We start from the raw sequence: 43,089 nt of genomic DNA, 5'->3' as shown, positions 1-43,089 counted from the left end.
CCCACACAGATTGTCTGATAAATTGTTAAAGAGCAGTGCCGCTTCGCTTTTTCTCAGCGGCGCGGGGTGTGCATAATACGCTTTCCCGCTACAGAGTCAAGCATTTATTTTTGCTTTCTCTGTCGGAGTTCTCAGGAGAACCCCGCTGACCCGGCGGCGTGTTTGCCGTTGTTCCGTGTCAGTGGTGGCGCATTATAGGGAGTTATTCCGGCCTGACAAGAGGAAATTTAAAATAATTTTCTGACCGCGCAACATTCAACCAAATCAGCCTAAAACTGCCACTTTTTCGAGCGTTTCGAAGCCGTAACGCTGTAAAACGGGCAATAATTGTTCAGCTTCTGGCGTCATTGCCATACAAAAGGCAATATTCGCATCGGCAGATTTTGCATCCGGAGCTTCATGTTCTAACAGCCAGGCCGTTCTGCGAGCAATCGCTGCGCCAGAATCCACCAGCCGGGTTCCCTCTGGCAGCACCTGTAAGAGTTCTTCTTGTAGTAGAGGGAAATGGGTGCAACCCAATACAACGGTATCTGGCGGCTCTTTCATTCTTAACCACGGGCGTAGGATACGTTTTAGTGCATCCAGAGAAACATCTTCGCCATGCAGCTTCGCTTCAGCCAACTCAACCATCTCTGCCGAGCCCAGCATTTCTATCTGGCATTCATTAGCGAAACGCGCGATCAGCTCATGAGTATAAGAACGTTTAACAGTTCCGCGGGTTGCCAGTAATCCGACAATGCCATTTGCCGTCAGACGTGCAGCAGGTTTAATCGCCGGCACGACACCAACAACCGGGAAGTCGAACTTTTCGCGTAATGCAGGAAGTGAAACGGTACTGGCGGTGTTGCAAGCGACCACAGCCAGCGCAAGGGGATAACGTTCTTGCACTGCGGTGACAATTGCCACCACTCGCTCAACAATAAACTCTTCGCTTTTTTCGCCATACGGAAAAGCGACGTTATCGAAAGCATAAATGTAATGGAGATCCGGTAAGAGATGCCGGATCTCGTCATAGACCGACAACCCACCGACGCCGGAGTCAAACACCAGCACGGTGGGACGTGGTTCAGAAGGTGTAGCTGCCAGACAAGGTGTATTCCCGTCCTGCAGTTTGGTAGCCATAGACTGTCTCATAATCTTTGTCGAACAGGTTGGCTATTTTACCACGAACTGTCAGGTGAGAGGTGACCGGATACGCAACCGCAAGATCCCACAAGCTCACACCGCCCATTTTAACGGTTTGATAAGGATAAGATGAGTAATCCTTATCATAGCGAGTGCCTAAATACTGATAAGTAATACCCCAGTCGAAGTCATACAACTGCCAGTCGAGCTGGTATTTCACCTGCTGTTTAGCACGGCGTAACAACGGCGTGTCGGTAATCGCATTGCGCGCATCGACATAATCATAACTCACAGTATGCGTCAGTGGTCCGGTATCAAAATTGGCGGTCGCCTCGACGCCCTTAATCCGCGCTTTCCCTTCGTTGTAATATTTCAGGGTGTGATCATCATAATCGATCAAGTCACTGACATCGTTACGATATCCGGAAATACGCCAGTTCACCCCAGCGGTTAAGCCTTCAAACGCGCCTTCCCACTGTTTGCTTTTCTCCGGGTCCAGATTCGGATTTCCGTAGAAGCCATACAGTTGCCCCAGATTTGGTGCCTTATAAGATGTCCCGTAGGAAGCAATGAAGCGATAACCTTCGATGAATTCCCAACCGGCGCTGGTTTGCCAGGTTCCATGACGACCAAACTGTGAGTTATCGTCACTGCGTGCTGCGCCTTCAAAGGTAAAATCGCCGACTTGTTGCAGCCCGGTCAGATAGATGCCGGTATTACGTTGATCATATCCATTCTCAACATAACCTGTACCCGGCGTCGTAGTCTGTTTCTGCCAGTCGACACCCGCACCAATACTACCGTGACCAACGATGACATTGTTTGCCCACTGGACGGTGTATTGCTTCATCTCATCGAGCGTCGCCGACGAATCATAACGACCAAAATGGGGATCGTAGTTGTAATCTTTGCTATGGCTATAGCTGGTAATGAGTTGTGATTTAATCAGTTCGCCGTTATAGCGCAGCCCGGCGTCCCAACTTTGGCTATAGAGTTTACGGGTATCGAGCAACGGTGAACCGGGAGAATAATACGCGTCATAATTGGTACGGTTATCATAGCCATAGCCGCGCACAAAGCCGCTCCAGGCATCAGTAAAGTTATGCTCCAGCGCGCCATAAAGCGTTTTACTTAAAAAACCATCGTTATCTGTCTGCGCTTGCGTTCCGGTATTACCATAGGCAACAACATCATAACCATGAGTATGGGCATAATCGCCCAACAGCGTTACCCGTGTCTTATCCCCCAGTTGTTGCTGCGTAGAGACATCATAGTTCTGATAACTATTGCTTCCCCACCCTGCTGAAATTTCCGTTCCGGGTTCATCGCGCGTCGTGATGATATTCACCACCCCGCCTATTGCATCGGAACCATAAACAGCGGAGCGCGGCCCACGGATATATTCAACACGCTGGACAAGCGCAATAGGGAACTGGCTAAGGTCGGCAGAACCACTCACCCCCGCCAGATTCAGGCGTACGCCATCAATTAACACCAACACATGACTGGCATTTGTACCGCGAATAAAAATAGATGAGAGCTGACCTGAACCGCCGTTTTGGGTGATATCGACGCCCGGAAGACGGCGCAGCACATCATTGACCGAGGTCGACTGCCAGCGGTCGATATCCTGACGGGTCACAACGGTGGTTGGTGCAAGCACAGTGCTGCGCGGCTGTTCAAAACGGTTAGCAGTAACGACGAGAGTATCCGGGCTGGTATCCTGTGCCCAAGCGGAAAAGGCTGTGACAGAACACGCCGTCAGCAGCGAAGCTTTTTTAATCATTGTAAAGCATCCACAATAGAAGAAGGATGCCGCAGGTTTCATCAATATTACGCGATGATGAGAACCAGATGCGACGTTGGCCGGCAGGTCTTCGGGCTTGGAGGGGTATCTAAGATACTAAGAGATGATGACTTCCCACCGGATGGCAGTGTCCGCATAACGCAATCATCGCACCTTTCCTTACCGCTGCGCGTCAGCTCCAGATTCGCACTGGATTCCCTATTAACTCACAGGACCGGCAAGTGGATGCTACAGGTTGTAACAAGTTACTGTCCAGACGTAGCTCACAAATAGGAATTCATCAAGATCTGGACATCTGATGAGCAATCCCTACAATCGCCGCGTACTTTAATTTTTCAGGATACATCATGACCCCCGAACACCTTCCAACAGAACAGTATGAAGCGCAGTTAGCCGAAAAAGTGGTACGTTTGCAAAGTATGATGGCACCGTTTTCTGACCTGGTTCCGGAAGTGTTTCGCTCGCCGGTCAGTCATTACCGGATGCGTGCGGAGTTCCGCATCTGGCACGATGGCGATGACCTGTATCACATCATTTTCGATCAACAAACCAAAAGCCGCATCCGCGTGGATAGCTTCCCCGCTGCCAGTGAACTCATCAACCAGTTGATGACGGCGATGATTGCGGGTGTGCGTAATAATCCCGTTCTGCGCCACAAGTTGTTCCAGATTGATTACCTCACCACGCTGAGTAATCAGGCGGTGGTTTCCCTGTTGTACCATAAAAAGCTGGATGATGAGTGGCGTCAGGAAGCGGAAGCCCTGCGCGATGCACTGCGCGCGCAGAATCTGAATGTGCATCTGATTGGTCGGGCAACGAAAACCAAAATCGAGCTGGATCAAGATTACATCGATGAACGTCTGCCGGTCGCAGGGAAAGAGATGATCTACCGTCAGGTAGAAAACAGTTTTACCCAGCCGAACGCGGCGATGAATATTCAGATGCTGGAATGGGCGCTGGACGTAACCAAAGGCTCAAAAGGCGATTTACTGGAGCTGTACTGCGGCAACGGTAACTTTTCATTAGCACTGGCGCGCAATTTTGATCGGGTATTAGCCACCGAAATCGCTAAGCCGTCGGTTGCTGCTGCGCAATACAACATCGCAGCTAACCATATTGATAACGTACAAATTATTCGTATGGCGGCAGAAGAATTTACTCAGGCGATGAATGGTGTACGCGAGTTTAATCGCCTGCAAGGGATAGACTTGAAGAGTTATCAGTGCGAAACCATTTTTGTCGACCCACCGCGCAGCGGTCTGGACAGTGAAACCGAGAAAATGGTGCAGGCGTATCCACGTATTCTGTATATCTCCTGCAATCCGGAAACGTTATGCAAGAATCTGGAAACATTAAGCCAGACGCACAAGGTCGAACGTCTGGCTCTGTTTGATCAGTTCCCCTACACGCACCATATGGAGTGCGGCGTATTACTGACCGCGAAGTAAAACCCATGCCGGATGCGCCAGCATCCGGCATAATACCGATTACTCAGCAACTTCCTGCTTACGGTTACGCATCTTCGCGCCAATCCAGAACACCATAATGACGGAGAGTACTGCCGGGAAGAAGTTAGAGCCGATATCCGGATATTCCGCACGAACTACCGTGCTGTACAGCAGTACGCCGAGAATAAAACAGGCAGCTGCCAGACCCGGCAAGCCTACCGGCATGGTGCGATTAAGATAACGTTGATGCAGGCAGTAAACCGTCAGCACCAGGGAAATAATCGGGAATACAGAAAATGGCACAATGGAGCTAAACAGCGCTGCGAAAGTACCATTAATCGATAAGCCAGCAACCAACGCCAGCAGCAGCGTACCTCTATCTTGATTTGCTTGTTTCATTACTCGTCCTTCACATTTCCCGGAATAATTGCGGTTTTCTCTTGTTCACGGCGATACCAGTAATAAGCCCCTTTCGAAATCATTCGCAGTTGCAGTACCAGTCGCTCTTCTAATTGCCGACGTTGTTCGACGCCGACGTCCAACGCCTCGGCACCCGCACTGAAGACAATTGTCACCATTGCTTCGGCTTGCGCTTCAGTAAACGCACGCGGCATATGGTTTTCGAGTTCCAGATAGTCCGCAAGTTCCGCAATGAAGTGCTGAATTTCACGCGCAACGGCGGCACGAAACGCAGCGGAGGTGCCGGAGCGTTCCCGCAATAATAACCGGAAGGCGTTAGGATTATTACCGATGAACTCCATAAATGTGGAGACCGAGGTGCGGATCACACTCCCGCCTTTGGCGATACGCTGACGCGCCTGGCGCATGAGTTGGCGTAGCATTAAACCGCTCTCATCAACCATGGTCAGACCCAGTTCGTCTACGTCGCGGAAATGCCGATAAAAAGAGGTGGGAGCAATGCCCGCTTCACGCGCCACTTCACGCAAACTCAGGCTGGCGAAGCTGCGTTCAGCACTTAATTGGCTAAATGCGGCTTCCACCAGCGAACGGCGGGTTTTTTCTTTTTGTTGCGCTCTTACGCCCATCACGATGTCTGAATCCTTGCCAAAAGTACTGCTGGCACTATACCAGAGAATGAACATACTGGATTGCTCCAGTATTGTGAATGAACGGTAACGCAATAAAACATATTTACTGCAATTCTTTGGCCGGTTCTTTTACGTACAGCGGAAACCTGCCGCTTAAACGGAGAGTATCGTCGATAAAAATCCAATAAAACGTCAGGGCAAAAGTAAGAAACAGACAAAGCAAAGGCCGCTCAGGATATAGCCAGATAAATGACGGGGATCAATTGGCTTACCCGCGATAAAATGTTACCATTCTGTTGCTTTTATGTATAAGAACAGGTAAGCCCTACCATGCCACATTCCTACGATTACGATGCCATAGTAATAGGTTCCGGCCCCGGCGGCGAAGGCGCTGCAATGGGCCTGGTTAAGCAAGGTGCGCGCGTCGCAGTTATCGAGCGTTATCAAAATGTTGGCGGCGGTTGCACCCACTGGGGCACCATCCCGTCGAAAGCTCTCCGTCACGCCGTCAGCCGCATTATAGAATTCAATCAAAACCCACTTTACAGCGACCATTCCCGACTGCTCCGCTCTTCTTTTGCCGATATCCTTAACCATGCCGATAACGTGATTAATCAACAAACGCGCATGCGTCAGGGATTTTACGAACGTAATCACTGTGAAATATTGCAGGGAAACGCTCGCTTTGTTGACGAGCATACGTTGGCGCTGGATTGCCCGGACGGCAGCGTTGAAACACTAACCGCTGAAAAATTTGTTATTGCCTGCGGCTCTCGTCCATATCATCCAACAGATGTTGATTTCACCCATCCACGCATTTACGACAGCGACTCAATTCTTAGCATGCACCACGAACCGCGCCATGTACTTATCTATGGTGCTGGAGTGATCGGCTGTGAATATGCGTCGATCTTCCGCGGTATGGATGTAAAAGTGGATCTGATCAACACCCGCGATCGCCTGCTGGCATTTCTCGATCAAGAGATGTCAGATTCTCTCTCCTATCACTTCTGGAACAGTGGCGTAGTGATTCGTCACAACGAAGAGTACGAGAAGATCGAAGGCTGTGACGACGGTGTGATCATGCATCTGAAGTCGGGTAAAAAACTGAAAGCTGACTGCCTGCTCTATGCCAACGGTCGTACCGGTAATACCGATTCGCTGGCGTTACAGAACATTGGGCTGGAAACTGACAGTCGCGGACAGCTGAAGGTCAACAGCATGTATCAGACCGCACAGCCGCACGTTTACGCGGTGGGCGACGTGATTGGTTATCCGAGCCTGGCATCAGCGGCCTATGACCAGGGGCGCATTGCCGCGCAGGCGCTGGTAAAAGGCGAAGCCACCGCGCATCTGATTGAAGATATCCCTACCGGCATTTACACCATCCCGGAAATCAGCTCTGTGGGCAAAACCGAACAGCAGCTGACCGCGATGAAAGTGCCATATGAAGTGGGCCGCGCCCAGTTTAAACATCTGGCACGCGCACAAATCGTCGGCATGAACGTGGGCACGCTGAAAATTTTGTTCCATCGGGAAACAAAAGAGATTCTGGGTATTCACTGCTTTGGCGAGCGCGCTGCCGAAATTATTCATATCGGTCAGGCGATTATGGAACAGAAAGGTGGCGGCAACACTATTGAGTACTTCGTCAACACCACCTTTAACTACCCGACCATGGCGGAAGCCTATCGGGTAGCTGCGTTAAACGGTTTAAACCGCCTGTTTTAACACTTTATCGAAATGGCCATCCATTCGTGCGCGGATGGCCTCTGCCAGCTGCTCATAGCGGCTGCGCAGCGGTGAGCCAGGACGATAAACCAGGCCAATAGTGCGGCGTGGTTCCGGCTTAATGCACGGCAGATAAACAACCCCATCGCGTTTGCGCTCCGGCGGCACAGCCAGCGCAGGCAGTAAAGTGATCCCGCTACCTGCCGCCACCATGTTGCGCAGCGTCTCCAGGCTGGTCGCGCGGAAGTGTGTATCTTCATCCGCCCCGGCTTCAAAACAGAAACCCATTGCCTGATCGCGCAAACAGTGACCATCTTCCAGCATCAGCAGTTTTTCCCCTGCCAGATCGGCCATCGGTACGCATTCGCGGTTCGCCCACGGGTGATCTTCATAGATAGCCAGCAACATTGGCTCATCAAACAACGGCACTTCAATGAATGCTTCGCTCTCTTTCACCAGCGCGAGGATCACGCAATCGAGTTTGCCGCTGTCCAGTTGCGCCAGTAACTGGTGGGTCTGTGCTTCATGCAGATACATTTCCAGCTTTGGAAAGGTCTGGTGCAGCATAGGGATAATATGCGGTAGCAGGTACGGTCCAACTGTGGGAATCAAACCAATGTGCAGCGGCCCGGACATCGTCTCGCCCTGCTGGCTTGCCATCTCTTTAAGGACTTTCACCTCACGCAGTACGGTACGCGCCTGATCTACCAGCAGCATTCCCGCCTGGGTGAACAACACTTTACGGCTGGTCCGCTCCAGCAACATCACGCCCAACTCATCTTCCAGCTTACGAATTTGCCCGCTAAGCGTCGGCTGGCTAACGTGGCAGGAATCTGCCGCACGCCGAAAATGGCGGTGTTCGGCCAATGCCACCAGGTACTCAAGATCACGAATATTCATTATCCATCCTCCATTGCCACGATAGTTCATGGCGATAGGTAGAATAGCAATGAACGATTATCCCTATCAAGCATTCTGACTGATAATTGCTCACAGAAACGGAGCGGCACCTCTTTTAACCCTTGAAGTCACTGCCCGTTTCGAGAGTTTCTCAACTCGAATAACTAAAGCCAACGTGAACTTTTGCGGATCTCCAGGATCCGCTTTTTTTTATTCTACAGGCCCACAGCAAGAGAGCCTGATAGTAACGATTACTCAATGCGATCTTTGACAATAAAGAAGTAACACAGCGCCCCGGTGAACGTCACACAGGCCGCGATAACCAACGCCAGATTAAACGAGTGTGTGGTATCCACTACCCAACCGGTTACGATCGGAGCAAAGGAAGCAAAAACAAAACTGCCAAAGTTTTGAATCCCGGCGATGGAAGCCACTTTTGTTTCTGACACCATCACCTGCACCAGCCCCCATGCAGACGTTCCAGCGAAATGCACGCAGAATAGCGCCATTGAGATAAACGCTACCGCCTGGGCTGGCGAGGAAGATTGCACGACCAGCAACGTGCCTAATGCCGACATCATCAAACCGCAGACAATAGCCGTTTTACGCGTCTTCGCCAGGTCGTAGCCTTTTTTCGCCAGTCGATCGACAACAATACCGTTAACCCACATCCCGACTGCCGCCGCGAGGAAAGGAATCGCCGCCACCCAACCGGTTTTCGCCAGACTGAAACCTTGCTCGGCTTGCAAATAACCGGGTAACCACGCGATGTAGAGCCAACCGGTATAATTGACGCCAGAGAAACCTAAAATCATCCCCCAGGTTGTCCGATGCTTAAACAGCGCCAGCCACTCGCTAAATTGCAGCTGTGGACGCGGTTTAACCGGCGCGGAGAGATACGTCCGTTCTTCGTCAGTCAGGACAAACTGCGCCCGGTTGCGATACCACGCGTACCAACAGATCCCAACCAGAATCCCTGCCACGCCGATGATAACGAACATCGTCCGCCAGCCCCATGCCAGCTGCATCAATACAAGAGCAGGAGGCGCGATAGCCTGACCGATAACGGTAGATGAGTTAAAAATCCCCAGCGCCGTGCCGCGTTCTTTTTGTGCATACCAGTCGGTGATCGACTTTACTCCCGCAGGCATAAATGGCGCTTCGCCAATACCCAGACCGATACGCATTAAAATAAAGTGGCTAAAAGAATTAACCATTCCTGTTAATGCCTGCATTAATGACCAGAATATTAAGCCTGCGCCTAAAACAATTCGTGGGCCAAAGCGGTCTAGCAAAATACCGGAAGGTAGTTGTGAAAAACCATAAGACAGAGAAAATGCAGAAAGCAAAACACCAAACTCTGTCGCCGATAATCCTAACTCGCCACGAATCGCTTCACCTGCCACGCTCAATGACGAACGGTCGAGAAAATTAACGATCCCCGCCATAAATAATAAAACCAGGGTCACTGTCTGAATACGACGAATCCGTTGCGGTTTATTACCCGCAACACTGGTTGACACATCAACGTCCATTTTTAGCTCCTTGAGCGGAATTAATCGATTTGATGACTATTCAGAAAATAATTAAGCGAACCGTTATTACCAGTTCCACAATGTGCCATCTTCCAGTCGTGCGACGGGGAGATACGCCGGGTCATACGGATATTTCGCCGCCAGTTTCTCATCGAAAGAAATACCCAGCCCCGGTTCATCGCCTGGGTGCATATAACCTTCCTCGAAGCGCCAGCTGTGCGGGAAAACTTCAAGCATTTGTTCGGAATAGCCCATGTACTCCTGAACGCCAAAATTTGGTACCCATAGGTCAAAATGCAGCGCCGCCGCATGACAAACAGGCGATAAATCTGAAGGGCCATGCGAACCGGTACGTACCTGATAAAGCGATGCAAAATCGGCAATCCGCCGCATCCCGGTAATGCCGCCTGCATGGGTGATCGTCGTGCGAATATAGTCAATCAGCTGCTCTTCGATTAACTGCTTGCAGTCCCAGATACTGTTAAACACTTCACCGACCGCAATCGGCGTCACGGTATGCTGGCGAATCAGACGAAAACATTCCTGGTTCTCTGCAGGCGTCGGATCTTCCATCCAGAACAGGCGGTAATCCTCAATGCTCTTCCCAAAGCGCGCCGCTTCGATGGGGGTCAGGCGATGGTGCATGTCATGCAACAGATGTTCGTTAAAACCGAACTTATTACGCACCGCTTCAAATAACTTCGGCGTAAAATCGAGATACTTTTCTGAAGACCACAACTGCTCTTCTGGCCACAGGCCTTTGGTTGCCGGTTCATACGCCAGGCCTTTGCCCTTCGCCAGGCCATAAGTAGTTTGCATACCCGGTACACCGCACTGCACACGAATCGCCTTAAAGCCCATCTGCTGGTGCTTTGCATAGTCTTCAAGGACTTCATCAATCGTCCGCCCGGTGGTGTGGCAATAAACCATCACGCCTTCACGAGAAGCACCACCAAGCAGTTGATACAATGGCATATTTGCCGCTTTAGCTTTGATATCCCACAACGCCATATCAATGGCAGAAATGGCTGACATCGTGACGGGGCCACGTCGCCAGTAAGCACCTTTATAAAAGAATTGCCAGATATCTTCGATACGGCTGGCATCGCGGCCAATTAGTTGTGGACAAAGATGATCTTTCAGATAAGAAGCGACCGACAATTCGCGACCATTTAACGTGGCATCTCCTAATCCACAAAGTCCGCTTTCAGTGGTTATTTGAAGCGTAACGAAATTACGCCCTGGGCAAGTAACAAAAACATCTGCAGCAATAATTTTCATTATTGCAATCTCCTGTGTTGTAAATAGACGCTTCAAACTTAATTTTACGCCTACTACCATACAAGAGAGAAAGAGCGATTATTCAACCGTGATCACATTAAAAATAAAAATTTCCGCCGAGGAGAAAAAATACCCTCAAAAACCACCTGAATAATTAACTACCATCGTTAAAACAACACGTTAAATAATCACATAACAAACTCCATTAATCATTAAAAATAAGCACAACAATAGAAATGAATTATATTCAATTAATTAAAATATGTATTGATTGATGTATTGAAAATATGATTTTTATGGGGAGTGTGAAGGTAAAGAAGACACAATGATAAAAAGGAATGTGACAAATAATGGTTCTGGTTGGGCGTTAAATTTAAGCTCACCAGAATGCTGACAAATTTCTGCCTGATGTGGCGTAAACGCCTTATCCGCCTACGAAGTGTCGCACTTTGTAGGCGTGGTAAGCTCCCCATTTTCAGGGGAGCAATATAAACAAATTACTCTAACCGCGCCTGCGCAAAAGCAATTGCCTGCGCCACCTGCTGCGGTGAGACGCCGCCTTTTGCCGCACGCTTGTCGAGGCACGATTGCAGCGACAGAATCGGATAGACATCTTCGTCAATCACCGGGCTGAATTTCTGCAACTCGTCGAGCGGCAGATCTTCCAGCGGTTTGCCCTGACGAATGGCTTCCACCACCGCTTCACCAACAATATGGTGCGCCTCGCGGAACGGTACGCCTTTCGCCACCAGATAATCCGCCAGTTCGGTGGCGTTGGCGTAACCCTGCTGAGCCGCTTCCTGGCAACGTGGACGTTTCACCTGAATGCCGTCCAGCACCAGCGCCGCCATATGCAGGCAGTCCAGCCAGGTATCGAGCGCGTCGAACAGACCTTCTTTGTCTTCCTGCATATCTTTGTTGTAAGCCAGCGGCAAACCTTTCAGCGTCATCATCATGCCGGTTAACGCCCCCTGCACCCGACCGCATTTACCGCGAATCAGCTCCAGCGCATCCGGGTTTTTCTTCTGCGGCATTAATGATGAACCGGAAGTCACGCGGTCAGAAAGCTCCACAAACCCCGCTTCGCCGGTGTTAAAGAAAATCAGATCTTCAGCAAAACGCGACAGATGCACCATGCCGATAGCGGCAGCCGACAGCAGTTCCAACACATGGTCACGGTCAGAAACGCTGTCCAGACTGTTACGGGTCGCCGAAGCAAAGCCCAGCCAGCCTGCTAACTGTTCACGGTCGATTTCATAGGCCGTTCCCGCCAGCGCGCCACAGCCTAATGGGCTGACATCCAGACGCTTAAGCGCATCCTGCAAGCGGCTTTCATCACGCGCCAGCATCTCAACATAGGCCAGGCACCAGTGCGCGAACGTCACCGGCTGGGCGCGTTGCAGGTGAGTGTAACCTGGCATCACCGCGTCCTGATTGTTTTGTGCGGTTTCCACCAGCGCCGATTGCAGCTGCCGGTTAGCCGTCAGCAACTCGCCAACGGTATCTTTGCACCACAGTTTCAGGTCTGTCGCTACCTGATCATTACGGCTACGCCCGGTATGCAGCTTTTTGCCTAACTGGCCCACTTTGTCGATCAGTTTGCCTTCCACCCAGCTATGGATATCTTCGGCGTCGCTTTCAAGGATTTGTTGTGGCCTGGCGCGAACATCTTCCAGCAACACGTTCAGCGCCTCTTCCAGTTGCGCCTGCTCTTCTGCGGTTAACACGCCGACCGTTACCAGGGCTTTGGACCAGGCCACAGAGCCAACAATATCCTGCTCCGCCAGACGGTAATCAAAGCGCAGTGAGTCGTTGAATTGTTTGAACCGTTGATCTGCTGCCTGGGTAAAACGCCCGCCCCAAAGTGCCATAACTCTGTTTCCTTATTTTGAAATTCAATGCCGGAAAGCTGCGCCTCCGGCCAACAAAACTTAAGCTAAAATCCGCGTACCCATCGGCATACCGTTAAACAGTGCCGGAAGCTGCTCCGCATGACGCCAGGAGGCGATATCTACCGGACGGCCCAGCGTGCGGGCCGCATCCAGCGCCGCGTTCACTTTCACTATCATGCCGTCAGTAATAATGCCCTGCTCAATCAGTTGTTCTGCTTTCGCGGCGGTCATTTCGGCAATGCGTTGCCCTTTGCCGTCGAGAATGCCGCTGACGTCGGAGAGCAAAATCAGATCCGCGCCCAGCGTTGCCGCCAGCGCCGTTGCCGCCTGGTCGGCATTGACGTTCATCAGTTGCCCTTCGTCTGTTACGCCAATGGAGCTGACCACCGGCAGATAACCGTTCTCCAGCAAGGAGTTGATAAGCTTAGGCGAACCTGGCTGCGCCAGTCCAACATGACCTAACTCTTCATCAAGCTGGGTCACTTTGACGCTGTCGCCGTCACCGAGAAACAAACCTACGGCCGCAATCTGATGTTTCTTCGCCCATGCCAACAGGGTTTTATTTGCCGTTCCCGCCAGTGCTCCGGTGATAATGTCTATCTGATCAGCAGGCGTCACCCGCAGGCCGTTTTTCTTTTTCACCGGCAGATTCAGCCCTTTCATCAGCTCATCCACCACGCAACCGCCGCCGTGCACAATCACCAGCGGACGCTGATGTGACTCACGATAATTCACCAGTGCGCTAAACAGACGTTCCAGCGCCTCTTCACTATCCAGCAGTACGCCGCCCAGTTTGATAATTAATGGATTCATCATTGCACCCTTAAATAAGAGACTGCGTTTCCGCATAGCCGAAACGAATATTGGCGCACTGTACCGCTTGTGCCGCCGCGCCTTTCAGTAAGTTGTCTTCGGTCGCCACAATAATCAGATGCTCGCCCTGAACGGCAAACCCGATATCGCAAAATGGCAGCCCAACGACATTTTTCAGCGCCGGAACGCCTTTGTCATACAGCCGCACCAGCGGTTTATGGGCATACGCCTGCTGTAACACTTGCGCGACTTGCGCCTGGGTCACACCCGATTTCAGGCGGCAGGTAATGGTTTCGAGAATGCCGCGCGGGAAATTGCCCAGATGTGGGGTGAAGATAACGTCAGCACCGAGGTGTGTGGCGATCTCTGGTTGATGGCGATGAGTAAAGACGCCATACGGTTGCAGGCTAACTTCACAAAAGCTGTTTGAAATGGCCGCTTTACGCCCTGCACCGCTCACGCCGCTGGTGGCGTTGATCACCGGCCACTGATTGAGGTCAAGAAGATCGGCATCAATCAACGGTTTCAGCGCCAGCTGTGCCGCCGTCGGATAACAGCCCGGCACCGCAATCAAATTCGCTTCTTTTAATTTATTACCGCACCACTCCGCCAGACCGTAGGCTGCCTGTTCCAACAGTTCCGGGTATTGATGGGTAAAGCCGTAATATTTTTCATAGAAGGTGGCGTCGTTAACACGAAACGCGCCGGAAAGGTCGAACACCACGCAGCCCGCTTCAAGAAACTGCGGCGCTAAATCGTGGCTAACTTCATGGGCGGTGGCGAGAAACACTACGTCCACCCCTGGGCTAAACTCGCTGATATCCGACATCGGCTGCAACGGCAGATCAACGATGCCTTTTAGCTGCGGATGCAAATCGGAGATTAACTTTCCCGCATCATTGCTTTGCGCTGAAACAGTCAAAGCGGTTATGTTCATATGCGGATGGCGATTTACATAGGTCACTAGCTCTGCGCCAGCGTAGCCGCTGGCACCCACAATCAGCGTATTCAACATCGGGGCTATTCACCTTCTTATGTCTGGTTGCCAGGTTAAACGTAAAACATTCACCTTACGGCTGGTGGGTTTTATTACGCTCAACGTTAGTGTATTTTTATTCATAAATACTGCATGAATATTGATACTATCATGACCAGAGGTGTGTCAACAATGAAAAACAAATTACCGCCATTTATCGAGATTTACCGCGCTCTGATTGCCACACCTTCAATAAGCGCCACGGAAGAGGCACTCGATCAAAGCAATGCAGATTTAATCACTCTGCTGGCGGACTGGTTTAAAGATTTGGGCTTCAATGTGGAAGTGCAGCCTGTTCCAGGAACTCGCAACAAATTTAATATGCTGGCAAGTATCGGACAGGGGGCTGGCGGCTTGTTGCTGGCGGGGCATACCGATACGGTGCCATTTGATGACGGTCGCTGGACGCGCGATCCGTTTACACTGACGGAGCATGACGGCAAGCTTTACGGCTTAGGCACCGCCGACATGAAAGGCTTTTTTGCGTTTATCCTTGATGCGCTACGCGATGTCGACGTCACGAAACTGAAAAAACCGCTCTACATTCTGGCGACTGCTGATGAAGAAACCAGTATGGCCGGAGCGCGTTATTTTGCCGAAACTACCGCCCTGCGCCCGGATTGCGCCATCATTGGCGAACCGACGTCACTACAACCGGTACGCGCACATAAAGGTCATATCTCTAACGCCATCCGTATTCAGGGCCAGTCGGGGCACTCCAGCGATCCAGCACGCGGAGTTAACGCTATCGAACTAATGCACGACGCCATCGGGCATATTTTGCAATTGCGCGATAACCTGAAAGAACGTTATCACTACGAAGCGTTTACCGTGCCATACCCTACGCTCAACCTCGGGCATATTCACGGTGGCGACGCTTCTAACCGTATTTGCGCTTGCTGTGAGTTGCATATGGATATTCGTCCGCTGCCTGGCATGACACTCAATGAACTTAATGGTTTGCTCAACGATGCATTGGCTCCGGTGAGCGAACGCTGGCCGGGTCGTCTGACGGTCGACGAGCTGCATCCGCCGATCCCTGGCTATGAATGCCCACCGAATCATCAACTGGTTGAAGTAGTTGAGAAATTGCTCGGAGCAAAGACCGAAGTGGTGAACTACTGTACCGAAGCGCCGTTTATTCAAACGTTATGCCCGACGCTGGTGTTGGGGCCTGGCTCAATTAATCAGGCTCATCAACCTGATGAATATCTGGAAACACGGTTTATCAAGCCCACCCGCGAACTGATAACCCAGGTAATTCACCATTTTTGCTGGCATTAAAACGTAGGCCGGATAAGGCGCTCGCGCCGCATCCGGCACTGTTGTCAAACTCCAGTGCCGCAATAATGTCGGATGCGATACTTGCGCATCTTATCCGACCTACACCTTTGGTGTTACTTGGGGCGATTTTTTAACATTTCCATAAGTTACGCTTATTTAAAGCGTCGTGAATTTAATGACGTAAATTCCTGCTATTTATTCGTTTGCTGAAGCGATTTCGCAGCATTTGACGTCACCGCTTTTACGTGGCTTTATAAAAGACGACGAAAAGCAAAGCCCGAGCATATTCGCGCCAATGCGACGTGAAGGATACAGGGCTATCAAACGATAAGATGGGGTGTCTGGGGTAATATGAACGAACAATATTCCGCATTGCGTAGTAATGTCAGTATGCTCGGCAAAGTGCTGGGAGAAACCATCAAGGATGCGTTGGGAGAACACATTCTTGAACGCGTAGAAACTATCCGTAAGTTGTCCAAATCTTCACGCGCTGGCAATGATGCTAACCGCCAGGAGTTACTCACCACCTTACAAAATTTGTCGAACGACGAGCTGCTGCCCGTTGCGCGTGCGTTTAGTCAGTTCCTGAACCTGGCCAACACCGCCGAGCAATACCACAGCATTTCGCCGAAAGGCGAAGCTGCCAGCAACCCGGAAGTGATCGCCCGCACCCTGCGTAAACTGAAAAACCAGCCGGAACTGAGCGAAGACACCATCAAAAAAGCAGTGGAATCGCTGTCGCTGGAACTGGTCCTCACGGCTCACCCTACCGAAATTACCCGTCGTACACTGATCCACAAAATGGTGGAAGTGAACGCCTGCTTAAAACAGCTCGATAACAAAGATATCGCTGACTACGAACACAACCAGCTGATGCGTCGCCTGCGCCAGTTAATCGCCCAGTCATGGCATACCGATGAAATCCGTAAGCTGCGTCCAAGCCCGGTAGATGAAGCCAAATGGGGCTTTGCCGTAGTAGAAAACAGCCTGTGGCAAGGCGTACCGAATTACCTGCGCGAACTGAACGAACAACTGGAAGAGAACCTCGGCTACAAACTGCCCGTCGAATTTGTTCCGGTACGTTTTACCTCGTGGATGGGCGGTGACCGCGACGGCAACCCAAACGTCACTGCCGATATCACCCGCCACGTCCTGCTGCTCAGCCGTTGGAAAGCCACCGATCTGTTCCTGAAAGATATTCAGGTGCTGGTTTCTGAACTGTCGATGGTTGAAGCGACCCCTGAACTGCTGGCGCTGGTTGGCGAAGAAGGTGCCGCAGAACCGTATCGCTATCTGATGAAAAACCTGCGTTCTCGCCTGATGGCGACACAGGCATGGCTGGAAGCGCGCCTGAAAGGCGAAGAACTGCCAAAACCAGAAGGGCTGCTGACACAAAACGAAGAACTGTGGGAACCGCTCTACGCTTGCTACCAGTCACTTCAGGCGTGTGGCATGGGTATTATCGCCAACGGCGATCTGCTCGACACCCTGCGCCGCGTGAAATGTTTCGGCGTACCGCTGGTCCGTATTGATATCCGTCAGGAGAGCACCCGCCATACCGAAGCGCTGGGCGAGCTGACCCGCTACCTCGGTATCGGCGACTACGAAAGCTGGTCAGAGGCCGACAAACAGGCGTTCCTGATCCGCGAACTGAACTCCAAACGTCCGCTTCTGCCGCGCAACTGGCAACCAAGCGCCGAAACGCGCGAAGTGCTCGATACCTGCCAGGTGATTGCCGAAGCGCCGCAAGGCTCCATTGCCGCCTACGTGATCTCGATGGCGAAAACGCCGTCCGACGTACTGGCTGTCCACCTGCTGCTGAAAGAAGCGGGTATCGGGTTTGCGATGCCGGTTGCTCCGCTGTTTGAAACCCTCGATGATCTGAACAACGCCAACGATGTCATGACCCAGCTGCTCAATATTGACTGGTATCGTGGCCTGATTCAGGGCAAACAGATGGTGATGATTGGCTATTCCGACTCAGCAAAAGATGCGGGAGTGATGGCAGCTTCCTGGGCGCAATATCAGGCACAGGATGCATTAATCAAAACCTGCGAAAAAGCGGGTATTGAGCTGACGTTGTTCCACGGTCGCGGCGGTTCCATTGGTCGCGGCGGCGCACCTGCTCATGCGGCGCTGCTGTCACAACCGCCAGGAAGCCTGAAAGGTGGCCTGCGCGTGACTGAACAGGGCGAGATGATCCGCTTTAAATATGGTCTGCCAGAAATCACCGTCAGCAGCCTGTCGCTGTACACCGGGGCGATTCTGGAAGCCAACCTGCTGCCACCACCTGAGCCGAAAGAGAGCTGGCGTCGCATTATGGATGAACTGTCAGTCATCTCCTGCGATCTCTACCGTGGCTACGTACGTGAAAACAAAGATTTTGTGCCTTACTTCCGCTCCGCTACGCCGGAACAAGAATTGGGCAAACTGCCGTTGGGTTCACGTCCGGCGAAACGTCGCCCAACCGGCGGCGTCGAGTCGCTGCGCGCCATACCGTGGATTTTTGCCTGGACGCAAAACCGCCTGATGCTCCCCGCCTGGCTGGGTGCAGGTACGGCGCTGCAAAAAGTGGTCGAAGATGGCAAACAGAGCGAGCTGGAAGCCATGTGCCGCGATTGGCCATTCTTCTCGACGCGTCTCGGCATGCTGGAGATGGTCTTCGCCAAAGCAGACCTGTGGCTGGCGGAATACTATGACCAACGCCTGGTAGACAAAGCACTGTGGCCGTTAGGTAAAGAGTTACGCAACCTGCAAGAAGAAGACATCAAAGTGGTGCTGGCGATTGCCAACGATTCCCATCTAATGGCCGATCTGCCGTGGATTGCAGAGTCTATTCAGCTACGGAATATTTACACCGACCCGCTGAACGTATTGCAGGCCGAGTTACTGCACCGCTCCCGCCAGGCAGAAAAAGAAGGCCAGGAACCGGATCCTCGCGTCGAACAAGCGTTAATGGTCACTATTGCCGGGATTGCGGCAGGTATGCGTAATACCGGCTAATCTTCCTCTTCTGCAAACCCTCGTGCTTTTGCGCGAGGGTTTTCTGAAATACTTCTGTTCTAACACCCTCGTTTTCAATATATTTCTGTCTGCATTTTATTCAAATTCTGAATATACCTTCAGATATCCTTAAGGAATTGTCGTTACATTCGGCGATATTTTTTTCAAGACAGGTTCTTACTATGCATTCCACAGAAGTCCAGGCTAAACCCCTTTTTAGCTGGAAAGCCCTGGGTTGGGCACTGCTCTACTTTTGGTTTTTCTCTACTCTGCTACAGGCCATTATTTACATCAGTGGTTATAGTGGCACTAACGGCATTCGCGACTCGCTGTTATTCAGTTCGCTGTGGTTGATCCCGGTATTCCTCTTTCCGAAGCGGATTAAAATTATTGCCGCAGTAATCGGCGTGGTGCTATGGGCGGCCTCTCTGGCGGCGCTGTGCTACTACGTCATCTACGGTCAGGAGTTCTCGCAGAGCGTTCTGTTTGTGATGTTCGAAACCAACACCAACGAAGCCAGCGAGTATTTAAGCCAGTATTTCAGCCTGAAAATTGTGCTTATCGCGCTGGCCTATACGGCAATGGCAGTTCTGCTGTGGACACGTCTGCGCCCGGTCTATATTCCAAAGCCGTGGCGTTATATTGTCTCTTTTGCCCTGCTTTATGGCTTGATTCTGCATCCGATCGCCATGAATACGTTTATCAAAAACAAGCCGTTTGAGAAAACGTTGGATAACCTGGCCTCGCGTATGGAGCCTGCCGCACCGTGGCAATTCCTGACCGGCTATTATCAGTATCGTCAGCAACTAAACTCGCTAACAAAGTTACTGAATGAAAATAATGCCTTGCCGCCACTGGCTAATTTCAAAGATGAATCGGGTAACGAACCGCGCACTTTAGTGCTGGTGATTGGCGAGTCGACCCAGCGCGGACGCATGAGTCTGTACGGTTATCCGCGTGAAACCACGCCGGAGCTGGATGCGCTGCATAAAACCGATCCGAATCTGACCGTGTTTAATAACGTAGTTACGTCTCGTCCGTACACCATTGAAATCCTGCAACAGGCGCTGACCTTTGCCAATGAAAAGAACCCGGATCTGTATCTGACGCAGCCGTCGCTGATGAACATGATGAAACAGGCGGGTTATAAAACCTTCTGGATCACCAACCAGCAGACGATGACCGCCCGCAATACCATGCTGACGGTATTTTCGCGCCAGACCGACAAGCAGTACTACATGAACCAGCAACGTACGCAGAGTGCGCGTGAATACGACACCAACGTGCTGAAGCCGTTCCAGGATGTGCTGAATGACCCTGCGCCGAAGAAACTGATCATCGTTCATCTGCTGGGTACGCATATCAAATACAAATACCGCTACCCGGAAAATCAGGGCAAGTTTGATGGCAATACCGATCATGTTCCGCCAGGATTAAGCGCAGAAGAGCTGGAATCATATAACGATTATGACAACGCTAACCTGTATAACGATCATGTGGTTGCCAGCCTGATTAAAGACTTTAAAGCGGCAGACCCGAACGGATTCCTGGTTTACTTCTCTGACCACGGTGAAGAGGTTTACGACACGCCGCCGCACAAAACTCAGGGGCGTAACGAAGACAACCCGACGCGCCACATGTACACCATTCCGTTCCTGCTGTGGACGTCGGAAAAATGGCAAGCGACTCATCCCCGTGATTTCTCACAGGATGTCGATCGTAAATACAGCCTGGCGGAACTGATCCACACCTGGTCAGATTTGGCGGGCTTATCTTACGACGGTTACGATCCAACCCGTTCAGTGGTGAATCCGCAGTTCAAAGAAACTACCCGCTGGATTGGTAACCCGTACAAGAAAAACGCGCTGATCGATTACGACACTCTGCCGTATGGCGACCAGGTAGGTAATCAGTAAATGACCTTTGTATCGCGTCTGGCGCTATTTGCCGGATGCGATACTGCCGCAATGTTTACATCGAACTCCCCTCAGGCCACACTTTTCAGGTGGCCTTTTTTAATAATGCCAGTTACTGTTTTCCCGTCTACATACCTAAGGGAATAACATGTATCACGACGTCAGCTATCTGCTCTCCCGCCTGATCAACGGCCCGCTGTCCCTGCGCCAGATTTACTTTGCCAGCAGTAACGGTCCGGCGCCCGATCTTGCGTATCAGGTCGATTTTCCACGGCTGGAAATAGTGCTGGAAGGTGAGTTTGTTGATACCGGCGCTGGAGCAACGTTAGTTCCCGGCGATGTGCTGTACGTTCCCGCTGGTGGCTGGAATTTTCCACAATGGCAAGCCCCCGCTACTACCTTTAGCGTGCTGTTTGGCAAACAGCAACTCGGCTTCAGCGTCGTGCAATGGGATGGCAAACAATATCAAAATCTGGCGAAGCAACACGTCGCCCGACGCGGCCCACGTATAGGTTCTTTTCTGCTACAAACGCTCAATGAAATGCAAATGCAGCCGCAGGAGCAGCAAACGGCAAGGCTTATCGTAGCCAGCCTGCTTAGCCACTGCCGCGATTTGCTCGGCAGCCAAATCCAGACCGCCTCACGCAGCCAGGCACTATTTGAAGCTATTCGCGATTATATCGACGAACGCTATGCCTCCGCGCTTACCCGCGAATCTGTCGCACAGGCATTCTATATTTCACCAAACTATCTCTCGCACCTGTTTCAAAAAACGGGGGCCATTGGTTTTAACGAATACCTGAATCACACGCGACTGGAGCACGCTAAGACGTTATTGAAAGGCTATGACCTGAAGGTAAAAGAAGTGGCGCACGCCTGCGGCTTTGTCGACAGCAACTACTTCTGCCGTCTGTTTCGTAAAAACACCGAACGCTCGCCGTCGGAATATCGCCGGCAGTACCACAGCCAACTGACAGAAAAACCGACTACTCCAGAATAAGATGGGTTTGCTGCGGCGCAGAAAGCACTTTGCGCACCGCGCTCATTACCCGCTGCGGCTCACGCAGGAATGCGTAGATGCTGCATTGCACATAGCGGCAATGTTCAAATCGCTCGGCACCGGCAAGCTCGATATCCGTAATCAACAGAGCAACATCCGCCCGACGGATATCCTCGTCCGCTAAACGATTCTCCGTTCCCAGCGCGCCCTGAGTTTCAATGCTGACGCCCCACTTCTCTAACTGGCACAACTTTTCCAGCCGTTCCGCCGCCATATAAGTATGCGCCACGCCGCTTACGCAGGCGGTTACTGCCACCAGGTATGCCATTTTAACCTCCCACGGTAACCTGAAATCCGGCCCGTTCTGCCATTTCGCGCATCGTTGTCACATCGGCTGACGACGGCGCAGGCACCTCTTTCATCGACCATGTTTTCCCCAGCAGGCGGTATTTCGGTTCGCCGTACTGATGAAACGGTAACAGATGGATCTGCCTGATTTTCAGCGGGATCAGTACATCCAGCGCCTGCTGCATATTCTCCCGGCTGAGCGTGAAACCAGGGATCAACGGTAAACGCGGGATCACGTTGACACCCTCACTCACCAGCAAACGCAGATTCTCCAGCACGCGTGGCAGGTTCATCTTCACCACATCCCGCGCCTGAGTCGCGTCCATAATTTTTAAATCGAACAGCACTTCATCGCACAATTTCGCCAGTGGTAATAGCTTGCTGGCTGGCGCGTCTCCGGCAGTTTCAATGGCGCATGACACGCCCCACAACCGCAGCCGCTGTAAAAAACGGGTAGCAAACTCCGCCTGCATTAACACTTCGCCGCCAGAAAGCGTGACGCCGCCGCCGGACGTGCGAAAGAAAATGTCATCTTTCATCACTTCCCGTTCCAGCGCGTCAAGGCTGATATCGCGGCCAATCCGTTCAAACGCCCCGGAGGGGCATTCATCCGCATCACGCAAACATTTCGCACAGTGCAGACATTTCACCTCTCTGCGTACCGTCTGGATTTTGCCGGAGATCGACTCCGGATTAGCACACCACGGGCAAAGATGCGGACAGCCTTTAAAAAAGACCACCGTACGAATGCCCTCGCCGTCATTCAGTGAATAACGCTGAATGTTGAAAATGCGCGCCACATCATCGCGGCGCGTTTCCACAACGTTACAGCTGATGCGCTGTCCGGCGGATGATGTCATCCTGGATCTCCTTCGACAGTTCGACAAAGAAGGCGCTGTATCCGGCAACGCGCACCACCAGCCCGGCATAATCTTGTGGGCGCTGTTGCGCTTCCCGCAACGTGTCGGCGTTCACCACGTTAAACTGAATATGCTGCAACTTAAGCTGGGTAAACGCCCGTAAGAAGTCGGCCAGTTTGCGTAATCCCGCTTCACCTTCCAGGGTCGCCGGAGTGAATTTCACGTTCAGCAACGTACCGTTAGACAGCAGCGTGTTATCGAGCTTACTGACTGACTTCAGTACCGCTGTTGGCCCTTGTGCGTCCTGGCCCAGCATAGGTGACAAGCCGCCGTCTGCCAGTTGTTCCCCGGCAAAACGACCGTCTGGCGTCGCGCCAACCACCGATCCCAACGGGACGTGAGCAGAAACGGTATACGATCCCGGCGTGAAGTAACCGCCGCGCGGGTTCTGGTATTTTTCCACTTCTTTGCAGTAGTGGCGTAACAGTTCGGCGCTGATGTTATCCACCTCGTCGATATCGTTACCGTATTTCTCGAAGCGGTTAATTAAGCGAGCACGGACTTTTTCGCCTTCTGGCGTTGCAAAGTTGGCTTTTAATACCGACAGCAATTCGTCAAAACTTAAACGCTGTTGCTCAAAAACCATCCCTTTCAACGCATGGAGAGAATCGCTCAGGTTGGCGATACCGATCCCCTGTACGCCGGAGAAGTTATAACGCGCGCCGCCATCGGTAATATCGCGGCCTTTTTCCAGACAATCGCTGATAAAAGACGAGAGCAGCGGTACAGGTGCCCAGTCGCGATGGCCGATATCACAAATATTGCTGCCCTCAACCATCAGGGTGATGTAGTGGCTGATCTTGGCGCGGATCTGCTCCAGTAAACCTTCATAAGTCAGCTCAGCATTGCCTTCATTTTCATACAGGCAGATTTCCATCACTTTCAGCAGATTAAACATCGCGATGTCATGCAAGCCGTAGGTTCTGCCGGGAATAGATAATTCCACACAGCCCACTACGGAATAGTCGCGCGCATCTTCCAGCGAAACGCCACGGTTGAGGAACGCTGGCACCACCACTTCATCGTTAAAGATTTGCGGAATACCGGTGCCGAGGCGAATGGTTTCGGCGGTTTTCATCAGGAACGGCGTGTCGATCAAGGCGTTAGTGCGCACGCCGAGGTTCGGTTGCGGTAATTGCACGCTTTGATAGGCGTCAAGGCAAAGGAACGAAAGCACGTTCACCGCGCTACGTCCGTTCTCGGTTAACCCGCCGAGCAGTGCGGTATAGCCGGTCGGGAAACCGGCGAAATAACGCGCGCTACTGGTGGAGCGCAACAGCACGATGTCGTTGCATTTCACCCATAAAGATTCGAGTAGTTCTTTCAGGAACGCCGGATCTTCGCCCTGGGTTAAAGATGCCTGATAGAACGGCAACATATACTGGTCGAAGCGCCCCAACGATAGCGAACTGGCGTTGGATTCGTATTGCAGAATGATGTTCATGTACCAGAATAACTGGCACGCCTGCCAGAACGTCTGCGGCTTATGTTCGGCGTTATGGCGGGAGATCTCCGCAATAGTCAGCAGTTCTTCGCGACGCTGGGCATCTGTGCAGTTTGCCGCCATTGTTTCCGCCAGTTCAGCGTAACGCAGAATGTGTTTCTGCGAGGCTTCCAGCAGTAACAGCGCGGCCTGATAAAAGTGATTCTCCGGCTGTTGCTGACAATGTTGCTGCATCTGCGCCACCAGCTCCCCCAGCCCGTGATTCAGCAGGCGTGGGTAATCAATAATAATGTGCCCCTGGCCTTTATCTGTCTGGTTGATGCTGAAAATCTGCGTGCTGGTCGCGGCTTTTACTTCATCTGTCATCTGCCCGTTGATGAAATCTTTCATCGAACGTTTTTCCCAGTACGGGAACAACTCTTCACGGTAGATACGTTTATCTTCTTCACTGATAGCAAAGCGGTCCTGCGGACGCGTCGGGAATTGATCCAGCTCTTTCAGCAGCCAGTAAGGGTCCATTTCCGGCGACATAATCCCAGCGCGCGGTTTTACGGTGCGGTTACCGGCAATCAGTTCTTCATCACGAATCGAAATTTCAACATGTTCAAGGATATACGCTGTTGCTTTCGCCCGGCGCAATATCACCGGTTCGCCTTCGGTTTGCCGATGGCTGGCGGTATAAAGCAGCGCCCGCTCCAGCGAGATTTCACGGGTATTGGCAAACAGTGCAGTTTTGAGGCGAGAGATACGATTCGTCATGAGGAACTCCTGTGGGAAAGCGAACCCGCCCTTGCGAGCGGGAGAAGAACTTAAGCGGTTTGCGCCAGGTGAGCTTCAATTTTGCTCATAATGGCGTCAGCACGTTTTACTGCATCGCTGATGTTGACGCGCACGATGGTCTTGCCAGCAAAACGCTCTTCAAACTTGATGCCGATATCTTTGGTCAGAATCACCATATCAGCGCTCGCCACATCTTCCGCAGTCAGTTCATTTTCCAGACCAATTGACCCCTGGGTTTCTACTTTCACTTCCCAGCCTTTCGCTTTCGCGGCACTTTCCAGCGCCTCTGCTGCCATATAGGTATGGGCAACACCTGAAGGACATGCGGTTACTGCAATAATTTTCGTCATGGCTCGTTCCTCAATTAATTAATTTCAAAATCCAAATCCAGGTCGTCTTCTTTTTCATCAGTCGAAGACCCATTTTTACGCGCCAGACTTTTCAGCACGTTCACACAAACAGCCGTCACCACTGCTCCGACAGCCACTGCTGCGATATAACCCAGCTTGCCTTCAACCACCGGCAGCACAATCAGACCACCCCAGCCTGCATAGCACTGCGCACCGACCAGCGCCGCAGTTACTGCACCACAAACTGAACCGACCATGATGGAAGGAATGACACGCAGCGGATCGGCAGCGGCGAAAGGAATCGCCCCTTCAGTAACGCCAACACAGCCCATCACCAGTGCCGCTTTGCCGGTTTCGCGCTCTTCTGCGGAGAAATTTTTACGACCAATCAGCGTCGCCAGCCCCATCCCCAGCGGCGGGATACAAATACCCACGGCAGCGATGGCCACCACGGTATAAACACCCTGAGCAACGCAAATCAGCATGAAGGCATAGGCCACTTTGTTAACCGGACCGCCCATATCGAACGCCAGCATCAGACCCATGATCACCGCCAGCATAACAATGCTGCCCTGCTGCATCCCCTGAAGCCACTGAGTCAGGCTGTTGGTCAACGCCCCTACAGGCTCGCCCAAGCCCCACATCATGATGCCTGCGGTAATCAGTGTGCCGACGATAGGAATAATGAAGATAGGCATCACCGAGCGCAGAACTTTATGCACCGGAATTTTCTTCAGGTAATGCACCACGATGCCGCCGATAATCCCGGCGATCAGTGCACCAAAGAAGCCCGCACCAAAGCTGTTACCAACCCAGGCACCGATAGCGCACGGAGCCAGCGCAGAACGCTCTGCAATGGAGTAACCGATGTAAGCGGCGAGGAAAGGCACCATCAGCGTCAAACCTGCAACGCCGATATCAAACAGTTTTTTCAGATTCGGATCGGCTACGGCATCCGGCACTGCGCCTTTGCCATACAACATGACGGAAACCGCCAGCAAAATACCGCCCGATACCACGAAGGGAATCATGTGTGAAACGCCCGTCATTAAATGCTGACGGGTATTTTTCAGGATCTGCACCAACTCATTCATAAGCTGCTCCCGGGCTTGCGAAAGCCCATGTCCATATTTTTGATGGAGGAAACAATAGGCAATCGCAGGCGGAGCAAACAGTGGATAAAAAGGCCATTTACTGGACTTTTGTAATATCAGTACAAAAATGCGATCCGCCTCATAACTTGCGATAAACCGGAAGCATGCCGCAAAACAGCGTCTTGTGAGACGCGTCGCAAATTGACGGTTACATTACATTTGTCCAGCTTTTGGCAGATTTGTCACATGGCAGGCCGTTGCCGTGCGCTCTTATCCTGTAAACAGAAAACCGTACCGGGAGAGAGGCAATGGCCCTGATTGTGGAATTTATTTGTGAGCTACCTAACGGCGTACATGCACGTCCGGCAAGCCACGTTGAAACGCTGTGTAATACTTTTTCATCACAAATTGAGTGGCATAACCTGCGCACTGACCGCAAGGGCAACGCCAAAAGCGCCCTTGCGCTGATTGGCACCGATACGCTGGCGGGCGATAACTGCCAGTTACTGATTTCCGGGGCCGACGAACAGGAAGCGCACCAGCGTTTAAGCCAATGGCTGCGCGATGAATTCCCCCACTGCGATGCGCCGCTGGCGGAAGTTAAATCTGACGAACTGGAACCACTGCCGGTTTCACTGACCAATCTGAATCCGCAAATTATCCGCGCCCGCACCGTGTGCAGCGGTAGTGCAGGCGGCATTCTGACGCCGATCTCTTCTTTAGATCTCAATGCGCTGGGTAATCTTCCCGCAGCCAAAGGCGTTGACGCCGAGCAATCCGCACTGGAAAACGGCCTGACGCTGGTACTGAAAAACATTGAGTTTCGTCTGCTGGATAGCGACGGTGCCACCAGCGCGATTCTGGAAGCGCACCGATCCCTGGCTGGCGATACTTCCCTGCGCGAACATTTACTGGCAGGCGTCAGCGCCGGATTAAGCTGCGCCGAAGCGATTGTCACCAGTGCGAATCACTTTTGCGAAGAGTTCGCCCGTTCCAGCAGCAGCTACCTGCAAGAACGTGCCCTGGACGTACGCGACGTCTGCTTCCAGTTACTCCAGCAAATCTACGGTGAGCAACGCTTCCCGGCACCGGGCAAACTGACGCAGCCCGCCATTTGTATGGCTGATGAACTGACTCCCAGCCAGTTCCTCGAACTGGATAAAAATCACCTCAAAGGTCTGTTACTGAAAAGTGGCGGCACCACCTCACATACCGTAATTCTTGCCCGTTCGTTCAACATTCCGACACTGGTTGGTGTAGATATTGATGCCCTTACTCCGTGGCAGCATCAAACGATTTATATCGACGGCAACGCTGGGGCGATTGTGGTTGAGCCAGGAGAAGCCGTAGCTCGTTATTATCAGCAAGAAGCCCGCGTACAGGACGCCCTGCGTGAGCAACAGCGTGTCTGGCTGACCCAACAAGCCCGTACCGCTGACGGTATCCGCATTGAAATTGCCGCTAACATCGCTCACTCCGTGGAAGCGCAGGCCGCATTCGGCAATGGTGCGGAAGGCGTTGGTTTGTTCCGCACTGAAATGCTCTATATGGATCGCACCAGTGCACCGGGCGAAAGCGAGCTGTACAACATTTTTTGTCAGGCGCTGGAGTCTGCCAACGGACGCAGCATTATTGTGCGCACTATGGACATTGGCGGCGACAAACCCGTTGATTATCTGAACATTCCGGCAGAAGCTAACCCGTTCCTCGGTTATCGCGCTGTGCGTATTTATGAAGAATACGCCTCGCTGTTCACCACACAACTACGGTCGATCCTGCGCGCCTCCGCTCACGGCAGCCTGAAAATCATGATCCCGATGATCTCCTCAATGGAAGAGATCTTATGGGTGAAAGAAAAACTGGCGGAAGCCAAACAGCAACTGCGTAACGAACACATTCCGTTTGATGAGAAGATCCAGCTTGGCATTATGCTGGAAGTACCGTCGGTGATGTTCATCATCGATCAATGCTGCGAAGAGATTGATTTCTTTAGTATTGGTAGTAATGACCTGACGCAATATCTGCTGGCAGTGGATCGCGATAACGCTAAGGTTACTCGTCACTACAACAGCCTGAATCCGGCATTCTTGCGGGCGCTCGATTACGCCGTGCAGGCGGTGCATCGCCAGGGCAAATGGATTGGTCTGTGCGGTGAGCTGGGAGCGAAAGGTTCCGTGCTGCCGTTGCTGGTCGGCTTAGGGCTGGATGAACTCAGCATGAGCGCACCATCAATTCCGGCGGCGAAAGCGCGGATGGCGCAACTTGATAGCCGTGAGTGCCGCAAGTTGCTCAACCAGGCAATGGCCTGCCGTACTTCGCTGGAAGTGGAACACCTGCTGGCGCAATTCCGCATGACCCAACAGGACGCACCGCTGGTCACCGCCGAGTGCATCACGCTGGAAAGTGACTGGCGCAGCAAAGAAGAAGTGCTCAAAGGCATGACCGATAACCTGCTGCTGGCGGGCCGCTGCCGCTATCCGCGTAAACTGGAAGCCGACTTATGGGCGCGCGAGGCCGTTTTCTCTACCGGTCTGGGCTTTAGTTTTGCCATTCCACACAGCAAATCAGAACACATTGAGCAATCCACCATCAGCGTGGCGCGTCTGCAAGCGCCGGTGCGCTGGGGCGATGATGAAGCGCAATTCATCATTATGTTAACCCTGAACAAACACGCTGCGGGCGATCAGCACATGCGCATTTTCTCGCGCCTCGCTCGCCGCATCATGCACGAAGAATTCCGTAACGCGCTGGTTAACGCCGCCTCTGCCGACGCTATCGCCAGCCTGCTGCAACATGAACTGGAACTGTAAAAGGAAACATCATGGAACTGTATCTGGACACCGCTAACGTCGCAGAAGTCGAACGTCTGGCACGCATATTCCCCATTGCCGGGGTGACAACTAACCCGAGCATTATCGCTGCCAGCAAGGAGTCCATATGGGAAGTTCTGCCGCGTCTGCAAAAAGCGATTGGTGATGAGGGCATTCTGTTTGCTCAGACTATGAGTCGTGACGCGCAGGGTATGGTGGAAGAAGCGAAGCGCCTGCGCGACGCCATTCCGGGCATTGTGGTGAAAATCCCGGTGACTTCCGAAGGTCTGGCCGCCATTAAGATGCTGAAAAAAGAGGGTATTACTACGCTTGGCACCGCAGTGTACAGTGCTGCACAAGGGTTACTGGCCGCGCTGGCAGGGGCAAAATACGTTGCTCCGTATGTTAACCGCGTAGATGCCCAGGGCGGGGACGGCATTCGTACGGTTCAGGAGCTGCAAGCGCTGTTAGAAATGCACGCACCAGAAAGCATGGTGCTGGCGGCCAGCTTTAAAACGCCGCGTCAGGCGCTGGACTGTTTACTGGCAGGATGTGAATCCATCACCCTGCCCTTAGATGTAGCGCAACAAATGCTCAACACCCCTGCGGTAGAGTCAGCTATAGAGAAGTTCGAACACGACTGGAATGCCGCATTTGGCACTACTCATCTCTAAAGGAGCAATTATGGACCGCATTATTCAATCACCGGGTAAATACATCCAGGGCGCTGATGTGATTAATCGTCTGGGCGAATACCTGAAGCCGCTGGCAGAACGCTGGTTAGTGGTGGGTGACAAATTTGTTTTAGGTTTTGCTCAATCCACTGTCGAGAAAAGCTTTAAAGATGCTGGACTGGTAGTAGAAATTGCGCCGTTTGGCGGTGAATGTTCGCAAAATGAGATCGACCGTCTGCGTGGCATCGCGGAGACTGCGCAGTGTGGCGCAATTCTCGGTATCGGTGGCGGAAAAACCCTCGATACTGCCAAAGCACTGGCACATTTCATGGGTGTTCCGGTAGCGATCGCACCGACTATCGCCTCTACCGATGCACCGTGCAGCGCATTGTCTGTTATCTACACCGATGAGGGTGAGTTTGACCGCTATCTGCTGTTGCCAAATAACCCGAATATGGTCATTGTCGACACCAAAATCGTCGCGGGCGCACCTGCACGTCTGTTAGCAGCGGGTATCGGCGATGCGCTGGCAACCTGGTTTGAAGCGCGTGCTTGCTCTCGTAGCGGCGCGACCACCATGGCGGGCGGCAAGTGCACCCAGGCGGCGCTGGCACTGGCTGAACTGTGCTACAACACCCTGCTGGAAGAAGGCGAAAAAGCGATGCTTGCCGCCGAACAGCATGTAGTAACCCCGGCGCTGGAGCGCGTGATTGAAGCGAACACCTATTTGAGCGGCGTTGGTTTTGAAAGCGGCGGGCTGGCGGCGGCTCACGCGGTGCATAACGGCCTGACCGCTATCCCGGACGCGCATCACTATTATCACGGTGAAAAAGTGGCATTTGGTACGCTGACGCAGCTGGTTCTGGAAAACGCACCGGTTGAGGAAATCGAAACCGTAGCTGCACTTAGCCATGCGGTAGGTTTGCCAATAACTCTCGCTCAACTGGATATTAAAGAAGATGTCCCGGCGAAAATGCGAATTGTGGCAGAAGCGGCATGTGCAGAAGGTGAAACCATTCACAACATGCCTGGCGGCGCGACGCCAGATCAGGTTTACGCCGCTCTGCTGGTAGCCGACCAGTACGGTCAGCGTTTCCTGCAAGAGTGGGAATAACCTACTCCAAACTCCCGGCTTGTCCGGGAGTTTGAACGCAAAATTGCCTGATGCGCTACGTTTATCAAGCCTACGAAATCTCTGCAATATATTGAATATGCGTGCTTTTGTAGGCCGGATAAGGCGTTCACTCCGCATCCGGCACTCTGTGCCAGTAATCTGAAACTCCCACGTTGTTCAGGAGTTTTTTATCCGCTTCTGGACATTTTCTCCACAGAACAATCGTTAGCCCGGAAGGTCGAATCTGTGACTCTTATTTTCACGGACGAACCAGATGAAAGCTTCACTGGCGCTGCTCAGCCTGCTAACGGCATTTACCAGCCACTCCTTAAAATCTCCCGCCGTTCCACCAACCGTGGTACAAATCCAGGCCAATACCAACCTTGCCATCGCAGACGGTGCCAGACAGCAAATCGGCAGCACGCTATTTTACGATCCGGCGTATATGCAGCTTACCTATCCTGGCGGTGATGTCCCGCAAGAACGCGGGGTATGTTCCGATGTGGTGATCCGTGCATTGCGCAGCCAGAAGGTCGATTTGCAGAAACTGGTGCACGAAGATATGGCGAAGAATTTTGCCGAGTACCCGCAAAAATGGCAGTTAAAGCGCCCGGACAGCAACATCGATCACCGTCGGGTGCCTAATCTGGAAACCTGGTTTACCCGCCACGATAAAACACGCCCCATCAGCAAGAACCCCAGTGACTATCAAGCGGGCGATATTGTCTCCTGGCGACTGGATAACGGACTGGCACATATTGGGGTGGTGTCAGATGGCTTCGCCCGCGACGGTACGCCGCTGGTGATACATAACATTGGCGCAGGCGCGCAGGAAGAAGATGTGCTGTTTAGCTGGCGGATGGTGGGGCATTATCGTTATTTTGTTAAATAAGCGATCGCCCCACATGAAGAAAAAATTCAGATGCTTTTTACACTGACAGCTTCTTTTTTCTTACGGCTCACCAGCGCCAGTGCCAGCACAATCAGCACAATACCGCTACCTTCAACGGCCCCCGGATTCTCACCGAGCAGCCACCAGGAAAAGAGTACGCCGCAAACGGGAACGGCCAGCGTGCTTAAGCTGGCAATACTGGCAGGCAAGTTTTTCAATACAAACAACCATAAGCTCCACGCCAGCGCCGTCGCCAGAATCGCACTGTAGGCCAGCGCCCAGAACACGGTGGGCTGCCAGTCAATTTCACGTTGCGGCACCAGTAAAGCGACCACACTCATCACCAGCGCCGCATAGAGCATCTGCCAGGATGTTAACGACAATAAATCCACGCGCGGATGACGGGCATACAGACGTTTAGCAACAATCGCGCTCGCCCCCCAACTGACGCCGGAGAGGATTGCCAGCATGGCACTTTTCATCGAAGAGAAATCGAGTTGCCACGGCTGCAACACCAAAAATAAGCCGAAAGCGGCAATCAGTATCGCGAAATATTGCCCACGTCGCAGGCGTTCACCGAGAAACAACGCGGCGAAAATCACCACCCAGAACGGCATGGTATAGCTTAGGATCGCCACCTTCCCCGCTCCGCCGCTGACCAGCGCCCACTGCGCCAGGCCAACCATCCCGCAGGTTTGTAACAGGGCAATGGCTAAGGTGTATTTAAACGGTGTCGGGCGCATTCCGCGACCACGTAATAAAAGGACGATGAATAAAACGAGAGCGCCGAAAATGCAGCGTAAGGCGGTAAAGTCGAAGGCACCGATGTAGCTGGTGACTTGCTTCATGAAAATCCAGCTATAACTCCAGATAAGTGTGAGCACAACCAGGCCACTGATTGCCAGTGGGTTGCTCTTTCCTGCGACAGACATGAGAGATCCAGTGTGTAGTTTTCCTGTGGACACTATACGCCGGTAAAGAAACTTCAGCGACTGCCTGAAAGGCAGTCGCTGAAGAAGGTCAGATTACAGCAGGTCGAAACGGTCGAGGTTCATCACTTTCACCCATGCCGCCACGAAGTCTTTAACAAACTTCTCGTGAGCATCGCTGCTGGCGTAAACTTCAGCCACCGCACGCAGGACAGAGTTAGAACCAAATACCAGATCCGCACGGCTGGCAGTGTATTTCACTTCGCCGGTTTCGCGGTCACGGCCTTCAAACAGCTCTTTCGATTCGTCGGTCGCTTTCCACTCGTAACGCATATCCAGCAAGTTCACGAAGAAGTCATTGCTCAATACGCCAACGCGGTCAGTGAAGACGCCGTTTTTGCTGCCATCGAAGTTGGCACCCAGTACACGCATCCCGCCCACCAGCGCAGTCATTTCCGGCGCGGTCAGCGTCAGTTGCTGTGCTTTGTCGATCAGCAGTGACTCGGTGGTGGAAACGTCCAGACGAGCGCGATAGTTACGGAAACCGTCAGCAATTGGCTCCAGCAGCTCAAACATCTCAATGTCAGTCTGATCCTGACGCGCATCAACGCGACCCGGCGCAAACGGTACATGAATGCTCAAACCTGCGGCGCTTGCGGCTTTCTCAACACCAACCACACCAGCCAGCACGATGATATCCGCCAGCGAGGCTTTACCAGACTCTTTCTGGATTTTCTCCAGAACAGGCAGAGCACGAACGGCTGCGGCGTTCACATCCCAGTCGCGCTGCGGCATTAATGCCAGACGCGCACCGTTGGCACCACCGCGTTTGTCGCCACCACGGAAGGTAGAAGCAGATGCCCAGGCCACCGATACCAGCTCACTAACAGACAGACCAGAATCCGCAATCGCGAATTTCAGATCGATAATGTCCTGCTCGGTCGGGTTGTAGATCGGCTGCGGCAGCGGATCTTGCCAGATCAGATCTTCTTTCGGTACTTCCGGTCCGATGTAACGAGATTTCGGCCCCATATCCCTGTGCGTCAGTTTGAACCAGGCACGGGCAAAGGCTTCGTTGAACGCCTGCGGATCGTTGAGGAAACGACGAGAGATCTTCTCGAACTCAGGATCAAAACGCAGCGTCAGGTCGGTCACCAGCATCGTCGGTTTACGTTTCTTCGACGGATCGAACGGATCCGGGATAATTTCCGGTGCGTCTACCGCTTCGAACTGGATTGCGCCAGCCGGACTGCGGGTCTGTACCCACTCATATTTGAACAGGTTCTCGAAGAAATAGTTGCTCCACTGGGTCGGCGTCTGGGTCCAGACAACTTCCAGACCAGAGGTAATGGCATCTGCGCCAACGCCGCTGCCGTAAGTGCTCGCCCAGCCTAAACCTTGTTCTTCAATCGGTGCAGCTTCTGGATCAGGACCTACATTTGATGTCGGACCGGCACCGTGGGTTTTACCCAGCGTATGACCACCCGCAATCAGCGCCACGGTTTCTTCGTCGTTCATGCCCATGTTGCCGAAGGTCGCGCGGATAGCTGCTGCCGCAGAAAGCGGTTCGCCGCTGTGGTCCGGGCCTTCCGGGTTAACGTAAATCAGGCCCATCTCGGTTGCACCCAGCGGTGCTTTCGCCAGCGCTTCCGGATGACGGTGAGTCAGCCAGGCTTTTTCATCACCCCAGTTAACATCCAGATCCGGTTCCCAGACGTCTTCACGACCGGCACCAAAACCGAAGGTACGGAAGCCGGAGTTTTCCAGCGCCACGTTACCTGCGAGGATAAACAGGTCGGCCCAGGAGATTTTCTGACCATATTTCTGTTTGATTGGCCACAACAGGCGACGCGCTTTATCGAGGCTTACGTTATCCGGCCAAGAGTTCAGCGGTGCAAAACGTTGCTGACCACGACCCGCGCCGCCGCGTCCATCGATTGAACGGTAAGTACCCGCGCCGTGCCAGGCCATACGAATAAACAGACCGGCGTAACTGCCCCAGTCGGCAGGCCACCACGGCTGAGATTCTGTCAGCAGGGCTTTCAGATCTTTTTTCAGGCCGTAGTAATCTAATTTGCTGAATTCTTTGCGGTAGTCAAAGTCCTCACCCAGTGGGTTAGAACGATTAGAATGTTGGTTTAACAGGTCAACACGGAGTTGATTTGGCCACCAGTCGCGAGTGGTTGTGCCCGCCCCCGCGCTCTGGTCGTGACCGCCCTGATGGAACGGGCATTTGCCAGTGGCTGTGGTGTTATGAATATCGTCTGACGTGCTCATCAATGTGCTCCCCTCTACAGTGTTACCGTTACGATACACAGCGTTAGAGAGAAGTTATAATTGAATTAATCCACGGATGCGATAGTTGAGATCTTACATATTGTTGGTTAAAGAGATGTAGATCAAATTGATCGTAATTAAGCTTTTTTGATTATGTCCGAATTCGGACAAATGCTTTATAAAAAAGGGTTTTAGGTTCATATCCTTCAAGTAATGAGGGAGAAAACAAGGCTGATAACCTTATTTTCCCGCCCTCATTTCGAGGCAGCATTTTGTGCTCTGTTTAAAATTTGTGATCACTGTGTGATTTTCACAAAAGCCACACTATTTATAAACCAGGTCGAACACCCAGCGTATGGCAAATCGCGTAACTCATTTCAGCGCGGTTAAGCGTATAGAAGTGGAAATCTTTCACTCCTTCACGGCTTAAAATCTTCACCATATCCATGGCAATATTCGCTCCCACCAGTTTGCGGGTTTCGGCATCGTCGTCCAGCCCGTCAAACATTTGTGCCATCCACGCCGGAATACGCACGTTGGTCATATCGGCAAATTTCTTCGCTTGTTTAAAGTTCGAGACCGGCAAAATTCCCGGAATAATTTCCACATCAATACCCGCCGATACGCAGCGGTCACGAAAACGCAGGTAGCTTTCGACATCAAAGAAGAACTGAGTAATCGCGCGGTTGGCTCCGGCATCGACTTTGCGTTTCAGGTTGAGCAAATCCGCCTGAGCGCTTTTTGCTTCCGGGTGAACCTCCGGATACGCCGCCACGGAGATATCGAAATCTGCCACTTCTTTTAACAGCGTCACCAGGTCAGAAGCATACATTTCCGGCTTACCACTTCCCGGCGGCAGATCGCCACGCAGCGCCACGATATGACGAATACCGTTATTCCAGTAGTCGCGTGCAATGGTGCGCAGCTCGTCGGGCGTCGCATCAATGCAAGTAAGATGCGGTGCCGCTTCCAGACCAGTGCGATCTTTAATGCCTTTAATAATGCTGTGCGTACGGTCGCGCTCGCCGGAGTTCGCGCCATAGGTCACCGATACAAACTTCGGTTTCAGGCTGCTAAGGCGATCGATGGAGTTCCACAGGGTCTGCTCCATTTCACTGGTACGCGGCGGGAAAAACTCGAACGAAACGTTAATTTGCCCCTGGACTTCTGCCAGGCTCTGATTCAGGGCATCCCGCTGGCTGGCGTGAAAAAAGCTCATACCTTACCTCATCAATCGCTTGTAGTTATATGTTGTGTTGTGCACATCTATCCGTTTAGACGTCCAGATGTAAAGATGAAGGAAAAGCCGAAGGGCGTCAACCGAAAAATGACCAATGATGGTGAGGAAAAATCAGGGAAGATGAAAAAACTTCAGGATGGTAAGAAAAAGAAAATCCGGTATGCAAAGCAAACCGGACTGCAAATATAAACTAACCATGTACTTATTGCTTCTTGCCGGATTCGTCGTAAACGCTTAATCCGGCCTAATCCTATGATAATTCAATATATTTCATTAGAAACCATAAACCCGAAAACATGAGTACCGGGCATTATTAAATTTCTGAAATTACAACAACTGTGCCAGCCGGTTGATATCCGACTGAATCGCCCCGGCGGTGACGTCGCGCCCCGCGCCAGGCCCACGGATCACCAGCGGGTTGTCGCGATACCAGCGGCTTTCGATGGCAAAGACGTTATCGCACGGCAGCAGTGATGCCAGCGGATGGTCTTCACGCACCGCCTCCACGCCCACACGCGCTTTGCCGTTGGCATCGAAACGCGCCACGTAGCGCAGCACCAGCCCCATTTCGCGGGCCGCTTCCAGCCGTTGCACCATCTGCTCGTTAAGTTCATCGCCATTTTCAAAGAAATGGTCGATGCTGCCGCCTTCGCAATGAGCAGGCACCAGCGATTCCACACGTACCTGGTCCGGTTCAATGTTGTAACCCGCTTCACGCGCCAGAATTACCAGCTTGCGCATTACGTCTTTGCCGGAGAGGTCGTCACGCGGATCAGGCTCGGTTAAGCCCTGCTGCCACGCCTGATCCACCAGCTCGGTAAACGGCACGCTACCGTCGAATTGCAGGAATAGCCAGGAGAGCGTGCCGGAGAAGATCCCGCTGATCGACAAAATAGTATCGCCGCTGTCGATCAGATCGCGCACGGTGTGGTTGATCGGCAAGCCCGCACCGACGGTGGCATTGTACAGCCAGTGACGCCCGGTTTTTTCGAAGGCGTCGTGGATCTGGCGATATTTATTGCTGTCGCTGGCTCCCGCCAGTTTGTTGGCGCTGATAACGTGGAAACCGTGGCTGGCGAAATCAAGATACTGATCAGCAAGCTGCTGGCTGGCGGTAACGTCCAGCACCACTAAATCATCATACGGATGGGCGCGCATCCACAGGAACAACGACTCTTCATCCTGCTCAACCGCTTCATCGTTGAAGAAGGCTAACGCGCGGCTGGCGTCCAGCCCGTCATAGCTCAACAGGCTGCGGCGGCTGTCCACCACACCTGCCAGCACAAACTCAAAGCCGGTACGTGCCGAAAGCGTGCTCTGCTCACGGGCGAACAGTTCCAGCCAACGGGAACCGATATTGCCCTTACCGAACAATACCAGGCCGATGCGTTTTTCTGCGCGGAAGACGGACTGATGCAGCCCCTGAATCAGGCTTTCGGTCGGGCCGGTGCGCAGTACTGCCACCAGGCTGATGCCGTCATCGGACTGCCAGGTAAATTCGACCGGCTGGCCTTTCAGTTGCTGCCAGAAGCGGTGGCAATGCAGCGGGTTACGGGTGACGCCTGCACCGACCATCGCCACCAGCGCCAGCCCCTGACGCAGGCGCAGTTCGCCAGGTAATCCCGCTTCGTCGAGGATTTTCAGCGCACTGTCGGCCACTTCTGAGGTGTAGCAAAATTGCAGCAACTGGCGATCGTTATGTACGCCAACCGCCAGCGGGCGTACCTGCGCGCGTTTCAGGATTTGGTCGATCTCTTTATGCGCCAGTTTGAAATCCTGACTGGCGGGCACCTGAAACTCAATCAAACAGACATCATCGTGGCTGGTGACAATACGCGCACCAGTACCGGAGGCCAGCACGCGTTCAATGCGCGTGGAACCTTGATCCGGCGTGTAGCTACAGCGCAGTTGCAGGTCGATTTCGCTGCCAGAAACCGGCTGTAAAGTACGGGCGTGAAGAACGGGAGCCGCCAGGCGCGCCAGTTCGCTGGCCTCATCCAGACGCAGCAACGGCAGCAGGCAGGCATCTTTCACTTTACGCGGGTCGGCACTGTATACCCCGGCGACGTCGCTCCAGATGGTTACGCGAGAAACACCCGCCAGCGCACCGATTTGTGTCGCGGAATAGTCGGAACCGTTACGCCCCAGCAGCACCGTTTCACCGGCGTTGTTGCGGCTGATAAATCCGGTCACCACCAGACGTTTGCCCGGATGTTGCACCAGCAGCTGTTGCAGCAACGGGTAAGAAAGCCCTTCATCAACCTGCGGTTGTGCGGCGCGTTCAGCGCGTAAAAACTCGCGGGCATCAAGCCAGGCCGCTGGCAGCCCTTGTTGATTAAGTACCGCAGACATCAGGCGTGCCGACCACACTTCACCGTGCCCCACCACTTCCGCATACACTGCGTCGTTAATACCGCTGTCGAGCAGCGCCGCCAGGCGCTCAAGGTCGCTGACAAAAGCGCTAATGAGGCTATCGGCTTCTTCAGCGGGTAGCAGACCGCTAATCAGATCGCACTGATAGCGACGCAGCGTTTGTTGAACCTGATGCGCAGAGAGACGATCGGTCTGGCTTAGTTTCAACCAGTTAATCAACTGGTTAGTGGTGCTACCGGCGGCGGAAACCACCATCATATCGTCAGGCTGAGAGTACTCCGCCATAATGCCCGCGACACGCAAATAACACTTCACATCAGCCAGACTACTGCCACCAAATTTATGCAGCTGACGACCTTTCGCCCCTGCCTGCGCAATCACACTCATTTTTACCCCTTGTTTGCAGCCCGGAAGCCATTTTCCAGGTCGGCAATTAAATCTTCGCCATCTTCAATACCGGTGGAGATACGCAGCAGCGTCTCGGAAATCCCGGCGGCAGCACGCGCTTCTGGTGCCATGCCTGCATGTGTCATGGTTGCGGCGTGAGAGATTAAACTTTCCACTCCCCCTAATGATTCCGCCAGCGTAAACAACGACAGCCCGCCCAGGAAACGACGCAGCATCTGCTCATCGCCATCCAGTTCAAAACTCAACATTGCGCCAAAGCCTTTTTGCTGACGCGCGGCAATTTCATGCCCCTGATTTTCCGGCAGCGACGGGTGATACAGTTTTTTCACCAACGGCTGGGTTTGCAGATATTTCACAATCGCCTGCGCGTTACGCTGGGCCAACTCCATGCGCGGCACCAGCGTTCGCAACCCGCGTAGCAGCAGATAGCTGTCAAACGCGCCGCCCGTCACGCCAATATTGTTTGCCCACCAGGCAAGTTCAGTGACAACGTCCGGGTCTTTAGCAATCACCACGCCGGCCACCACGTCTGAGTGACCGTTCAGATATTTCGTGCATGAATGCAACACCAGATCGGCACCTAATGCCAGCGGATTTTGTAATGCCGGGCTTAAGAAGGTGTTATCCACCACGCTCACCGCCCCGACTTCCCTTGCCAGATGGCAGATTTTCGCAATATCCACGACGCGTAACAATGGATTACTTGGGCTTTCTACCAGTACCAGTTTGGGTTTTTCTGCCAGCGCTGCCCGTAATGCCTGTTCATCGCCTTGATCAACAAACAACACGCGATAGCAACCACGTTTCGCCAGGCTGTCGAACAGGCGATAGCTACCGCCGTAGCAGTCGTGCGGCGCTACCAGCAGATCGCCAGGTTTCAAAAAGACGGTCGTTACCAGGTGAATCGCGGACATGCCGGTATTAGTAAGTACTGCACCAGCACCGCCTTCCAGTTCTGCCAGTGCTCGCTGAACCACATCGCGCGTTGGGTTGCCACGACGCGAGTAATCATGCGCGCGCGGTTCATTAAATCCGGTAAAGTTATAGGTACTGGAAAGATGGATGGGTGGGACAACGCAACCATACTGTTCGTCGTCATTTAACCCGCTACGCACTGCGATGGTGGCCTGTTTACGCGTCATGTGATGATGTTCCCTGGGCTTTATTGGTGAAATGTCAGGCACCAGAGTAAACATTGTGGTAATGGACGTCAATACATCTGGACATCTAAACTTCTTTGCGTATAGATTGAGCAAATCCCAAATAGCCGTTAAAATTATATGCATTATCACGCCAACAGGTGGATTACCCGATGTAACGGTAGCGCCTGTACGGTAAACTATGCGGGTTTACGGCCAGTGCCCACATTAACTGTGTGGTCTGGTCTCAATTTATTGACGAAGAGGATTAAGTATCTCATGGCTGAATGGAGCGGCGAATATATCAGCCCATACGCTGAGCACGGCAAGAAGAGTGAACAAGTCAAAAAGATTACGGTTTCCATTCCTCTTAAGGTGTTAAAAATCCTCACCGATGAACGCACGCGTCGTCAGGTGAACAACCTGCGTCACGCTACCAACAGCGAGCTGCTGTGCGAAGCGTTTCTGCATGCCTTTACCGGGCAACCTTTGCCGGATGATGCCGATCTGCGTAAAGAGCGCAGCGACGAAATCCCGGAAGCGGCAAAAGAGATCATGCGTGAGATGGGGATTAACCCGGAGACGTGGGAATACTAAAGCGGAAAAGAGCGGCGCGGAGTGGAACCGCCTGATGCGCTACGCTTATCAGGCCTACGTCATATTGCAATTTATTGAATTTGCACGAACTTGTAGGCCGGATAAGGCGTTCACGCCGCATCCGGCATAAACAACGAGCACGTTGTCTGCGACCCACCGCTTTTTATACATGGACGTTTAACTATGAAAAACAGGCTGCTGATCCTCAGCCTGCTGGTTTCTGTACCTGCCTTTGCCTGGCAGCCGCAAACTGGCGACATCATCTTTCAAATCTCTCGCTCATCGCAAAGTAAAGCGATCCAACTGGCAACCCATTCCGATTACAGCCACACCGGTATGCTGGTGATGCGTAACAAAAAGCCCTACGTTTTTGAAGCGGTCGGCCCGGTGAAATACACCCCGCTCAAGCAGTGGATTGCCCATGGTGAAAAGGGCAAATACGTCGTTCGCCGCGTTGAAGGCGGACTGAGTGTTGAACAACAGCAAAAACTGGCGCAAACGGCAAAACGTTATCTCGGTAAACCGTATGATTTCAGCTTCTCATGGAGCGACGATCGCCAGTACTGTTCGGAAGTGGTGTGGAAGGTTTACCAGAACGCGCTGGGAATGCGCGTGGGCGAACAGCAGAAGTTGAAAGAGTTTGATCTCAGCAACCCGCTGGTCCAGGCGAAGCTCAAAGAACGCTACGGTAAAAATATTCCGCTTGAGGAAACGGTAGTTTCACCACAAGCCGTTTTCGACGCGCCACAACTCACCACGGTTGCCAAAGAGTGGCCGCTGTTTTCGTGGTAATGGATGATGAAAAAAATAATTCCCGCCGTAGTCTGTTTGTTGCTTTGTAGTTGCACGACCTTTCCGCAAGCTGTCGCTCCGGTAAACGGTGATGCCTCCAATTAGTTGAATTAAGGATATAATACTCGCTTTTAAGGTTGTTTCATGGTCACAGTTAACCTTCATTGCCCCCGTTGCCAGTCCGTTCAGGTTTACCGTCACGGGCAGAACCCAAAAAGACATGATCGATTCCGCGGCCGTGACTGTCACCGGGTATTTCAGCTCAGTTACTGTTACGAGCCCCGTAAACCGGGAGTTAAAGACCAAATCGCTGAAATGACTTTCAACGGTGCCGGGGTTCGCGATACTGCCCGTACGCTGAAAATCGGCATTAATACAGTCATCCGAACTTTAAAAAACTCTCGCCACGAAGAATAACGTCATCCCCGGTCGCTCATGCTGATGTGGCACTCATCTGCAAACTTAGTCAGCAATGGAGCTTTGTCGGCAGTAAAGCGCGACAGCACTGGCTCTGGTACGTGTACAACACGAAAACTGGTGGTGTTCTGGCCTACACTTTTGGCCCCCGGACTGACGAAACCTGTCGTGAATTGCGGGCGCTGCTTACCCTTTTACCATCGGCATGTTGACCACTGACGAATGGGGTAGTTACGCTAGAGAGTTACCGAAGGAGAAGCATCTGACTGGTAAGATTTTTACTCAGCACATTGAGCGTAACAATCTGACCCTGAGAACCCGAATCAAACGTCTGGCCCGCAGAACCATCTGTTTCTCGCGTTCTGTAGAACTTCATGAAAAAGTCATCGGTGCTTTTATCGAAAATATATGTTCTACTAATTGGAGTCATCACCCTTCTGATAAGCTTTCCTTGGATGATTACCAGACTGAATACACAGCCAAAGATTTTTACCTCATTCTGCTCTTTTTTCTCAAATGACATATATTATATTTTACATCATATTTGGATTTGCCCCTATATTTCCAGACACCTGTTATCACTTAACCCATTACTGGCCTGCTGCCGCAGATATTCCCGTGGCGAGCGATAACCCAGTGCACTATGCGGGTGCCATTCGTTATAATGCTCG

The 43,089-nt window shown here is 52.4% G+C and carries 33 protein-coding genes, 1 pseudogene and 1 riboswitch; of the genes and pseudogenes, 14 read left to right on the top strand and 20 right to left on the bottom strand.

Annotated features, from left to right (window positions below):
• Positions 1-264 precede the first annotated feature (264 nt).
• Together murI and btuB are read right to left on the bottom strand one after the other, a co-directional pair.
• Positions 265-1,122, bottom strand: a complete 858-nt coding sequence (murI, locus tag ACJHXA_RS20790) for a glutamate racemase (RefSeq protein ID WP_283512355.1) — start codon at positions 1,120-1,122, stop codon at positions 265-267.
• Entirely contained in the window at positions 1,067-2,911 is a 1,845-nt protein-coding gene (gene btuB / locus ACJHXA_RS20785) for a TonB-dependent vitamin B12 receptor BtuB (protein WP_000591355.1), read from the bottom strand. Before btuB ends, murI begins: the two co-directional genes overlap by 56 nt.
• A gap of 64 nt (positions 2,912-2,975) precedes the next feature.
• Positions 2,976-3,166: riboswitch (cobalamin riboswitch) on the bottom strand.
• A gap of 113 nt (positions 3,167-3,279) precedes the next feature.
• Between btuB and trmA the strand changes: the two genes are divergently transcribed.
• On the top strand, positions 3,280-4,380 hold the full coding sequence (trmA, locus tag ACJHXA_RS20780) for a tRNA (uridine(54)-C5)-methyltransferase TrmA (protein WP_000187022.1): 1,101 nt from the start codon (positions 3,280-3,282) through the stop codon (positions 4,378-4,380).
• Positions 4,381-4,419: 39 nt separating this feature from the next.
• On the opposite strand, the gene ACJHXA_RS20775 is transcribed toward trmA, so the two are convergent.
• Together ACJHXA_RS20775 and fabR are read right to left on the bottom strand one after the other, a co-directional pair.
• The gene (locus ACJHXA_RS20775) at positions 4,420-4,779 is read right to left on the bottom strand and encodes a YijD family membrane protein (protein ID WP_000806411.1); all 360 of its coding nucleotides are present in this window, start codon (positions 4,777-4,779) and stop codon (positions 4,420-4,422) included.
• Entirely contained in the window at positions 4,779-5,429 is a 651-nt protein-coding gene (gene fabR / locus ACJHXA_RS20770) for an HTH-type transcriptional repressor FabR (protein ID WP_001309117.1), read from the bottom strand. The genes ACJHXA_RS20775 and fabR overlap by 1 nt, the downstream gene beginning before the upstream one ends.
• A gap of 330 nt (positions 5,430-5,759) precedes the next feature.
• On the opposite strand from fabR, the gene sthA reads away from it, so the two are divergent.
• Entirely contained in the window at positions 5,760-7,160 is a 1,401-nt protein-coding gene (gene sthA / locus ACJHXA_RS20765; protein ID WP_001120810.1) for a Si-specific NAD(P)(+) transhydrogenase, read from the top strand.
• On the opposite strand, the gene oxyR is transcribed toward sthA, so the two are convergent.
• The 6 genes from oxyR to argC all read right to left on the bottom strand — a co-directional run bounded on the left by oxyR (position 7,143) and on the right by argC (position 14,596).
• Positions 7,143-8,060 carry a DNA-binding transcriptional regulator OxyR gene (gene oxyR, locus ACJHXA_RS20760; protein ID WP_001025939.1) on the bottom strand — a complete coding sequence of 306 codons (918 nt, stop codon included), beginning with the start codon at positions 8,058-8,060 and terminating at the stop codon, positions 7,143-7,145. The genes sthA and oxyR overlap by 18 nt on opposite strands.
• Before the next feature lie 251 nt (positions 8,061-8,311).
• Positions 8,312-9,595, bottom strand: a complete 1,284-nt coding sequence (locus ACJHXA_RS20755) for an MFS transporter (protein WP_000382183.1) — start codon at positions 9,593-9,595, stop codon at positions 8,312-8,314.
• A gap of 66 nt (positions 9,596-9,661) precedes the next feature.
• On the bottom strand, positions 9,662-10,876 hold the full coding sequence (gene manD / locus ACJHXA_RS20750) for a D-mannonate dehydratase ManD (RefSeq protein WP_000690946.1): 1,215 nt from the start codon (positions 10,874-10,876) through the stop codon (positions 9,662-9,664).
• A 497-nt stretch (positions 10,877-11,373) separates the two neighbouring features.
• Positions 11,374-12,747 (bottom strand): argininosuccinate lyase, encoded by a 1,374-nt coding sequence (gene argH, locus ACJHXA_RS20745; RefSeq protein WP_001230068.1) that lies wholly within the window; start codon positions 12,745-12,747, stop codon positions 11,374-11,376.
• 60 nt (positions 12,748-12,807) lie between these two features.
• Positions 12,808-13,584, bottom strand: coding sequence for an acetylglutamate kinase (gene argB, locus ACJHXA_RS20740; protein WP_001302318.1), 777 nt, complete (start codon positions 13,582-13,584; stop codon positions 12,808-12,810).
• 7 nt (positions 13,585-13,591) lie between these two features.
• Positions 13,592-14,596 (bottom strand): N-acetyl-gamma-glutamyl-phosphate reductase, encoded by a 1,005-nt coding sequence (gene argC, locus ACJHXA_RS20735; protein ID WP_000935370.1) that lies wholly within the window; start codon positions 14,594-14,596, stop codon positions 13,592-13,594.
• Between the two features lie 153 nt (positions 14,597-14,749).
• On the opposite strand from argC, the gene argE reads away from it, so the two are divergent.
• From argE to ACJHXA_RS20715, 4 genes are all read left to right on the top strand, one after another.
• Positions 14,750-15,901 carry an acetylornithine deacetylase gene (gene argE / locus ACJHXA_RS20730; RefSeq protein WP_001298964.1) on the top strand — a complete coding sequence of 384 codons (1,152 nt, stop codon included), beginning with the start codon at positions 14,750-14,752 and terminating at the stop codon, positions 15,899-15,901.
• A gap of 351 nt (positions 15,902-16,252) precedes the next feature.
• The gene (gene ppc, locus ACJHXA_RS20725; RefSeq protein WP_001005579.1) at positions 16,253-18,904 is read left to right on the top strand and encodes a phosphoenolpyruvate carboxylase; all 2,652 of its coding nucleotides are present in this window, start codon (positions 16,253-16,255) and stop codon (positions 18,902-18,904) included.
• 182 nt (positions 18,905-19,086) lie between these two features.
• A complete protein-coding gene (locus tag ACJHXA_RS20720) occupies positions 19,087-20,820 on the top strand; it encodes a phosphoethanolamine transferase CptA (protein ID WP_000556280.1) in 1,734 nt (577 codons plus the stop codon).
• A gap of 148 nt (positions 20,821-20,968) precedes the next feature.
• Positions 20,969-21,820, top strand: coding sequence for an AraC family transcriptional regulator (locus ACJHXA_RS20715; RefSeq protein ID WP_000274608.1), 852 nt, complete (start codon positions 20,969-20,971; stop codon positions 21,818-21,820).
• On the opposite strand, the gene ACJHXA_RS20710 is transcribed toward ACJHXA_RS20715, so the two are convergent.
• Genes ACJHXA_RS20710 through ACJHXA_RS20690 form a run of 5 tightly spaced genes read right to left on the bottom strand, consistent with a single transcriptional unit; the run spans position 21,807 to position 26,756 of the window.
• Positions 21,807-22,148 (bottom strand): PTS fructose-like transporter subunit IIB, encoded by a 342-nt coding sequence (locus ACJHXA_RS20710; protein WP_000323849.1) that lies wholly within the window; start codon positions 22,146-22,148, stop codon positions 21,807-21,809. The two genes, ACJHXA_RS20715 and ACJHXA_RS20710, sit on opposite strands and share 14 nt — an antisense overlap.
• A 1-nt stretch (position 22,149) precedes the next feature.
• Positions 22,150-23,028: a [formate-C-acetyltransferase]-activating enzyme gene (locus ACJHXA_RS20705; protein ID WP_103262123.1), complete on the bottom strand. Its 879-nt coding sequence runs from the start codon at positions 23,026-23,028 to the stop codon at positions 22,150-22,152.
• Complete coding sequence (locus tag ACJHXA_RS20700) at positions 22,994-25,291, bottom strand: formate C-acetyltransferase (protein WP_000184827.1); 2,298 nt, start codon at positions 25,289-25,291, stop codon at positions 22,994-22,996. The genes ACJHXA_RS20705 and ACJHXA_RS20700 overlap by 35 nt, the downstream gene beginning before the upstream one ends.
• A gap of 50 nt (positions 25,292-25,341) precedes the next feature.
• The gene (locus ACJHXA_RS20695) at positions 25,342-25,662 is read right to left on the bottom strand and encodes a PTS fructose-like transporter subunit IIB (RefSeq protein ID WP_000161265.1); all 321 of its coding nucleotides are present in this window, start codon (positions 25,660-25,662) and stop codon (positions 25,342-25,344) included.
• 14 nt (positions 25,663-25,676) lie between these two features.
• Positions 25,677-26,756: a PTS fructose transporter subunit EIIC gene (locus ACJHXA_RS20690; protein ID WP_001004446.1), complete on the bottom strand. Its 1,080-nt coding sequence runs from the start codon at positions 26,754-26,756 to the stop codon at positions 25,677-25,679.
• Positions 26,757-27,064: 308 nt separating this feature from the next.
• Here ACJHXA_RS20690 and ptsP point away from each other — a divergent pair, with 308 nt between their 5' ends.
• The 4 genes from ptsP to ACJHXA_RS20670 all read left to right on the top strand — a co-directional run bounded on the left by ptsP (position 27,065) and on the right by ACJHXA_RS20670 (position 32,246).
• The gene (ptsP, locus tag ACJHXA_RS20685) at positions 27,065-29,566 is read left to right on the top strand and encodes a phosphoenolpyruvate--protein phosphotransferase (RefSeq protein WP_001174083.1); all 2,502 of its coding nucleotides are present in this window, start codon (positions 27,065-27,067) and stop codon (positions 29,564-29,566) included.
• Between the two features lie 11 nt (positions 29,567-29,577).
• Entirely contained in the window at positions 29,578-30,240 is a 663-nt protein-coding gene (gene fsa / locus ACJHXA_RS20680; protein WP_000424845.1) for a fructose-6-phosphate aldolase, read from the top strand.
• A 10-nt stretch (positions 30,241-30,250) separates the two neighbouring features.
• Positions 30,251-31,354: a bifunctional L-1,2-propanediol dehydrogenase/glycerol dehydrogenase gene (gene gldA / locus ACJHXA_RS20675; protein ID WP_000374004.1), complete on the top strand. Its 1,104-nt coding sequence runs from the start codon at positions 30,251-30,253 to the stop codon at positions 31,352-31,354.
• 274 nt (positions 31,355-31,628) lie between these two features.
• On the top strand, positions 31,629-32,246 hold the full coding sequence (locus ACJHXA_RS20670; RefSeq protein WP_000647882.1) for a DUF1287 domain-containing protein: 618 nt from the start codon (positions 31,629-31,631) through the stop codon (positions 32,244-32,246).
• Between the two features lie 26 nt (positions 32,247-32,272).
• Here ACJHXA_RS20670 and yijE read toward each other — a convergent pair whose 3' ends face one another.
• From yijE to metF, 3 genes are all read right to left on the bottom strand, one after another.
• Positions 32,273-33,178 carry a cystine transporter YijE gene (gene yijE / locus ACJHXA_RS20665; RefSeq protein WP_001341951.1) on the bottom strand — a complete coding sequence of 302 codons (906 nt, stop codon included), beginning with the start codon at positions 33,176-33,178 and terminating at the stop codon, positions 32,273-32,275.
• Positions 33,179-33,271: 93 nt separating this feature from the next.
• Positions 33,272-35,452, bottom strand: a complete 2,181-nt coding sequence (katG, locus tag ACJHXA_RS20660) for a catalase/peroxidase HPI (RefSeq protein ID WP_001297636.1) — start codon at positions 35,450-35,452, stop codon at positions 33,272-33,274.
• A 328-nt stretch (positions 35,453-35,780) separates the two neighbouring features.
• A complete protein-coding gene (metF, locus tag ACJHXA_RS20655) occupies positions 35,781-36,671 on the bottom strand; it encodes a methylenetetrahydrofolate reductase (protein ID WP_000007523.1) in 891 nt (296 codons plus the stop codon).
• A gap of 75 nt (positions 36,672-36,746) precedes the next feature.
• Here metF and ACJHXA_RS20650 point away from each other — a divergent pair, with 75 nt between their 5' ends.
• On the top strand, positions 36,747-36,881 hold the full coding sequence (locus tag ACJHXA_RS20650) for a hypothetical protein (protein ID WP_000660586.1): 135 nt from the start codon (positions 36,747-36,749) through the stop codon (positions 36,879-36,881).
• A gap of 138 nt (positions 36,882-37,019) precedes the next feature.
• On the opposite strand, the gene metL is transcribed toward ACJHXA_RS20650, so the two are convergent.
• Together metL and metB are read right to left on the bottom strand one after the other, a co-directional pair.
• Positions 37,020-39,452, bottom strand: a complete 2,433-nt coding sequence (gene metL, locus ACJHXA_RS20645) for a bifunctional aspartate kinase/homoserine dehydrogenase II (RefSeq protein WP_000110772.1) — start codon at positions 39,450-39,452, stop codon at positions 37,020-37,022.
• A gap of 2 nt (positions 39,453-39,454) precedes the next feature.
• Positions 39,455-40,615 carry a cystathionine gamma-synthase gene (gene metB, locus ACJHXA_RS20640; protein WP_115195310.1) on the bottom strand — a complete coding sequence of 387 codons (1,161 nt, stop codon included), beginning with the start codon at positions 40,613-40,615 and terminating at the stop codon, positions 39,455-39,457.
• 276 nt (positions 40,616-40,891) lie between these two features.
• On the opposite strand from metB, the gene metJ reads away from it, so the two are divergent.
• The 3 genes and pseudogenes from metJ (at position 40,892) to ACJHXA_RS20625 (ending at position 42,838) form a co-directional block, all read left to right on the top strand.
• The gene (metJ, locus tag ACJHXA_RS20635) at positions 40,892-41,209 is read left to right on the top strand and encodes a met regulon transcriptional regulator MetJ (protein WP_000852812.1); all 318 of its coding nucleotides are present in this window, start codon (positions 40,892-40,894) and stop codon (positions 41,207-41,209) included.
• A gap of 183 nt (positions 41,210-41,392) precedes the next feature.
• Entirely contained in the window at positions 41,393-42,001 is a 609-nt protein-coding gene (locus tag ACJHXA_RS20630) for a YiiX family permuted papain-like enzyme (RefSeq protein ID WP_000797350.1), read from the top strand.
• 144 nt (positions 42,002-42,145) lie between these two features.
• Positions 42,146-42,838, top strand: a pseudogene (locus tag ACJHXA_RS20625) (IS1 family transposase).
• The last annotated feature ends 251 nt before the right edge of the window (positions 42,839-43,089 follow it).

It is taken from the genome of Escherichia sp. WS33, assembly GCF_046486385.1.
Classification (GTDB): domain Bacteria; phylum Pseudomonadota; class Gammaproteobacteria; order Enterobacterales; family Enterobacteriaceae; genus ECMA0423.
This window is presented reverse-complemented; position numbering and strand designations above follow the sequence as displayed.

Excerpts from the sequence above, each read along its gene's own strand:
- murI (WP_283512355.1), bottom strand. The coding sequence starts at position 1,122 with ATGGCTACCAAACTGCAGGACGGGAATACACCTTGTCTGGCAGCTACA.
- btuB (WP_000591355.1), bottom strand. The coding sequence starts at position 2,911 with ATGATTAAAAAAGCTTCGCTGCTGACGGCGTGTTCTGTCACAGCCTTT.
- trmA (WP_000187022.1), top strand. The coding sequence starts at position 3,280 with ATGACCCCCGAACACCTTCCAACAGAACAGTATGAAGCGCAGTTAGCC.
- ACJHXA_RS20775 (WP_000806411.1), bottom strand. The coding sequence starts at position 4,779 with ATGAAACAAGCAAATCAAGATAGAGGTACGCTGCTGCTGGCGTTGGTT.
- sthA (WP_001120810.1), top strand. The coding sequence starts at position 5,760 with ATGCCACATTCCTACGATTACGATGCCATAGTAATAGGTTCCGGCCCC.
- oxyR (WP_001025939.1), bottom strand. The coding sequence starts at position 8,060 with ATGAATATTCGTGATCTTGAGTACCTGGTGGCATTGGCCGAACACCGC.
- ACJHXA_RS20755 (WP_000382183.1), bottom strand. The coding sequence starts at position 9,595 with ATGGACGTTGATGTGTCAACCAGTGTTGCGGGTAATAAACCGCAACGG.
- manD (WP_000690946.1), bottom strand. The coding sequence starts at position 10,876 with ATGAAAATTATTGCTGCAGATGTTTTTGTTACTTGCCCAGGGCGTAAT.
- argH (WP_001230068.1), bottom strand. The coding sequence starts at position 12,747 with ATGGCACTTTGGGGCGGGCGTTTTACCCAGGCAGCAGATCAACGGTTC.
- argB (WP_001302318.1), bottom strand. The coding sequence starts at position 13,584 with ATGATGAATCCATTAATTATCAAACTGGGCGGCGTACTGCTGGATAGT.
- argC (WP_000935370.1), bottom strand. The coding sequence starts at position 14,596 with ATGTTGAATACGCTGATTGTGGGTGCCAGCGGCTACGCTGGCGCAGAG.
- argE (WP_001298964.1), top strand. The coding sequence starts at position 14,750 with ATGAAAAACAAATTACCGCCATTTATCGAGATTTACCGCGCTCTGATT.
- ppc (WP_001005579.1), top strand. The coding sequence starts at position 16,253 with ATGAACGAACAATATTCCGCATTGCGTAGTAATGTCAGTATGCTCGGC.
- ACJHXA_RS20720 (WP_000556280.1), top strand. The coding sequence starts at position 19,087 with ATGCATTCCACAGAAGTCCAGGCTAAACCCCTTTTTAGCTGGAAAGCC.
- ACJHXA_RS20715 (WP_000274608.1), top strand. The coding sequence starts at position 20,969 with ATGTATCACGACGTCAGCTATCTGCTCTCCCGCCTGATCAACGGCCCG.
- ACJHXA_RS20710 (WP_000323849.1), bottom strand. The coding sequence starts at position 22,148 with ATGGCATACCTGGTGGCAGTAACCGCCTGCGTAAGCGGCGTGGCGCAT.
- ACJHXA_RS20705 (WP_103262123.1), bottom strand. The coding sequence starts at position 23,028 with ATGACATCATCCGCCGGACAGCGCATCAGCTGTAACGTTGTGGAAACG.
- ACJHXA_RS20700 (WP_000184827.1), bottom strand. The coding sequence starts at position 25,291 with ATGACGAATCGTATCTCTCGCCTCAAAACTGCACTGTTTGCCAATACC.
- ACJHXA_RS20695 (WP_000161265.1), bottom strand. The coding sequence starts at position 25,662 with ATGACGAAAATTATTGCAGTAACCGCATGTCCTTCAGGTGTTGCCCAT.
- ACJHXA_RS20690 (WP_001004446.1), bottom strand. The coding sequence starts at position 26,756 with ATGAATGAGTTGGTGCAGATCCTGAAAAATACCCGTCAGCATTTAATG.
- ptsP (WP_001174083.1), top strand. The coding sequence starts at position 27,065 with ATGGCCCTGATTGTGGAATTTATTTGTGAGCTACCTAACGGCGTACAT.
- fsa (WP_000424845.1), top strand. The coding sequence starts at position 29,578 with ATGGAACTGTATCTGGACACCGCTAACGTCGCAGAAGTCGAACGTCTG.
- gldA (WP_000374004.1), top strand. The coding sequence starts at position 30,251 with ATGGACCGCATTATTCAATCACCGGGTAAATACATCCAGGGCGCTGAT.
- ACJHXA_RS20670 (WP_000647882.1), top strand. The coding sequence starts at position 31,629 with ATGAAAGCTTCACTGGCGCTGCTCAGCCTGCTAACGGCATTTACCAGC.
- yijE (WP_001341951.1), bottom strand. The coding sequence starts at position 33,178 with ATGTCTGTCGCAGGAAAGAGCAACCCACTGGCAATCAGTGGCCTGGTT.
- katG (WP_001297636.1), bottom strand. The coding sequence starts at position 35,452 with ATGAGCACGTCAGACGATATTCATAACACCACAGCCACTGGCAAATGC.
- metF (WP_000007523.1), bottom strand. The coding sequence starts at position 36,671 with ATGAGCTTTTTTCACGCCAGCCAGCGGGATGCCCTGAATCAGAGCCTG.
- ACJHXA_RS20650 (WP_000660586.1), top strand. The coding sequence starts at position 36,747 with ATGAAGGAAAAGCCGAAGGGCGTCAACCGAAAAATGACCAATGATGGT.
- metL (WP_000110772.1), bottom strand. The coding sequence starts at position 39,452 with ATGAGTGTGATTGCGCAGGCAGGGGCGAAAGGTCGTCAGCTGCATAAA.
- metB (WP_115195310.1), bottom strand. The coding sequence starts at position 40,615 with ATGACGCGTAAACAGGCCACCATCGCAGTGCGTAGCGGGTTAAATGAC.
- metJ (WP_000852812.1), top strand. The coding sequence starts at position 40,892 with ATGGCTGAATGGAGCGGCGAATATATCAGCCCATACGCTGAGCACGGC.
- ACJHXA_RS20630 (WP_000797350.1), top strand. The coding sequence starts at position 41,393 with ATGAAAAACAGGCTGCTGATCCTCAGCCTGCTGGTTTCTGTACCTGCC.